The following is a 56,510-nucleotide window of genomic DNA, read 5'->3' as shown; positions in this document are numbered from 1 at the left end:
CTCTGGCCAATGCTGAGTTGAAGGCGTTTCACAGTGGTTTCCTTTCAGTGCCGGTCTGCCTCGGCGGGCGAGGTGGTGCCAGCCGGTGGGCGCGTCTGGCGCGCTGCGTACTGGGTGTTCAGGGTGAGCACCTGCTCCCTCAACTCGGACAGCAAGGCATGCGCCTGGTCTTCGTCAAAGTCGGTGCGGTAGACCTTCTTGACCCCCCGATGCGCCAGCTGGATGTGCACGGTGGGGCTGAGGTCGTGCTGGGCCAAGGAGGCCTTGACGCAGGAGAGGGCGCAGCCGTCGATCGCGACGATGGGGCGGCCGTGTTGCGCGGCTTCCTGGGCCGTGCGGACCAGCTTGGGCACACGCCCACCCACGCCGGCAATGCACGACATCTCGGCGCTGCCTTCTCGGTCCAGTCGCACGGCCAGGTGGTTGGCGAGCTGGGCGGCGCTGGAGCAGCCTGAACAGGCATACACCAGAGAGAGTTGTTCGTGTTCGCGAGCCATGGCGCTGTCCCAGTGAGGATGGGTGGGGTAAACGATAGGTGTACGGATGATGGGCCTGCGCCGCGCTTTTGGGGAGGGGTGGGCGCGACAAAGCGGCCCGTTCTTGTTGTGCATCAAAACTGGCTGATTGGACGATGTGCTAAGACGCCATCGTTCTTTGGAACGATGGCGAGGCGTGGCTGAGGTCCTCCCGTTGGCTGGCTTTGCGTCATCTCAAAGCCCTGAGTCGGTGTCGTCACCAGAATCCGCTCGGTGGATCGATTCAGGGTTTGCCCGTGGGGCGACGCGTTCCGGTCCGAGATGAAAGGCTGGAGATGAATGCCACGCGGGTCCCGGAACTGGTGTGTCCGGCAGGGTCACTCCGCTCGTTGCAACTGGCGGTGGACGCTGGTGCCGATGCGGTCTACATGGGTTTGAAGGACGCGACCAATGCGCGAAACTTCGCGGGGCTGAACTTCGATCAGAAGCAGGCGCGACAGGGCGTGCAGTACGCCCGTGACCGCGGGCGCCATGTGCTGATGGCCCTGAACACCTATGCCCAGGCCGAGCAGCCGCAGCGCTGGTTCGATGCGGTGGACATGGCGGCCGACATCGGGGTCCACGCCCTGATCCTGGCCGACCCGGGGGTGATGGCGTACGCGCGGCGGGTGCACCCCGAACTGCGCTTGCACCTGTCGGTACAGGCCTCCGCCACGAATTACGAGGCCATCGAGTTCTACCGTGAGCGCTATGGCATCCAGCGCGCGGTGTTGCCGCGCGTGCTGACGCTGTCGCAGGTGGCGCACCTGATTCGCAACACGAAGGTCGAGATTGAGGTGTTCGGCTTTGGCAGCTTGTGCGTGATGGTGGAAGGGCGCTGTGCGCTGTCTTCCTACGCCACCGGCCAGTCGCCCAACAACGCAGGCGTGTGTTCGCCGCCATCGGCGGTGCGCTGGGACCAGTGCGGCGACCGGGTGGATGCGCGCCTGGGCGGCATCCTCATCGACCGCTTCGAGCCCGATGAGCCGCGCGGCTATCCGACGCTGTGCAAGGGACGCTTCGATGTGGACGGCACGGTGGACTACGCCATCGAGGAGCCGACCAGTTTGAACACCCTGGCCATCCTGCCCGAGCTGATGCAGGCGGGCGTGTCGGCGATCAAGATCGAAGGGCGCCAGCGCAGTGCGGCCTATGTGGAGCAGGTGACGCGCACCTGGCGGCAGGCCATTGATGCGTGCAAGGCGCAGCCTGAGCGTTACTCGGTGCAGCCCGCCTGGACGACCGCTCTGGGCCGCTTGGCCGAGGGGCAGCAGCACACCTTGGGCGCCTTCTCGCGCCCGTGGCAATGAGGCGAGAGAACAATGAGCATGTTCCAACTGAGTGTGGGGCCGGTGCAGTATTACTGGTCCCGAGATACCTTGACGGCGTTCTACGCCGAAGTGGCCGATTCGTCGGCGCACACGGTATGCCTGGGCGAGGTGGTGTGTTCGCGTCGGCACGAGATGAAGCCGGAAGACTGGCTGGCCTTGGCGCGTGAGCTGAATGCCGCGGGCAAGGAAGTGGTGATCGGCACCCAGGCCCTGCTGGAAACCGAAGCCGAGCTGCGCAGCCTGCGCCGCTGGGTGGAGCAGGGCGACTTCATGCTGGAAGCCAATGACACGGCGGCCGTGCGCCTGCTGGCGGGGCACACGCCCTGGGTGATCGGCCTGCATGTGAACGTGTACAGCGCCCCGTCTTTGGCCGAGTACGCGGCCCTGGGTGCCACGCGCTGGGTCGCGCCAGTGGAGATGTCTTTGCCCGACGTGGGCAAGGTCTGTCCGCCCGGCTCGGCGGTGCAAAGCGAGGTGTTTGCCTTCGGGCGCATGCCGCTGGCCCTGTCGGCGCGGTGCTTCACGGCGCGTCACCATCATCTGCAGAAGGACCACTGCGAGTTCCGCTGCATGGACGACCCCGATGGCCTGGCCCTGCGCACGCGCGAAGGGCAGGACTTCCTCACGCTCAATGGCATCCAGACCCAGTCGGGCACGGTGCAGTGCCTGTTGGGCGAGCGCGAGGCCTTGCAGGCTGCCGGTGTGCAGCGCTTGCGCCTGTCGCCCACCTCGCAGGACTTTGCCGAGGTGCTGCGCCAGTTCGATGCCGTGATGAACCACGGCGCTCCCAGCACTGAGGCGATCGAGGTGATTCGCTCGCTGCGCATGCCGGGTCCTTTGTCCAATGGGTACGCCCGGCCCCAGCGCCCGGGCATGGTGTGGATCAACTCATGAAACAGCTTTTGCGTGAAGTCGTGCGGTGCCTGCCGGTATGGCCGCCTTCCATGGTGATGGCGCAGGCGCTCAACCGCCTGTGGTGGCCGCTGGTGGACGAGACCACCCAGGCCGAACTTTCCGGTCGTGTGGTGGAGCTGGTGGTGGACGATCTGGGCATCACCTGCCGTTTGCAGGCGGGCCCGCGCGGCCTGTCACCGGCATCTGCCGGCCAGCCTGTGGCGCTGCGTCTGAAGGCCACCGCTCAGGTCTATTGGCGACTGCTGCAAGGGCAGGATGATCCGGATACGCTGTTCTTCGATCGGAGGATGGTCATGGAGGGGGACACGGAGTATGGTCTCCTCCTCAAGAACACGTTGGACGCCGTGGGCCCACCTCGTTGGCCTTTTGCAGGGCGCCCGAACACGCACCATGCCCGCTGACAAGCCGAATCGCCCCGTCATTCCTCTCAAAGCCCAGGCGGCTGCACCTTCGACCCCGACACCCGCGCAAGCTCGTGCGCAGGCAAAGCTGCACCCTGCGCCGTGGCGCTGGGCCTTGCTGCTGCATGCGCCACACCGTCTGGCGTTTGCCAGCGCGGTGGCTGTGATGACCCTGGCCAGCTTGTGGTGGTGGCTGGTGATGGCCGGGCGGGGTACCGGGGCCTTTCACATGGCCATGGTGGTGCCCGAGACCTTTGTGCACGCGCTTTTGATGAGCTTTGGCTTCATGCCCTTGTTCTTCACGGGTTTTCTGTTCACGGCCGGTCCCAAGTGGTTGCGGATGCCGGAGGTGAGTGCGCGGCAGGTGCTGCTGGGCGTGCTGACCATGGTCATAGGCTGGGTGGGGCTGTTGGTGGGCGCTTATGTGCACCACCGTCTGGCCGCGTTGAGTGTGGGGGTGGCCACCTTGGGCTGGGCGATGCTGTCGGGCCGCTTTGTGGGCATGGTGCAGCGCAGTCCGGCACCGGATCGCCTGCATGCCAGCTTGATTGCCGCCGCCAGCGTGGTCGGCCTGTTGTGCCTGATGGCCGCTGCCGTGGGCCTGTCTACTCAGGCTTATCTGATGGTGCGCGTGGCCGCGCTGCTGGGCTTGTGGCTCTTCATCGTGCCGGTGTATGTGGTGGTGGCTCACCGCATGATTCCGTTCTTCTCGGCCTCGGCCTCGGCCGTGCCCAGCCTGGACGCCTGGCGTCCCAACTGGCTGCTGTGGACCATGTTGGGCATGGTCGTGCTGCAAGGCGGCTGGGTGTGGGCGGAGGCACGCAGCCTGGCGATGCCTTCCAGGCTGTGGATGCTGCGCTTTGGCACGGCCCTGGTCTCGGGCGTGCTGATTCTGGCGCTGGCGGTGCGCTGGGGGCTGTGGCGTAGCCTGCGCAACCGCTTGTTGGCCATGCTGCATCTGGGCTTCGTCTGGCTGGGTGTGGCCTTCTGCCTCGACGCCTTCACCGTGTGGATGCGCGCCCAGGGCGTGGACATCCCGACCTTGCTGCCCCTTCACGCTTTGACCATGGGCTTCCTGGGCAGTGTGCTGCTGGCCATGGTTACCCGCGTGAGTTGCGGACACAGTGGGCGTGTGCTGGCGGCCGACAGCATGGCGTGGGGCCTGTTCTGGAGTCTGCAACTGGCAACGCTGACCCGGCTGGCAGCCACGCTCTGGCCCGCGCACGCCAGCACCCTGTTGCTGGCTGCCGCCTCGTTGTGGCTGCTCACCCTGGGCGCTTGGAGCGCCCGCCATTGGCGCTGGTATGGGCAACCGCGGGTGGATGGCCGACCCGGTTGATTCAAGGTTCAAGGCGCCCACCCGGGCGCCTTTTGTTTTGGATCGGGCAAACCCTGGGGTGCATGGGATGCCTGTCTGACAGCGGGTATGCGTGTGCGACAAGCCCCATGAATTCGCAGGACGGCATCTGATCTACTTCAATGTCCGAGCATTTTGCTGGGTCGATCATGACCTGAACGAACCAGCAAAGTGACGATCATGAAGTTCTCCCTCCATCCCTATCGCGGTTTCATCCTGGGCGCTGTGGTGTCCGCGTTGACGGTGTCTGGCGCCTGGGCCACCTGGGGCGCCTTGCGCTCCGAGGAGGCGGCCCCGAAGATCGTCTCAGGCAACGGCCGGCTGGATGTGCAACGCATCGAGGTCGCCACCAAGTTCCCGGGCCAGGTGCAAAGCATCGCCGTGCACGAGGGGGACATGGTCAAGGTGGGCGACATGATCGCGCAAATGGACACCACCGACCTGCAACGCCAGCTCGATGGGGTGGTGGCCATGCGCCAGCGTGCAACCCAGGCCATGGCCCGCGCGCAAGGCGAGGTGCGCGTGCAAAGCCTCAAGGCCAAGGTGGCGCAGATGGACTATGACAACGCCGTGCGGATGCGCGACGACACGCTCATCTCCGAATCCGAGCTCAAGAAGCGCCAGGCCCAGCGTGACGGCGAATCCAGCGGGGTCAGCATTGCCACCGCCGCCTTGGGGGAGGCAAGGGCTGCCCAGGCCGAAGCCGAGGCCGGCATCGAGCGCCTGAAAAACGCCATCGCCGACCACACCCTCAAGGCCCCGGTGGGGGGGCGCATCGAATACCGTGTGGTCGAGCCCGGTTCCGTCATCCCGGCCGGGGGGCGTGTGGCCACGCTGGTGGACACCTCGCAGGTCCACATGACCATCTTCTTGCCCACCAAGGTCGCCGGCCAGGTCCGCGTGGGAGACGAGGCGCGCATCGTGCTGGACGCCGCACCCGATCTGCGCCTGCCAGCCAAGGTCAGCTTCGTCTCGGCCGATGCCCAGTTCACGCCCAAGCACGTCGAGACCGCCAGCGAGCGCGAAAAGCTGAGCTTCCGCGTGAAGCTGTCGTTGTCGCCCGAGGTGGCCTTGGCCCATGCGGGCCTGCTCAAAGGAGGCCTGACCGGCAACGGCTTCGTGCGCCTGAGCGAGCCGCCCGCCCGCACCGAGAGCAAGACCGCCGACGCCCGCACCGCCAGCGCCTGGTGAGCCGCTCATGCAGTCCGCGATCATCGTCGAGTCGGTGAGCCATGCTTACGACGGCAAACCGGCGCTGGATCAGGTCAGCCTCACGCTGCCCCTGGGCAAGACCGTCGGCCTGGTGGGGCCGGACGGGGTGGGCAAGTCCACCTTGCTGGCGCTCATGGCCGGCGTCAAGAAGTTGCAGTCCGGTAGGCTGATCGTGTTGGATGGCGATGTGGCCGATGCCGCCTTTCGCCGTGAGTTGGCACCCCGGGTGGCCTACATGCCGCAGGGCCTGGGCCGCAACCTCTACCGCTCGCTCTCTGTCTACGACAACATCGACTTCTCGGCGCGCCTCTTCGGGGTGCCGTCGGCCGAGCGTGACGCACGCATCCAGCGCCTGATGCGCGCCACCGCACTCGACCCCTTCCATGCCCGTCCGGCTGGCAAGCTCTCGGGCGGCATGAAGCAGAAGGTCTCGCTGTGCGCGGCCCTCGTGCACAACCCCGATCTGCTCATTCTCGACGAGCCCACCACGGGCGTGGACCCCTTGTCGCGCCGGCAGTTCTGGGCACTGGTCGAGAGCCTGCGCACCGAGCGCCCGCACATGACCGTGCTGGTCGCCACCGCCTACATGGAAGAGGCCGAGCGTTTCGACCACCTCGTGGCCATGGACGAGGGTCGCGTGCTGGTGTGCGCACCCACCATCGGCGTGCTGGAGCAGACCCGATCGGCCAGCCTGGAAGAGGCCTACATCAAGCTCTCCCGCAAGGGCGACACCGCGCCGCTGCTGATCCCGCCTCTGCCACCACACGACGGACCACCCGCGATGGAGGCCGAAGGCCTGACCCGTCGCTTTGGCGACTTCGTGGCCGCCCGCGACGTGAGCTTCTGCATCCCGCGCGGTGAGATCTTCGGCTTCCTGGGCTCCAACGGCTGTGGCAAGACCACGACCATGAAGATGCTCACCGGCCTGCTCGACATCACCGAGGGCTCGGCGCGCCTGCTCGGCAAGCCGGTGGACGCGTCGGACCTGCGCACCCGCCTGCACATCGGCTACATGTCGCAGCTCTTCTCGCTGTACGAAGAGCTGTCCGTGCGCCAGAACCTGCAGCTCCACGCTCGCCTGTACCGCATGGACCCGGCCACCGCCGACCAGGCCATCGAGGACTCGCTCGACACTTTCGAGCTGCGCCCCTACGCCGAGACCATGCCGGGCAGCCTGTCGCTGGGCATCCGCCAGCGCCTGCAACTGGCCGCTGCCTGCCTGCACAAGCCCGAGGTGCTGATCCTCGACGAGCCCACCTCCGGCGTGGACCCGGCCGCGCGAGACATGTTCTGGCGCCACATGATCCGCCTCTCGCGTGAGGAGGGCGTCACGCTTTTCGTCTCCACCCACTTCATGAACGAGGCCCAGCGCTGCGACCGCATCTCGCTGATGCACCGCGGCCGCGTGCTGGCCGTGGGCAAGCCCGACGACCTGTGCGTCGAGCGTGGCTGTGAAACCCTGGAGCAGGCCTTCATCGACTACCTGGAAGCCGACCAGGAGGCCGAGCACCTGCCGCACACCCCCATCGAGCACGACCCACTGGATGCGCCCCTGACCTCACCGGCATCGGCCAGCAAACCGCCGTCGGCCGCCGCCCTGTGGTTCAGTCGCATGTGGGCCTTTGCCCAGCGCGAGGCCATGGAGCTGCGCCACGACAGCATCCGCCTGGCCTTCGCCATCATCGGCCCCATCATCGTCTTGTGCGCCGCCACCTGGGGCCTGAGCTTCGACGTGGAAGACATCCGCTTCTCGGTGCTCGACCGCGACCAGAGCACCGACAGCCGCCGCTTCGTCGAGCACTTCGCCGGCTCGCCCCACTTTGTCGAACAAGCTCCCCTGAGCGACACCCAGGAGATCGATGCCCAGTTGCGTTCCTCCCAGTCCTGGCTGGTGATCGACGTGCCGCCTGGTTTCGGCCGTGACCTGATCGGCCAGCGACAACCCGAAGTCGGTTTCTATGTGGACGGCGGCAGCCTCGTGCGCGCAGCCCACACCGTCAACTCGATCAAGGCGGTGGCCATCGAGCACGCCGTGCAACTGGCCCGGTCCACGCCCGGCGCCGAGACCCCCACGGTGCCGATCACCGTCGCCCCTCGCATGGCCTACAACCCCTCGTATCAGAGCATTTTCGTGTTCGGCCCCAGCAACCTGATGCTGGCCTTGACGCTGATCCCGGCCATGCTCACCGCCCTGGGCGTGGTGCGCGAAAAGGAAATGGGCACCATGGTCAACCTCTACGCCTCACCCGGCGCCATCAGCGAGTTCCTGGTCGGCAAGCAGCTGCCCTATGTGGCCCTGACCCTGCTGAGCTACCTCACGCTGGTGGCCGTGCTCATCTGGGGCCTGGGTGTGCCGCTCAAGGGCAGCTTCCTGGCGCTCACGCTGGGCGCCACGGCCTACGCCTTCGCCATCACCGCCATGGGCCTGCTGATCTCGGCCTTCGTGCAAACGCAGGTGGCGGCGCAGTTCCTCACCGCCATCCTGTGCGTGATCATCACCACCAACTTCGCGGGCGTGCTCAGCCCCGTCTCCACGCTCGACGGTGTCAACTTCTACATCGCCCAGGGCTTCCCCGCCTCGTGGTTTCAGAAGGTGAGCCTGGGCGTATTCACCAAGAACTGGCAGCTGCAGTGGCAGACCCTGGGCGTGGCCTGCGTGGTGATGATGGGCTTTGCGGTGGCCTACCTGAGCGCGGCGCGCCTGTTCGTGCGCAAGCAGGAGCGTTGACATGATCTGGTTCCTCAACGTCTTCCACCTCAGTCTCAAAGAGCTGCGCTGCGTGCTGCGCGACCGCACCATGATGGGCGCCATCCTCATCTCCTTCACGGTCGCCGTCTACGTGGTCGCCGTGGGCGCCAAGGCCGACGTCACCCACGTCACCATCGGCATCATCGACCACGACCAGTCCGGCCTGTCTCAGCGCATCCGCGCGGCCTTGCAGCCCCCCATGTTCCAGACGCCGGTGGACCTCACGCCCACCACCGCACAAGCCGCCATGGACGAGGGCCGCTACCTCTTCATACTCGACATCCCACGGCAGTTCGAGGCCGACATCCACGGCCAGCGCCCCACCACCGTGCAACTCACCGTGGACGCCACCGCCATGGCCCAGGCCCAGCTCGGCATCGCCTACATCACCGAAATCGTGCTGCGCCAAACCCTCAGCGAGTTCAAGGTCGACAGTCTGGACAAGCGTCTGCCCACCCGGCAGGTCGTGCACGTGCTCTACAACCCCAACACCACCACCAGCTGGTTCACCTCGGTCATGCAACTCATCAACAACGTGACCGTGCTGTCGGTGGTGCTCGTGGGCGCAGCGGTCATCCGCGAGCGCGAGCGCGGCACCATCGAACACCTGCTGGTCATGCCGGTGCGCCCCAGCGAAATCGCCGTGGCCAAGATCGCTGCCAACGGCCTGGTGATCCTGCTGGCCGTGGCAGTCTCGGTGCTCGCCATCATCGAAGGCGTGCTGGGTGTGCCCATCGAAGGCTCGGTGGGCCTGTTCCTGCTGGGCACCGGGCTCTACCTGTTCTCGCTGACCGCGCTCGGCATCTTGCTGGCCACGGTGGCGGCGTCCATGCCGCAGTTCGGCTTGCTGGCCGTGCCCGTCTTCGTGGTCATGTACATGCTCTCGGGCTCGGCCACGCCCTTCGAGAACATGCCGATGTGGTTGCAGCACCTGATGCAGCTCTCGCCCTCCACCCACTACGTCCAGCTCACCCAGGGCATCTTGTACCGGGCTGCTGGGGTGGACATCGTCTGGCCCCAGATGCTGGCCGTGGGTGGCATCGGCATCGCTTTCCTGGCGCTGGCGCTGATGCGCTTTCGCTCCATGCTCGCCCGTCAGGGCTGACCCTCTCTCTTGATTGATCGGAGTGACACATGCGCGCCAATCGCCGCCTGGTGAACCGCCCCACCTCCCGTCCCACGGCCCTGCGCCTGCTGGTGGCCGCCACCGCGACCTTGCTAGCCTCGGCCTGCACCACCGTGGAGGTGGACATGCCGCCACTGGCGGTGCAGGTGCCGGGACAATTCGACTCCGTGGACCCGGCCACGGCCCAGGCCAGTGCCGACGTCGCCCAGTGGTGGAAGCAACTCGATGACCCGGTCTTGAGCGGCTACATCGAAGAAGGCCTGCGCCAGAACGTGGATGTGCGCATCGCGTTGGCCCGCATCAAGGAGGCGCGGGCCTTCCACGGCATGGCCGAGTCGGCCTACTACCCCACGGTGGAGCTGGCGGCCGGGGCAGGGCGCTCGCGCGAGAGCGGGGCCATGCCCACCCAGTTTGGCAATACAAGCATCCCGGGCTGGCCGGGCAACATCCCCATCCCACTGCCAGGCAATGTCACTCCGTCCTTGCCGCAGAACGTCAGCATGCCCCAGGGCAACACCCACGCGGTCGGGCTGGCCGCCACCTGGGAGGTGGACATCTTCGGCGCCCGCCACGCCGATGCCGAAATGGTCCACCAGCTCATCCTGGGCGCACACGAGCAGCAACACGGCGCCCAGCTCATGGTCGCCGCCGACATCGCCACCCGCTACTTCGAGGCGCGCGGCGTGGAAAAGCGCCTGCGTCTGGTCGACCGCGCCATCTACGTCGCCGAGCGCGGCGTCAAGTACGCCCGCGGGCGCTTCCAGTCTGGCCAAACCGAGGCTGCCGACGTCGCCCGCGCCGAGATGCACCTGCGCGACGCCCAATCCAAGGTCGAACCGCTGAAGGCACTGCTCGCCAGCCACCTGCGCCGCATCGCCGTGCTCATGGGCCAGCCGCCGCAAAGTCTGACCGAACTGCCACCGCTGCCCCCCGGCGCCCAACGACCGCCCAGCTTGCCCAAGGTCTTGCCCGGTGATGTGCTGGCGCGCCGCCCCGATGTGCGCGGCGTCGAGCGCAAGGTGCGCTCGCAGGTGGCCAAGGTGGGCTCGGCGCGCGCCGAGCTCTTCCCCAAGTTCTACATCGGCCTGGGCGCCTCGGCGGGTCGCGCCCATCCGGACGACATCGAGGGCTACAACTTCGGCACCCAATCCCTCGGCGTCGGCCTGCGCCTGCCCATCTTCACCGCGGGCCGCATCCGCGCCAACATCGCGGCCAATGAGGCCCAGCTCGAAGGCGTCGCCCTCGAATATGAAAAGACCGTGCTGGGCGCGCTGGAAGACGTCGAAAACGCCTACACCGCCCACCGCGCCTTCACGTCACGCGTGGCCTACCTGACGCAGACCGCCGACCTGGCGCACCAGTTCGCACGCGAGCGCATGGCGCACTTCGGCGCCGGACAGGCCTTGCTGCAGGCCGCGCTGGAAGCCCAGGCCGACGCGCTCAAACGCGAAGATGAAGCCCTGCTGGCCGAGATCGAGCTCAACACCCACACGGTGCTGCTCTACAAGGCGCTGGGTGGTGGATGGTCGCCCGACCCGGCGCCCAAGTCCGAGCCGATCCCGGTCGCGCAATGGCTGGCAACCGAGTGAGGCGTTGCCTCAGTTCAATCGGATGGCGTCGCCATCCAGGTTGAACGGGATGAAGTTGTCGATCTGACCCACCTTGATCGCATCGACCATGCCTTGCAGGTGCTGCTGGGCATCCTCGCTCGACGGCGCACGCGGACCGATGCCCGACATGCCCGCCACGAACACCACGGCCCAGTCATGGCCGAACTGTTCGGCCTCGCTCACCAGCTTGTCGAAGCTGCCGATCTCGTCCGGCGTCTTGTCCACGCACATCAAGGGCGTCAGCTCACCCCCGTGTCCGGCTTCAAAGGCGGCCTGCTGTTCAGGCGTGGCGTCGTCGGGCAGACCGGCGCCCGCAAACACCAGCAGCAGGCGCTGGGCATCGGGTTGCTGACGGGCGGCTTCCAGCAGGTCGTTGAAATGCGAAATGTTCATGGTGTCCAGGAGAAATGCGGTTCTGTCCGCAGTCTAGCGAGACACCGTCCTTTGGCCTATCGGTCAGATGAACGAGGGCGGTGGGCGATCACAGCGGCTCGGTGCGCCGTTGCAGCCAGGCCAGCGCGTCACCACTCACCAGCGGGCTCAGGCGGCGGCGCACCTCAGCGTGGTAATCATTCAGCCACTGCACCTCGTCGTCGCGCAGCAGACTGCGGTCGATGCAGCGCGTGTCGATCGGGCACAGGCTCAGCGTCTCGAATGCCAGATAGCGGCCATATTCCGGCGTGCCCGGCTCGGCATCCGGCACGGCAGGCGTCACCGGCACATTCAGCACCAGGTTTTCGATGCGGATACCCCATTGCCCGGGTCGATACAGCCCCGGCTCGATGGAGGTGATCATGCCCGGCAGCATCGCCATGTCCGGCACCGGCACCGCTTTGGAGATCGACTGCGGGCCTTCGTGCACGTTCAAAAAGTAACCCACGCCGTGGCCGGTGCCGTGGCCAAAGTCCAGCCCTTCGGCCCACAGTGGCGCGCGCGCCACAGCATCCAGCATCGGCGCCAAGGTACCCTGCGGAAAACGCATCCGCGACAGGCCCAGCGTACCCTTGAGCACCAGCGTGTAGTCGCGCTTTTGCGCCGCCGTCGGCATGCCAATCGCCCACACCCGGGTGATGTCCGTCGTGCCGCCCAGGTACTGCGCACCGGAGTCGATCAACAACAGCCCCTCGGCCGTCAACCCGGCCTGCGTGCTCAACACCGCATAGGCCTCGGGCGTGGCCCGGTAATGGGGCAGGGCGCCGTTCGCATTGAAGCCCGCAATGGTCGGGAAGCTCAGCGACACATAGCCCGGCTGCTTCGCCCGCTCGGCCGTCATGCGCTCGTCAATCGTCAACTCGCTCACATGCTCGCGGCCCAGTGCCTGCTCCAGCCAGGCGTAAAACGCGCACATGGCGGCGCCATCACGCTCCATCGCTTCGCGGATGAACACGGCTTCCGCATCCGTCTTGCGCGACTTCGACAAGGTGCTCGGGTTGGTCGCCTCCACCACCTTCACGCCCGTGGGCACCGCCTCACGCAGCCCCCAGGTCACGCGCTTGGGGTCCATCCACATCACGCTGTCCGCAGGCAGGGCCGCCAAAGTGGGCAGTGCATCGGCATAGGGACGGACGATCACGCCGTCTTTCGCCAGCTTGGCGGCCAGGGCCGCATCCACCTTGCCTTCGCCCACGAACAGGCTCACCTCGTCCAGCGTCACCAGGGCGTGGCCCAGGAACACCGGGTTGTATTCCACATCGGCGCCTCGCAGGTTCAGCAACCAGGCCAGGTCATCCAGCGTGGCAATCCAGTGGTGGGTGGCGCCCTGGGCGCGCATCTGTTCGCGCACCCCGGCCAGCTTGTCGGCGCGCGCCGTGGCGGCATGGGGCAGGGCGTGTTCGTACACCCGTGCCGTGGGCAGTCCGGGGCGGTCAGGCCAGATGCCATCCAGCACATCCACCTGGGTGAACAGCTGCCAGCCGGCGGCGCCCAGCGCGTCGCGCAGTTGCTGGGTTTGCGCCAGGCCCATCACCGCGCCGTCCACGGCCAGGGTGGGTTGCGCGGAACCGTTCGTGCCGGCGGCCTCACCCAAAGCCTTCAACCAGCTCACATAGGCGGGCGTCGCCGCGCCTTCCAGCTTCACCAGGGCCACCCCGCTGCCAGCCAGTTCTGCCTCGGCCTGTTCCCAATAGCGGCTGTCGGTGAACACCGCAGCCTGCGTAGCCGACACCAACAGCGTGCCCGACGAACCCGTGAAGCCGCTCAGCCACACCCGGCCTTGCCACCTTTCCGGCAGGTACTCCGACAGATGCGGGTCGCTGCTGGGCACCAGCACCGCCTGCCAGTTCTGCTGCGCCATGCGTGCGCGCAAGGCTTGCAGACGAGGGGCGATGGAGGCAGGGGAGGCGGCAGAGGAGTCAGTCACGGCGAACAGGCCAACCGGTCAGGCGGCATCAAGGCATAAAACCCGATGTTGCCACGACCCGCACAGCGATCTCGCAGGCCACGCCAGCAACCCCACCTCGCACGCAGCCAAAGCCGCTCACCCGTGGGGGCTGCGCGGCATGCATCCGTTGTTAGTCGGGCTTGTCCACCCGCACGATGCGGGTGTTGGGCTCCAGCGCATGCGGGTCGGGGAACACGCGGGCATGGCGCTGCGAGGTGAAGTAGGCCCAGGCCCAATCCATCATCACCACGGTGCGGTTGCGGAACCCGATCAGGAAGTACACGTGCACGAACAGCCAGAACAGCCAGGCCGCAAAGCCGCTGAAGCGGATTTGCTTCTTGGTGAACGGGATGTCGAGCATCGCCACCGCCGCGCGCTTGCCAATCGTCGCCATCGAACCATAGTCGAAATAGCGGAAGGCCTGGGCATCCAACCCCTTGAGCTTGCGCATGATGTTGAACGCCGCCTTGCGCCCCATCTGCTTGGCACCCGGGCTCACGCCGGGTACGGGCGTCGGGTTGTCCGGATCCAGATAGCTCTTGGCCGAGGCCAGATCACCCACCACATAGATGTTCGGGTGGCCCGGAATGGTCAGATCAGGCTGCACGACCACGCGACCTGCGCGGTCCAGTTCGCAGCCCGTGCTCTTGGCCAAGGCCTTGCCCAGCGGCGAAGCGGCCACGCCCGCTGCCCAGATCACCGTGCGTGAGGGCAGGAAGTGCGACACCGCGCGGCTGCTGCCGTCCGCCTGCTTCTCCATCACGTCGTAATGGATGCCGAAGGCGGTGATGTTGGTCACCTTGGCGCCCGGCAACACCTCGGCGCCCAGCATCTCCAACTGTTCCTTGGCGCGCTGCGACAGGTCTTCCGTGAAGGTGCCCAGCACCCGTGGCGCCCCCTCCAGCAAGATCACGCGTGCCATGCGCGAGTCAATGCGGCGGAACTCGGCACTCAAGGTCTGCTGAGCAATCTCGGCCAGCGTGCCGGCCATTTCCACGCCCGTGGGGCCCGCGCCCACCACGGCAAAAGTCAGCCAGGGCTCGCGCTTGACCGGATCGGTCTCGCGCTCGGCCTGCTCGAAAGCCGTCAGCACCCGGCGGCGGATGCTGAACGCATCGCCCAGGGTCTTGAGGCCGGGCGCGTACTTGGCCCAGTCATCACGCCCAAAGTAGCTGTGGGTGGCGCCAGCGGCCAGAATCAGGTGATCAAAGTGGATGTGCTCCCCGCCATCCAGCACCACGCAGCTTGATGCCGTGTCGATCGAGGTCACTTCGCCCATCAGCACCGTCAGGTTGCCCTTGGCAATCTGCTTGCGCAGGATGTGGCGGATCGGGCCGGCAATCGCGGGCGCCGGCAGGCCGGCCGTGGCCACTTGGTACAGCAGAGGCTGGAACAAATGGTGGTTGGTCCGGTCGATGACCACGATTTCCACGTCGGCGTCCGACAACGCCTTGGCGGCCTCCAGTCCACCAAAGCCGCAACCAATGATGACGACACGCGGTTTGCCAGCCTGGGTGACAAAGGTGCCTGACGCGGTGACGGTGGAGGGGGAAGCGGTAGAGGCCATGCGAGCGGGGAGGAGGCGGAGAAAAGTCAGCGTTTATACCAGGGTCGAGCCTCTTGTGACTCTGATGCGCGAAATTGGCGCACCCCTGTAACACGGGGGTAACTGCTGGCATCACCCCGTCTCGTGCGGTCAGCTGTTGTTTTGTGAGTCGAACTTGTCAAAGTCTTGTCAATCTCAAGTGGGCGCCTCGCTTCCCACGCACCCGTTCATGGCAGTTCCTGCTCTTCTCCGGCGCGCGACTCAAATTTGAAGGGCGCGCGCGCGTCCAGGTGCTCCCGGTACTGGTCCACCCCTTGCGCCTCGCGGGCCAGAAAGCGCGCCACGGCGTCGCGTAAACCGGGGTGGGCCAGCCAATGCACCGAATGGGTCGCCACGGGCAACAGCCCCCGCGCCAGCTTGTGCTCGCCCTGGGCGCCACCCTCAAAGCGCTGATAGCCCTGGGCAATGCACCAGGCCAGCGGCTGGTAGTAGCACGCCTCGAAGTGCAGACACGGCACCTGCGCCACCGCGCCCCAGTAGCGCCCATAGGCCACGCGACGCGCCGGGTCCACCGCCAGCAGCGCGCTCGCAATCGGCGCCCCCTCACGCAGAGCCGTGAACAACACCCAGTTGGCTGGCAAAGCCTCGGCCACCCGCGCCCAGAAATCCCGGCTCAGATATGGCTGCTGCCCCCGCTCCAGATACGTTTGCGCATAGCAGCGGTAAAAGAAGTCCCTGTCTGACGGGCGGATCTCGCCGCCTTGGCGCACCTCGAAGCTCACGCCCGCCTCGCGCACCTTGCGCCGCTCCTGCTGGATCTTCTTGCGTTTCTCGCGCTGCAGGCTCGCCAGGAAGTCCTCAAAATCGACATAAGGGGTGCCCGACCGGTTCTCCCAGTGGAACTGCACGCCGTGGCGCCGCAGCCACCCGGCCTGCTCGGCCAATTCCGCCTCGCGCTCCGACACAAACAAGGCGTGGGCCGACGACCAGCCCTGCGCCACGCAGCGCGCCTCCATGGCGTCCAGCAACTGCCGACGCAGCTCATCTTGGGCTTCGGCTGGCAAACTTGTCTGCACCAGCAAGCGCTGCCCTGGAATGGGCGAAAACGGCACCGCACTCAGCAGTTTGGGGAAGTAGTGCACCCCTTGTGAGGCCAAGGCCCGGTCATGGGCATCGGCCCACGCCCAGTCAAACACATACTCCCCGTAGGAGTGCTCCTTCACAAACAAGGGGCAGGCCGCCAGCAACTGGCCAACGTCATCCTGCACCGTCAGAAACAAGGGATGCCAGCCGGTGTCCGGGCAGGCGCTGCCACTGTCCACCATGGCCCGCAAAAACGCCAGGTGCAAAAACGGGCTGCCGCCATCCACACCAGCGGCCAACGCATCCCACTGCGCCGGGTCGATCTCTGACAGGTCGGTGTGCCAATGCACGTTCAGGCCCGCTACCATGCTCACCTGCGCATCTGCGCTGTCCGTTTGAATGCTGCTCATGAATCCTGTGTCGTCTCCGGCCGCCCCAGCCTCTGCGCTGTCCGTGGCCTTGCTGCAATTCAACCCTGTCGTCGGTGACCTCCAGGGAAACGCCCGCGCCATCATCGACGCGGCCCGCCAAGCGTACGCCGAAGGCGCGCGCCTCGTCGTCACGCCCGAAATGGCCCTGTGCGGCTATCCCCCGGAAGACCTGCTGCTGCGCCCGGCCTTCATGCAGGCCTGTGACGACACAACCTCCCACATCGCCCGCAGCTTGGCCGACCTGCCCGACCTGCACCTCGTCCTCGGTCACCCCCTGCAAGCCCTGGGTGATGACGTCCGAACCCGCTCCTGGTCCGTGCCCCGTCGTCTCAACGCGGCCAGCCTGATCCGCGGCGGCCAGATCGTCGCCAGCTACGCCAAGCGCGAACTGCCCAACTATCAGGTGTTCGACGAGCGCCGCTACTTCATCAGCGGCCGCGAAGCCGGCCTGGGCCCTGTCGTGGTCGATGTGCTCGGCTGGCGCGTGGCCTTGCTGGTGTGCGAAGACGCCTGGTTCGATGAGCCTGCCGAGTCGGCGCTGGCCCAAGGCGCACAAGCGCTGGTGGTCCTCAACGCCTCGCCCTTCCACGTCGCCAAGCGCGCCGAGCGCGAAGCCCGCATGGGCGCGTTTGCCCGCAAGCTGGGCCTGCCCCTGGTCTACGCCCACATGGTCGGTGGCCAAGACGAAGTGGTGTTCGACGGCGCATCCTTTGCCGTCAACGCCCAAGGTGAGGTCGGTGCCCGCGCGCCCAGCTTCGCAGTGGCCACGCTGCCCGTCACCCTGCAGCCCGGCGGCGCCGTCAGCGGCCCCGTCGCCGCGCCCCTGTCCGAAGAAGCCGAAATCTGGGCCGCCCTGGTCTGCGGCGTGCGCGACTACATCGGCAAGAATGGTTTTCCGGGCGCCATCATCGGCCTCTCGGGCGGCATCGACTCCGCGCTGGTGCTCGCCATCGCCGTGGACGCCCTGGGCGCTGACAAAGTGCGCACCGTGATGATGCCGTCGCCTTACACCGCCGACATCTCCTGGATCGACGCCCGTGACATGGCCGACCGCCTGGGCGTGCGCCATGACGAAATCGCCATCGCCCCGGAGTTTGAGGCCTTCAAAACCTCCCTGGCTCCGCTGTTTGTGGGCCGCGCCGAAGACACCACCGAAGAGAACATCCAGGCCCGCATCCGCGGCACCCTGCTGATGGCCCTGTCTAACAAGACCGGCGCCCTGGTGTTGACCACCGGCAACAAGAGCGAGATGGCCACCGGCTACTGCACGCTCTATGGCGACATGGCCGGCGGTTTCGCCGTCATCAAGGACGTGGTCAAGACCCTGGTGTACCGCCTGTCGTGGTGGCGCAATGCCCAGGCAGCCGCTGCCGGCCAGGTCGAGCCCATTCCTGAGCGCATCATCACCCGCCCGCCCTCGGCCGAACTGCGCCCCGACCAGACCGACCAGGACAGCCTGCCCGAGTACGACGTGCTCGACGCCATCCTGGAGCGCTACATGGAGCAGGACCAGTCCATCGAGGAGATCGTGGCCGCCGGGTTCGAGCATGCCGACGTCGACAAGGTCACCCGCTTGCTCAAGATCAACGAGTACAAACGTCGCCAAGCGGCCGTGGGCATCCGCATCACCCACCGCGCCTTTGGCCGTGACTGGCGTTACCCGATCACGTCCCGCTTCCGCGCCTGATGTGCGCTGACGCTGTGGTTTTGCGTGCGCAGTGGGTGACGGATCGGTGACAGCCGTGCTTAAATAACCGCATTGCGCTGCAACATGGCGTCGGCCATCGTCCCATTTTTTGCTGACCTACCCGGAGTACCCCATCATGTCCATGAAACAGATTACCGCCGTCATCAAGCCCTTCAAGCTCGAAGAGGTGCGCGAAGGCCTGGCTGAAGTCGGGGTCACCGGTCTGACCGTCACCGAGGTCAAGGGCTTTGGCCGCCAGAAGGGACACACCGAGCTCTATCGTGGCGCCGAGTACGTGGTCGACTTCCTGCCCAAGGTCAAGATCGAAGTCGTGGTCAAGGGCGACGACGTCGAGCGCTGCATCGAAGCCATCATCAAGGCCGCCAAGACCGGCAAGATTGGTGACGGCAAGATCTTCGTCACACCGGTGGAGCAGGTGGTGCGCATCCGCACCGGCGAAACCGACGAATCTGCCGTCTGATCACGTCAGCACCGCTGCCCGGTTCAAACGGGCAGATGTGACAAGGGGTGCCGCGGCACCCCTTTTACGTTGTCAGCCTTTTCAGATCTCGGGCGAAATGCCGCCAGGCCCCACGTCAGGCTGGTCGGGCGGCGTTTGCACTTTCAGGCGCCGATGTTCATCGGCCAGCCGGTCGAGCAGGGCGTCAATGTCCTCGTCCACCAGCAGCAACTCCTGCACATCGGGCCACAGGAAGCCGCCTTGCTGGCTCACCTCCAGAAAGCGCAGCAGGTGGTCGTAGTAGCCCGCCACATTAAGCAGACCCAGGGCCTTGCGGTGGTAGCCCAGCTGGCGCCAGGTCCAGGCCTCGAAAATCTCTTCCATGGTGCCGATGCCGCCGGGCAAGGCGATGAAGGCGTCGGCATGCATGGCCATGCGGTGCTTGCGCTCGTGCATGCTGTCCACGATCTCCAGGCTGGTCAGCCCGGGGTGCCCCAGCTCCTTCTTCACCAGGCGCTCGGGAATGATGCCGATGGCCTCGGCGCCATGCGCCAGCGCCGCATCGGCCACCGCGCCCATCAGGCCCGTGCTGCCACCGCCGTACACCAGACGCCAGCCCCGCGCGCCAATCTGGCGCCCCACTTCACGCGCGGCTGCCAGGTGCGCCGGGTCGTCCCCATCGCGCGAGCCGCAGTACACACACAAGGTCAAACTCATCAGGCCACCTGTTTGCGGTTGTCGATCACGCGGGTGCCGCTGATCACGTCATGGAGAAACTGGCGCGAGGGCAGCACCCAGGTCAAGCAGGCGTACAAGGCCAGCCATCCAAATACCGCCGCCGAGATCGTGCCCTTGTCGTGCCAGCCCGCCAGCCACGTCAGCAGCATGGGCGGGAGGAACCAGAGCCAACTGGTGAGGTAGCGCGCCAGCGCTCGCAGGGGCGTCAGCGGGCCTCCCTGCGGTGTGACCAGACGCAACTGCCAGGTTCTCAGAGCCAAGGTCTGGCCGCCACGACTCCATTGCCAGACAAAGTACGCCGCCAGCGCCAGGAAGAGCACGACCATCATGCCCTGGCGACCCTGCAGGCCATGGCGCTGATTGACCGCGATGCTGTAAACCAGGGCGACCACCATCACCAGCCCGAACAGCAGCACGCCTTCATACAAGAATGCCGCCAGGCGACGGCGCAAAGTGGGGGCGGTGCCACGGGCGCGCTCGGCGCATGCCTGCACGCTCAGGCCGCCCTGTTCGGGAATGGTGAGTAAAGCCATTGGGGGAAAAATGCAGAAGTCAGCTTGGGCACAACGCCCTCAGGCTGAACCATACACCAGCAGCGCGCGTGTCTTCGGGGCAGCTTGACCGCCGTGTTGTGGCGCCGCGCCTCAGCGCTTGGGGCCTGGGTTCAGCGCTTCGGCTCGCCGCGCGGAGGCGGTGGCGTGATCGCCGCGCCTTGGGCACCCTTGCGGGGCAACAGCGTCACCGGATCCACGAAGGGGCCGGCGCTGTTGATCTTGGGGAGCCCCGCCTGCTGATGCGCTGGAGGGGAGGGGGGCTGCGTCAGCAGGCGCGTGGTGGCGCCCGGTCCCGCCTTGATCACGGCGGGGGCCACCACCATCGGCCCGGGTCGGGCACCGTCCGGGGTGCGGGGCACCACGTTCGACTTTCGATTCGACTGGCCCGGATCACGGCGTTGCTGGGTGGCATACACCTGACGGGCTTCCCGGGGCCCGGTCATGTCACGAGGCAGCTCCACCGGTTTGGCCTGGCGCTGGGCGCGGCGGCTCAGCGCTTCACGCGTCTCCGGGGGCAGTGATTGGTAGGCCTCCCACTTGCGCTGCCGCTCTTCGGGCGACAACTGGCGCGACTGCTGGAAGCGCAGCCGGGCTTCGCCCCGGGCCTGAGGCGGCAGGTTGGACCATTTCTCCATGCGCTCACGCACCCGGCCTTGCTCGGCGGGCGAGAGGCGCTTGTAGCGATCGGCCACATTCAGCCACTTCTCGCGTGCAGTGTCGTCCATTTGGCCCCACTGCCGCGCCAGCGGTGCCAGCACCTCGCGTTGGGCGGGCGTCAGTTCGCGCCATTGCGCGAGTGTGTCGTCGGCGGCCGTGGCCGCATGTGCACCACCGCGCCCATGACCACGCTCGGCCTGCGCCGAGGGCGAGGCCAGCAGCATCGCCAGGCAGCAACCCAGCACCAGCGCCGGGCCACGGCCGGCACGCGCGAGCGACAGCATGTCACCCACACCACCCCGCAGGCATATACGGCGCCAGATGCTCACGGCTGTGCCCTTTCCAGATCGCTCACCGTCGGGGCGGTTTCCGTGGTGCTCAGGTCGCCATCGACCTCGGGCGGGGCGTCAACCAGACGCTCCAGATCGGGGTCGGCATCCTGGTTCAGGTAGGCCTCGAAGCCCGGATCGGCATAGGCGTCTGGAGGCAACTCGTCAGTCAGCAGTTGCATGTCCACCGCTGTGGTGGCCTCCACATGCTCCAGACGTTGATAGCGCTGAATGCCCCACAGGCCCAGCAGCAAGGCGACCACCGGCAACAACAGGGCCAGGCGCCAGCCCCAACCCATCGGTGGCTCGGGCTTCTGGGGGGCTTGTCGGGCTGCGCGGGCGGCTTCGGCCTCGTGCCAGGTGTGTGTGGGCAGCGGCAGGCCGGTGCTGGCGCCAGGCCCGCCAGCCAAACTCATGCCCGCCTGTGTCACCGTGACGGTGACGGGCGCAGCCTCGGTGACCAGAGCGGCGGCGCGCGCATCGCGTGCCGTGGCGATCGCTTGTTCACGGGCCACACGCAGGCGTTCGCCGATGTCGTGGGGCAGGGCTTGCGCACCTTCATCCAGGCGCGCCCGCACGCGCTGGGCAAAGCGAGCCTCAAGGGCGTCGCGTTGCACGGCCGGCAGCGTGGAGGTGGATGGGTTGGTCACAATGAAATACCGCGTGATTGGAGACTTTGGGCCAGAGCGTGGACGGCGCGAGAGCAATGGGTCTTGACGCTGCCTTGGGAGCAACCCATGACCTCGGCGGTCTCTGCAACATCCAGTTCCTCCCAGTAACGCAACAGAAACGCTTCGCGTTGACGCGCCGGCAGCTTGTTGATCTCTTCTTCGATCTGGGTCAGGGTTTCTGCCCGACTGGCGCTGGTGTCAGCACTTTCCGTGCCGACGTCGTCCATCTTGAAGACGGCCAGCAGGTCGAAGTCGCCATCTTCGTCGCTGTGCCGGTCCTCCAGGTCCCCCATGTTGGTGAACACCGCGTTGCGGGTCTTCTGGCGGCGGAACCAGTCGAGGATGGCGTTGGAGAGGATGCGCTGAAACAGCATCGGCCACTCCGACTCCGGTCGATCGGCGTAGCTTTGCGACAGACGGATCATGGCGTCCTGCACGATGTCCAGGGCCGCATCGTCGTCACGCACGGCATAGGCGGCGCGCTTGAACGCGCGTCGCTCAACACTGATCAGAAAGTCGTTGAGCGCGTCTTCCGTCGATGAGGGGGGCAAATCGGGCACGGTGAGGACACGTGGGAGAACAGCAGTTTGGCGCGCGATTATGGCACCCGGTTTGAACGATGCTGCCGGCTGCAGGGGCGATGCCCCACGCCCTCCATCAGCATCGTTCAATGGGCAGTGGTCGGAATGGGCGCGAAGGGTGCGATAATGTCAGCTTTGCGTCATCTCGATCTGGCTTGAGTCTGGTGTGTTCAATCCGTACCAGTGGCAGGCCGCGCAGGCTCCAAATCCGCCTCATGAGGGCGAGCACGCTGGCAATCCGTTGCCGCAGTGCTGCGACCATGGTCCTCGGACCGTGGTGGTGTAGAGGGGCACCGATCGTTTTTCGTTAGAGAAATTCGGAAAGGTTTCATTCATCATGGATACGACTCACGCCCACGGCGGCGAAATCCTCAACGGTTCCGACATTCTGGTCCGCTGCATGCAGGCCGAGAACGTCAAGTACATCTGGGGCTACCCAGGCGGTGCTGTCCTCTACATCTACGACGCGCTGTACAAACAAGACACCATCGAGCACGTGCTGGTGCGCCACGAACAGGCCGCCGTTCACGCTGCTGACGGCTATGCCCGCGCCACCGGCGAAGTGGGCGTGGCCCTCGTGACCTCGGGTCCCGGCGTCACCAATGCGATCACCGGCATCGCCACGGCCTACATGGACTCGATCCCCATGGTCGTGATCACCGGTCAGGTGCCCACGGCCGCCATCGGTCTGGATGCCTTCCAGGAGTGCGACACCGTCGGCATCACACGCCCGATCGTCAAGCACAACTTCCTGGTCAAGGACGTCGCCGACCTGGCCGCGACCATGAAGAAGGCCTTCCACATCGCCCGCAGCGGCCGTCCTGGCCCCGTCGTGGTCGACGTCCCGAAGGACGTGTCGCTCAAGACCACCGCCTTTCACTACCCTGAGTCGGTGGAAATGCGCTCGTACAACCCGGTGCGCAAGGGCCACGGCGGTCAGATCCGCAAGGCCGTGCAACTGCTGCTGACGGCCAAGCGTCCTTACATCTACACCGGTGGTGGCGTCATTCTGGGCGAGGCGGCCAACGAGCTGCGCGAGCTGGTGAACCTGCTGGGCTACCCCAGCACCAGCACCCTGATGGGTCTGGGTGCCATCCCCGCCTCCGACAAGACCTTCCTGGGCATGCTGGGCATGCACGGCACGTACGAAGCCAACATGACCATGCAGCACGCTGACGTGGTCATTGCCATCGGCGCCCGTTTCGACGACCGCGTGATCGGCAACCCCAAGCACTTCGCCCAGGTCGAGCGCAAGATCATCCACATCGACATCGACCCCTCGTCGATCTCCAAGCGCGTCAAGGTCGACATCCCCATCGTCGGCGACGTCAAGGACGTGCTGATCGAGATGATCGCCCAGATCAAGGAGTCCACCCAGCGTGCCGAGCCCAAGGCGCTCGAATCGTGGTGGAGCCAGATCAACGAGTGGAAGAAGCGCGAGTGCCTCAAGTTCAAGACCTCGACCGAGGTCATCAAGCCGCAGGCCGTGATCGAAAAACTGACCGAGCTGACCAAGGGCACCGACTACTACATCACGTCGGACGTCGGTCAGCATCAGATGTTCGCCGCGCAGTACAGCAAGTTTGAAGAGCCGCGTCGCTGGATCAACTCCGGCGGCCTGGGCACCATGGGTGTGGGCCTGCCTTACGCCATGGGCATCAAGCTGGCCAAGCCCGACGCCGATGTGTTCTGCATCACTGGCGAAGGCTCGATCCAGATGTGCATCCAGGAGCTCTCGACCTGCAAGCAGTACAACACGCCGGTCAAGGTCATTGCGCTGAACAACCGCTACCTGGGCATGGTGCGTCAGTGGCAGCAGCTGGAATACTCCGGCCGTTACTCGCACAGCTACATGGACGCGCTGCCTGACTTCGTCAAGCTGGCCGAGGCCTATGGTCACGTCGGTCTGCTGATCGAGCGTCCGGAAGACGTTGAAGGCGCCCTGAAGGAAGCCATCAAGCTCAAGGACCGTACCGTGTTCCTCGACATTCGCACCGACCCCACCGAGAACGTGTGGCCGATGGTCAAGGCCGGCAAGGGCATCTCCGAGATGCTGCTGGGCTCCGAGGAACTCTGAGCCGTCGACATTGAGCGAGACCCGGCGAGGGTGACGCGTACAGCAGGCAGACACTTGCCGGTGTCTGCTGAACTGTCTGACAGCTCCCGCCGGACCACCCTGACAACGCATTCATCGCACTACGAGGCCACGGCGCTGCGGTTACCGCCCCAGTGACTCAAGAGCCCGCAAGGACGATCACCATGAAACACATCATTGCCCTTTTGGTCGAGAACGAAGCCGGCGCCCTGTCGCGCGTGGTGGGCCTGTTTTCGGCCCGTGGCTACAACATCGAGAGCTTGACGGTCGCCACGACCGAAGACCCGTCCCTGTCGCGCATGACCATCGTCACGCACGGCTCTGACGACGTCATCGAGCAGATCACCAAGCACCTCAACCGCCTGATCGAAGTCGTGAAGGTGGTGGACCTGTCCGAAGGCCCGTACACCGAGCGTGAGTTGATGCTCATCAAGGTGCGGGCCGTGGGCAAGGAGCGTGACGAGATGAAGCGCATGGCCGACATCTTCCGCGGCCGCGTCATCGACGTGACGGACAAGACCTACACCATTGAACTGACCGGCGACGCGTCCAAGCTCGATGCCTTCATCGAAGCCATCGACCGCGCTGCCATCCTCGAAACCGTGCGCACCGGGACCAGCGGGATCGGGCGCGGCGAGCGCATCCTGCGCGTCTGACTGCCCGCAGTCTGACATTCCCGCTTTTCCTTTGAACAACCTGCCCGGGCATCCCGGGCATCTACAGCTACCGACGGAGCAACAAACATGAAGGTTTACTACGACAAGGACGCCGACCTGAGCCTGATCAAGGGCAAGAACGTCGCCATCATCGGCTACGGCTCGCAAGGCCATGCCCACGCCCAAAACCTGCGCGACTCTGGCGTGAACGTCACGGTCGGTCTGCGCAAGGGTGGTGCTTCGTGGTCCAAGGTCGAAGCCGCTGGCATCAAGGTTGCCGAAGTCAATGACGCCGTCAAGGGCGCCGACGTCGTCATGATCCTGCTGCCGGACGAGAACATCCCCGAGGTGTACAACAACAACGTCGCCCCGAACATCAAGCAAGGCGCTGTCCTGGCTTTCGCTCACGGCTTCAACGTGCACTACAACCAGGTCGTGCCCCGCGCTGACCTGGACGTGATCATGGTCGCCCCCAAGGGCCCTGGCCACACCGTGCGTTCCGAGTACCTGAAGGGCGGCGGCGTGCCTTCCCTGATCGCTGTGTACCAGGACAAGTCCGGCAAGGCCAAGGACATCGCTCTGTCCTACGCTGCAGCCAACGGCGGCACCAAGGGTGGCGTGATCGAAACCAACTTCCGTGAAGAAACCGAAACCGACCTGTTCGGCGAGCAAGCCGTTCTGTGCGGTGGTGCGGTTGAACTGGTGAAGATGGGCTTCGAAACCTTGACCGAAGCTGGTTACGCTCCGGAAATGGCCTACTTCGAGTGCCTGCACGAACTGAAGCTGATCGTCGACCTGATGTACGAAGGCGGCATCGCCAACATGAACTACTCCATCTCGAACAACGCCGAGTATGGTGAGTACGTGACCGGTACCGAAGTGATCAACGAGAAGTCGCGCGAAGCCATGCGCAACGCTCTGAAGCGCATCCAGACCGGCGAATACGCCAAGATGTTCATCCAGGAAGGCAAGACGAACTACCCGAGCATGACCGCTCGCCGTCGCCTGAACGCTGTGCACCCGATCGAAGTGGTCGGCGAACAACTGCGCGGCATGATGCCTTGGATCGCCAAGAACAAGCTGGTTGACCAGTCCAAGAACTGATGGAGCTGCCGGCTCCGTGCCGGCATCGAGACTCAGATAAAGAAAGCCGCCGAGGTGCAAGCCCGGCGGCTTTTCTCATGGATGCCTGCCAGACCTCAGCGGCCGGCCAGGGCGCCGCAGTGGGTCAGCTCTTCTTCTTGCAGGAGCGGATCATCAGGCGCCCCAGGGCTGCAGAGGCCAGACGGGTGCGCGGCGTGTCGATGGGGTTGGTCAGGATGACGGGCACCTTGGCACCCAGCACGATGCCGGCGATGTCGGCATGCGCAAAGTGCGCCAGTTGCTTGACGAGCATGTTGGCGGCTTCGAGGTTGGGCACCATCAGGATGTTGGCTTGGCCCGCCACCGGGGAGTTGGGGTACTTCGCCCGGGCGACCTCGGGGTGCACCGCGGCGTCGAAGGTCATGGGGCCATCCAGCAAGGCACCGGTGATGTGACCGCGTTCGTGCATCTTGCAGAGCACCGCAGCGGTCGTCGAAGACTCGAGGTTGCTGTTGAAGTCTTCCGCGGCCGACACCACGGCCACACGGGGCTCGTGCAGCTTCAGCCGGTTTGCCAGATCGATGGCGTTCTGGACGATGTCGCGGCTTTCGTCCAGATTGGGGCGCACGTTCACTTCGGCATCGGTGATGATCAGCGGCTGAGGGTAGCTGGGTACGTCGGCCACGTAAGCGTGCGACACGCGGCGCGAGGTGCGCAGCCCGCCGGCGTGGCGCAACACCCGCTTCATCAGCACGTGGATGGGGATGCTGCCCTGCATGATGGCTGCGACCTCGCCATCTCGGGCCATTTCGACGGCGATGGAAGCGGCCTGCACCGGGCATTCGGCCTCGCGCCACAGGCAATCGATCAGGTCGAGCTCCAGTTGCTGACCCAAGGTGCTGATGCGCTCACGCGAGCCAATCAGCACCGGCACGATCATGCCTTGCTGGGCCGCGTGAAGTGCGGCCTTGAGCGTGGCGGCATCTTCCGGAAACACCACGGCGCAGCGCACCGCCGGCTTGTCTTTCACCAGGCTCATCAGCTGCTCATAGCGCTCCAGGCGATGCAGGTGCATGCGCGGCAGCGGGGCCTGGGGGCGGCGCACCTTGGCGGTGGGCGCCATGATCTCGGCTTCACCGACGATCACGGGCTTGCCAAGCTGGTTGGTGCAACTGCACTCCAGTACGACCATGTTCTTGGGCTTCTTCTCCTTCACCGTCAGGGTCACGGTGATGGTGTCGCCCAGGCTGACCGGGCGCATGAAGCGCATGTTCTGGCCCACATAGATGGTGCCGGGGCCGGGCAACTGGGTGCCCAGAACGGTCGAGATCAGGGTGCCGCCCCACATGCCGTGGGCGATCACCTTCTGGAAGGGCGTCTCCTTGGCGTACGCGTCGTCCAGGTGAGCCGGGTTGACGTCGCCGCTGAGAATGGCGAAGGCGTCGATGTCGTCCTTGGTGAGGGTGCGGGTGAGGCTGGCACTGTCTCCGACCTGCAGTTCATCGTAGGTCCGGTTCTCCAGCATCACTGGGGTGTACTCCTGGTTCATTCAGTCTCGGCAAACAAGTCATCAAGGGACTTTCAATGTGCCATGAGGTTTTGAGACGACCTGGCCGAAAACGCCAGGGTATTCCCTGGGCGCTGCCTCTGTGCGCCAGAGAAGCGCGTGAACGAGGGGTCAGAACTGCCCCGGATTGTGAGCAAGTGTGTGTGACATCAGCATGGCATCCGCACCGAACGAAGCCAGTTTGTGAGCCACCTGCGACGATGTGGGTTGGCGTGCGCTGAAGCCCTGGCGCATCCAGAAACTGGCGGAGTTCTGCACTGCAATCAGGCTGAGACGTGGCAGGCGCAGGCCTTGAGCCTGGGCGATCGCCTGCTGCAGCAACTGGTGGCTGGCACCCTGGCCGCGCAAGGCGGGTGAGATGGCCATGTCGTGCAGGTACAGCTCGTCGGCTTGTAAAGCGGGCGCCCACTGGGGTGCATGCAACAGCGGGTAGTTCTCGTCGGCGACGGGCAGGCTCACCAGGTAGGCCAGCACGTTGGCGGGTTCGGCCGAGATGACCCAGCAGGTGTCGGGGGCCGCGTGCAGCTTGCTCTCGAAGGCGTCCAGGGGTTCGTGGAAATCGGGCTGGTAGCAGCGGTGCTGCAAGGCCAGTACCTGAGGCAGGTCCTCAGGGCGCATAGCCCGGCAGCGCAGTTCGGAAAGGCAAGACATGGTGCAAAACAGGGCGGTCAGGGCGACCGACCCCCCATGATAAGGCAGGGGTAAAACCCGCACTCGGGGTGATCAGGGAGAGTGGTCGAGGGGCATTCCTGCCAGAATCGATCGCATTGTCCCTGACCGTTGCCGTGCCTGCCCATGTCCAAGATTCTGTATCAGCGATCCTCTTCCAAACTGGTTCTGTCCGCCGCCGTGGCGGTCGCTGTGATCGGGGCCGGGGCGTACTGGGTGACGTCCGGCTCGTCCACCTCGGGCGAGGGGGGCGTGGTCCTGTCGTCCAATTCCGGCTTGCCGGGCTGGCCTCAGGCGTCAACAGGCAACCCCGAACCCACCGAGACGCTGCAGCCGGCGGTGCAAGCCGATGGGCGTCCCGGCGATGTCTCCGTCGATGACTGGGCGGCGCTGCAGGCAGCGCTCGCCAAGGTGGGCATGACGCCCGCAGAGGCCGAACGCATCGTCAACTTCAACCGCTATCAGCGCAGCTTTGAGTCGTGGCAGAACCTCGATCAGACCGAAGACGCTGCACGCCGCCGTCGCATGGCGCAGGCGCTGATGAATGAGTTGCCCAAGCATGTCGGTCGCGGAGACTTCACCTTGCTGGAGGCGGTGCTGATTGGCTCGTCCCTGATCGCCGAGATCGAGCCCGACACCGCCAGCCGAACTGCCCGCCTGGACGCCTGGCAGGCCGAGGTGCTCACCGTCATGCCGGTGCAAAGTGAAGACGAGGGGCAGTCCAAAGCGTCTACCCGCGAAACCGAGCTCAAGCGCCGCCAGGCCTTGGCCTTTGCCGAGTGGCAGGCCCGCACCGACCCGGCCGAGCGCACCCCGGCTCGCCTGGAGCAGGCCTTTGAAGAGGTGCGCCGCGCTTACAACTCGATGAGTTTCTGAGTCGGGGGCCAGGCGCCAGTGGGATGCGACCCGCGCCAGGACAAGGAATGCCGTGCATTGATACCATCGGGGCCCCGAATCGGACCGGCCGACGGGCGTAGACGGAGTTCCCATGAGTCAGTGCAGCAGTGTTTGGTCGTTCAACCCCTTCAGCGGGCAGGCGTGGACAGGATGGCGTCGCGCCGCCTTGCAGGTCTGTGTCGCAGGTGTGGTGGGCGTGACGGCCTGCGGCACGTCGTGGGCCGCCACGCTGGAAGGGCAGCACTTTGACGACACCGTGGTGTTGGGGCAGCAGAAGCTGCAGCTCAATGGCCTGGGTCTGCGTGGCGTGGCCTGGGTGAAGGCGTTTGTGGCGGGCTTGTATGTCACCACGCCCAGTCAGGATGCGGGGGCCTTGCTGGCCGAGTCCGGCCCGCGCCGCTTGCGTCTGAAGATCATGCTGCAGGCACCCAGCAGCGAGCTCACCAAGTCGCTTCTGCGCCGCGTGAAGCGCCACGAAACGCCCGAGGCTCAGGCTCGTCTGGCCGAGCGCCTGGACCAGTTTGCGGCCCAGCTCGACGGGCTCGGAGAGCTGATGCCCGGTGATGTGGTGGACATGGACTACCTGCCGGCCAAGGGCCTGGTGCTGTCTCGCAATGGCAAGGTGGCCGGCAAGCCGGTGGCGGGCGATGACCTGTACCGGGCCGTGCTGCAAATTTTCGTGGGCGAGCACGCCATCGACCCGCGCATGAAACAGGGCTTGCTCGGTGCCCCGGTCTGAACCTCAGACGGCGCGCACCGCGCCGTCATCACCCGATCCGCATCTGGATCGCTTCATTGACGCGCTGTGGCTGGAAGATGGCCTGAGCCAGAACACCCTGTCTGCCTATCGCCGTGATCTGCAGGCGCTGGCGGACTGGTTGCGTCAGCAGTCCGAGGAGCGCACCCTGGTGGCCGCGTCGGAGTTGGATCTGGCCAGTTATGCGGCGGCGCGCCATGCGGGCTCCCAGCCTTCGTCGGCCGGGCGCCGTCTGAGCGTGTTCCGGCGGTTTTTTCGTTGGGCCGTGCGCGAGGGCCTGTCCCAGGTCGATCCGACGGTGCGCATGGATGCGCCGCGTCAACGCATGCGCCTGCCCGGCACCCTGACCGAGGCGCAGGTGGAGGCCCTGCTGGCCGCGCCGGATACCGACGAGCCGCTCGGCCTGCGCGACCGCGCCATGCTGGAACTGCTCTACGCCAGTGGCCTGCGGGTGAGTGAGCTGGTGACCTTGAAGTCGGTGCACGTGGGGCTGAGCGAGAACGTGCTGCGCATCACCGGCAAGGGCAGCAAGGAGCGTCTGGTGCCCTTCGGGGTGGAGGCCTCGGACTGGTTGCAGCGTTACCTGCGCGAGGCCCGCGCGCAGATTCTGGGTGGACAGGTGAGCGACGCACTGTTTGTCACCGCGCGGGGCGATGCCATGACGCGCCAGATGTTCTGGAAGCTGATCAAGAAGTACGCCGTGCAGGCTGGCATCACCCAGCACCTGTCGCCGCACACTTTGCGTCACGCCTTTGCGACGCACTTGCTCAACCATGGCGCCGACCTGCGCGTGGTGCAGATGCTGCTGGGGCACGCCGACATCTCGACCACCCAGGTCTACACCCACGTGGCGCGCGAGCGCTTGCGGCAGTTGCACGCCAAGCATCACCCGCGCGGGTGAGGGCGCCACTCAGTCCTCGCCCAGCAGGAAGGCGATTTCGGCATCGGTGAAGCCGGCGGCCTTGCGGGCGGCTTCGTTGAACGGGGGGCGCAGGCGCGGGGCTTCGTAGCGCTGGACCAGTTCCGGGTAGAGCGTGGTGGCATCGAGTTGCAGGGCCTGACACAGGTGGTGGAACCAATGGTTGCCGATGCGCACATGCCCCACCTCATCGCGCAAGATGATGTCGAGGATCTCGACGGCGCGCAGATCCCCGGCGCGGGTCAGCTTGTCCTGGATCAGCGGGGTGGCGTCCAGGCCGCGCGCTTCCAGCGTACGGGGCACCAGGGCCATGCGGGCCAGGATGTCTTCGCGCGTCTTGTGGCACATGGTCCACAGGCCATCGTGGGCGTCGAAATCGCCATAATGCCAGCCCAGCGTTTCCAGGTGGGTGCGCAGCAGGGTGAAGTGGTAGGCCTCTTCGCCGGCCACCTGCAGCCAGTCGCGGTAGAAGTCGGCGGGCATGCCGTCGAAGCGCCACACGGCATCGAGCGCCAGGTTGATGGCGTTGAACTCGATGTGGCAGATGGCGTGGAGGAGGGCGGCGCGGCCTTCGAGCGTGAAGGGCGAGCGCGACGGCACCTGTTTGGCCGGCACCAGATGCGGGCGCTCGGGGCGGCCCGGCATGGCGGCCTCTTGTGCCTGTGTCAGTGACAACACCTCGGCACGCTGGGCCTCGTTTGGCAGGAGGGCGGGATCAGACTGGATTGCCTCCCACAGGGCAGCGGCCTGGGTGGCTTTGACAAGGGGATCGGCCTCCAGCAGCACGGCCAGGGCTTGATGACGGCAGTTCATGCCGTCATTGTGCCAAGCGGTGGGGGCGTGTCAGCCGTGTCCGAGCCGATCACTCGGCCCAGGTGACCCAGCCCATGTGGGCCGTGACCAGGATCAACACCCCAAAGCCGATGCGGTACCAGGCGAAGGGCATGAAGTTGTGGCTGGAGACGTAGCGGATCAACCAACGTACGCACACCCAGGCGGACAGGAAAGCGAAGACCAGGCCCGTGAGGAACAGCGGCAGGTCGGCCAGCGAGAGCAGGGCGCGCTCCTTGTAGAGGCTGTAGGCCCCGGCGCCCACCAGGGTGGGGATGCCCAGGAAGAAGCTGTAATCGGTGGCGGTCTTGCGCGACAGACCCATCAGCATGCCGCCAATAATGGTGGCGCCCGAGCGGCTGGTGCCGGGTACCAAGGCCAGGCACTGCACGAGGCCGACCTTCAGGGCGTCCAGTGGCGTCATGTCGTCCATGGACTCGACGCGGGACGTCTGGTAGCGGGCGGTGAGCTTCTCGGCCAGGATGATGAAAAAGCCACCGATGATGAAGGTGGTGGCGACCACGGTGGGCGAGAACAGGTGTTCTTTCACCAGTTTGCCCAGCAGCAGTCCCATGCACACGGCCGGCAGGAAGCCGATGATGACGTTGAGCGCAAAGCGCTGCGCCTTGGGGTCGGAGCCCAGGCCGGTGATGGTGTCCTTGATGCGCTGGATGTAAACCAGGATGACCGCGAAGATGGCGCCGGTCTGGATGGCGATCTCGAAAACCTTGGCTTTCTCGGCGCCGGCCGAGCCGCCGAAGTCCATCAGTGCGTTGGCCAGAATCAGGTGGCCGGTGCTGGAGATGGGCAGAAACTCGGTCAGCCCCTCCACGATGCCCATCACGGCGGCTTTCAGAAACAACACAATGTCCACGGTCACAGTCCTTGCATGGCCCGACACAGGCCGACATCCGCCGACCTGTCTTCACATCGGCGTGCGCGCATCTTAGGACATGGTCATGACAGCATTAGCCCGACGCCCTTCAGGGGCAGGGTGGCTTGTCTACACTGAGCCACATGCCTGACCACTTTTCCCCCGATCTGGGCGCCGGTGCCTCACCGATGACCTGGCCGCCACAGCCCGAGCGTTGGCTCAACCGCCTGGCACGGCGCAGCTTGGCCTTGCAAGAGCGTTTGCAGGTGCCCTTGGGCACGCCCTGGGAGGGCGACCCGATGCCCCAGTTGCGCTGGGTGGCGGTCAACGACCACCTGGCACAGGAGCTGGGTTTGCCGGGCAACTGGCACGAGGCGGCCGACGCCAACGGCGCGAGTACCTTGCACGTGCTGAGTGGCAACGCCCTGTGGCCCGGCATGGCCCCCATGGCGACCGTGTACAGTGGCCACCAGTTCGGCCACTGGGCGGGGCAGTTGGGTGATGGCCGTGCGCTTCTGCTGGGTGAGGTGGGCACGCCCCTGGGCCCGCAGGAAATCCAGCTCAAGGGCGCCGGGGCGACGCCGTACTCCCGTCGCGCCGATGGACGTGCGGTGCTGCGCTCGTCCATCCGCGAATACCTGTGCAGCGAGGCCATGCACGGCCTCGGCATCCCGACCACGCGAGCGCTGGCGTTGAGCGCCTCGCCCTTGGCCGTGCGCCGGGAAACCTTTGAGACCGCTGCCGTGGTCACCCGCGTGGCGCCCAGCTTCCTGCGCTTCGGCCATTTCGAGCATTTCGCGCATCACCCCCATCCGCGCCACCACGAGGTGCTGGCCGATCTGGTCGATTTCGTCATCACCCACCACTACCCCGAACTGCAAGACGCACCCAACCGCGCGCTGGCGCTGCTGGAGGCCGTGTTGCAACGCACCGCCCGGCTCATGGCCGACTGGCAGAGCGTGGGCTTCTGCCATGGGGTGATGAACACCGACAACATGTCCATCCTGGGGCTGACCATCGACTATGGTCCTTTTGGCTTCCTGGACGCCTTCGATCCCGAGCACATCTGCAACCACTCCGACGATCACGGCCGCTACTCCTGGAGCAACCAGCCCCAGATCGGATATTGGAACCTGCGTGCTTTGGCTCAGGCCTTGGTGCCACTGATTCCGGATGCGCAAGACGACCCGCAGGTGGTGGTCGATGTGCTGCAAACCTACGAAACACACTTCCCGCAGGCCATGACCGAGCGCTGGTGCGCCAAGATCGGGCTGCGCCCCTTGTCCACCCAGCCCAATGCGGACCGTGCCGACGACACACGCCTGGCGCTGGACTGGCTGACGCTGCTGGCGCGCGGACGCGTCGATTTCACGATCGCTTTCCGGCGCCTGGCCGGGTTCCGCTCGGACCTGTCGCCCGATGCCCCTGAGAATGCGCCCATCCGCGATCTGTTCCTCGACCGGGAAGAGTTCGACGCCTGGGCCCTGCGTTACGCCCAGCGCCTGCGCGCCGAACAGAGTGTGGACGCCGAACGCGCCGCCCGCATGAACCGCGTCAACCCCTTGTATGTGCTGCGCAACCACATGGCGGAAACCGCGATTCGCTTGGCGCAACGTGGCGACGACAGCGAGGTGCAGCGCCTGCACCGTCTGCTGCAACGCCCCTTTGACGAGCAACCCGGCTGCGAGGCTGATGCCGACTTCCCGCCCGACTGGGCGCAATCCATCGAGGTGTCTTGTTCATCATGAGTGACTACAAAGTTCAGAAAACCGACGCCGAGTGGCGCGAACAACTCGCCCCCATGGACTACCAGGTGACCCGCCAGGCGGCCACCGAGCGCCCCTTCAGCGGCCGCTATTGGGATCACTTCGAGAAGGGCGACTACCGCTGCGTGTGCTGTGGCGTCAAGCTGTTCGCGTCAGAGACCAAGTTCGATGCCGGCTGCGGCTGGCCCAGCTACTGGCAGCCGGCCGATGACAGCCTGATCGAGCGCGTGCGCGATACCAGCCACGGCATGATCCGCGTGGAGGTGCGCTGCCAGAACTGCGGCGCCCACCTGGGCCATGTCTTCGAAGACGGCCCCCTGCCCACGGGGGAGCGCTACTGCATCAACTCGGCCGCGCTAGACTTCAAACCGCGCCAGCCCTGAGCGCGCCAACCTGCGGCCGCTGAACCCGTGCCCGACTCTCCATGAAGATCTTCTTTGACCTGCTGCCCATCATCCTGTTCTTTGCCAGCTACAAATGGGCTGGCAGCCATGCCGAGCAGGCCGCGCAGTGGCTGAATCATTACTTCGGCTTTGCCATCTCGGGGGGCAGCGTGGGCCTGACGGAGGCGCCGGTGCTGCTGGCCACGGTCGTGGTCGTGGTGGCCACGATGCTCCAGATTCTGGTGCTGAAGGTGCTGCGCAAGCCCGTGGACAAGATGCTGTGGGCGGGCCTGGTGGTGGTGGTTGTGCTGGGCGGCCTGACCCTGTGGTTCCACGATGAAACCTTCATCAAGTGGAAGCCCACCGTCATTTACTGGTTGATGGCGACCGGCTTCCTGATCACCGAGATCGTGCTGGGCAAGAAGATGCTGCGCCAGATGATGGGTGGCCAGGTGCACGTGCCCGATCCCGTCTGGCGCAAGCTCGGCTGGGCCTGGGTACTGTTCTTTGCCAGCATGGGCGTGCTCAACCTGTGGGTGGCCTACACCTTCCCGACCGACACCTGGGTCAGCTTCAAAATGTGGGGCAGCCTGGGCCTGACACTGGTCTTCACGCTGGCACAGGGTGTGTACCTGAGCCGTCACATGGCGCCGGAAGAAGGGGCTGCCGAGGCCTCCAATCAAGGCTGATCGACGTACAGGAACCCGCACACCATGACCTTCGGATCTGTTTCCGCCTCCCAGATGGAAGCCGTGCTGCAGCAAGCCTTGCAGCCCGAGTCCATCACCGTCACCGACGACACGGCCGAGCACATCGGCCATGCCGGACACAGCGGCGCCCCCACGGGTACGCATTTCACCATCCAGATACGGGGGCGCTGCTTCAACGGTTTGTCGCATGTGCAGCGCCATCGCCTTGTGTATGATGCTTTGCGCGATTTGATTCCGCAGGGCGTTCATGCCCTGGCCATCAAAGCCGAGCCCGTCTGAACCCTCTACAGAAAGCTTTTCGCTCATCATGAAGATCTCTCGTATCGCCAAGGCTGCTGTGCTGGCCGCTACTGTCACGCTGGCTGCACCTTCGGTGTTCGCGCAAAACATCGCCATCGTCAACGGCAAGGCCGTGCCCAAGGCGCGCGCCGACGCCATGATCGAACAGATCCTGAAGAACCAGCAGCCCGGTCAGCCGCCGCAGACCCGCACGCCCGACCTGGAAGAAAAGGTCAAGGACGAGATCGTCATGCGCGAGATCTTCATTCAGGAAGCCGAGCGCCGTGGTCTGAACACCTCGCCCGACTACAAGGTGCAGATGGAGTTCGCCCGTCAGTCCATCCTGATCCGCGCCCTGTTCCAGGACTTCGAGTCCAAGAACCAGATGACCGAGGCCGAAGCCCGCGCCGAGTACGACAAGATCAAGGCCGCCAACGGCGCGAAGGAGCTGCGCGCTCGCCACATCCTGGTCGAGAACGAAGCCGAAGCCAAGGACCTGCTGGCCAAGATCAAGGGCGGTGCCAAGTTCGAAGAGCTGGCCAAGAAGAACTCCAAGGATCCGGGCTCGGCCGAGAACGGTGGCGATCTGGATTGGGCCAACCCCAGCAACTACGTGCCCGAGTTCTCGCAAGCGCTGCTCAAGCTGAAGAAGGGTGAAGTCACCAGCGCCCCGGTGAAGTCGCAGTTTGGCTGGCACATCATCAAGCTGGAAGACGAGCGCGTTGCTCAGTTCCCCGAGTTCGACGAAGTGAAGGCTCAGATCATCCAGCGTGGCACGCAAGCCAAGATGGCCAAGTTCCGCGACGACCTGAAGGCCAAGGCCAAGACCGACTACAAGTTCAGCAACTGAACTCGGTGAGTGGGGCGGCGATGGTGTCGCCGGCCCTGCCAAACACAAAGCGCCCCGTGGGGCGCTTTGTTGTTTCTGGCGTCAGCTGAGCTGGAGGGGGTCAGACGCGCTTGCGGAACACCAGATCCCACACGCCATGACCCAGGCGCAGGCCACGGTTTTCGAACTTGGTGAGCGGGCGATAGGCAGGCTTCTCGGCATAGCCCTCAGCCGTGTTCACCAGGCCGGGTTCGGCCGACAGCACTTCCAGCATCTGCTGGGCGTAAGGCTCCCAGTCGGTGGCGCAGTGCAGGTATCCGCCCGGGGCCAGACGCGAGGTCAGGTGGGCCACCAACGGTGCCTGGATCAGACGGCGCTTGTTGTGGCGCTTCTTGTGCCACGGGTCGGGGAAGAAGATGTGCACGCCGGCCAGGGAGGCGGGCGGGATCATGTGCTCCAGCACCTCGACGGCGTCGTGGCGCAGGATGCGCAGATTGCTCAGCCCCATGTCACCGATGTGCTTGAGCAGGGCGCCCACGCCGGGCTCGTGCACCTCGCAGCCGATGAAGTCGGTGTCGGGCAGCGTTTGCGCGATCTTCGCGGTGGCATCGCCCATGCCGAAACCGATCTCCAGCACGACCGGGGCGGTGCGCCCGAACGTGGCGGTGAAATCCAGCGGGGCCTTGGCGAAGGGCAGCACGAAGCGTGGGCCCAGCTCGGCCAGCGCGCGGGCCTGGCCCTCGGTGGTGCGCCCGGCACGCATCACGAAGGTCTTGATGGTGCGGTGGTGGCGTTCGCCTGCGTCGGTGTCGGCGGCAGGCGTGTCAGGATCTTGGGGAGCGAGGTCGGGGCTGGACATGCGAGAGATTTCAGACCGGTAGATCAAGGGCGAGAGTGTGCCTCAGTCTGAGAGACGTCGCAAACATGAGACGGTGCGGCAGCGGCGGCGACGTGGCTTGAGGCTACAATGCGTCGTAGCGCGGGTGTCGTTCAATGGTAGGACTCTTGCTTCCCAAGCAAATAACGTGGGTTCGATTCCCATCACCCGCTCCACAGTTTCATGAACCCTAGAGGGTTCACGCAGTCAATCAACCTGGTGAAGCGCGCTTAGCATGGTCATGGCGAGTCTGATGACTCGCTATTTTTTTGCCTGCACGGTGCCCGATGGGCCGACATGATGGCGATGCCGGGTGTGCACCATGAAGGTGAGCGCCCTCTCAGGCGGCTGCCGTGACCAACTTATCCCCGTACTCTGTGGACAACCTTGTTGGCAAGCCTGGGAGAAGGCGTATCACCCCAGTGGTGAGGCTTACAGTGCTGCGAAATGTGGCAGCGGGTGGGGCGTGAGCCTCATCTGTGGTCGGCGAGCGTGCCTGCCCTCAGGGCGTTCTCGCGTGCTGTTCCGCGCCTTGATCAGCGATGCACCCAGATCTGGGGTGATGGGCCCCAGAGTTCGGCCCTGATGTGGGTGGCGAACTGGCGAAACTCCGGTCCGATGGTCTGCCAGGGGCCTTCGGTGAACTTGGCCCAGTCTTCCAGAGAACGGAAGACCGTCACGGCGCGGGACATGGGGTCTCCCATGACGTTGCGGTTGGCTCGAAACTCCACGATGCCCGACTCCTTGGCCATTGAGGACGCGAGTTTCGTCAGCCAGTCCTGGTATGCCTTCATGTCGACGTTGGGCAGCAGGTCGAAAGTCAAGACAGCTTCAATCATTTGTCATCTCCTTGAGGTGGGATTACAAAGAATGTCTGCCTGCTGACAGGCAGACCAGCAGGGCGGTCGCCGTCATGCTCACTTCCCGTGGCCAACCCGCGTGCGAATGTGCGCCCAGGAAGGCTATCTGGCAAGCAAAACCATGCTTCGAGGGCTGGTCATGGCAGGCCGGTGCATTTCGCTGGGCCATCAAGCAATGGTTGACGCCAGGCTGTAGGGGTGTGCGCCAGCAGGCAGGGAGACGACCCGACGGGCGGCGTCGAGCATGACGCGGGCGGCGAAGTCGCAGGCATCGAAGCGCGCCTCCAGCACGAGGCTGGCGTGGGTGCCCGCCGCCGCGGTGGCCATGCGTTCCACGACGATGCCTTCGTGGTTGCCGTCCTCCAGCTCGCCGAGCGTGTCCATCTCGAACACCTGGACGGCTTCACCGGCGAACAGCGGGTCCGCGCTGATGTGGGCCCGAACGGTCTCGAAATGGGCGCCGGGCTGGAGTTCGACATAGACATAGCGCTGGGGCGAGCCGTTCCTGTCGAGGACCTCTCCTTCCAGCGCGTCTTTGATGCCGGGTACATGCGCCACGGCCGCGCTGTGGTGCAAGGCGATGCCGGGGTGTTCGTGCTGAACAGTGTGACCACGCGGGATGAGGGTGTTGAACGCGGCGTTCAGCAGTGGCAGGACCCCGGGATCCCAGCCAGCGCCCAAAATGGCGGGGGTTTTGCACTTGCGTGCGGCGCCGGCCAGCTCCTCGTCATGGACCGCCCGGTCACCACGCTTGAGACGGGCGCATTCCACCACCGGGATGCCGGCTTGCAGCAGGTCATGGGCGACCCAGCTCACATCCGGAGCGGGCACGCAGACCAGGGCCACATCCACCTTGGGCAGGTCACGCACATGGCTCACCACGGGTGTGCGCTGCAGGCGCCCGAGAGCAGCGTGCGCCGAAGCAGGGCGACGCACGATGCCGGCCAGCGCCAGTTCGCTCTCGTCGAGCAAGGCGAGGGCACAGGCCTGGCCCAACCGTCCCAGGCCCACCACGGCCACTTGCAGTCGCTTTTGCGTGTTTCCCATGTTGGTCCGCCTCTCCCGCAACTGGAGAGGATCATGCGGACTTCACCTGGCTGGGTCAATGCCGTGGCATGGGCGTCAGCGGGGCTTCAACCCTCCCGCACGTAGGTGCCGGGCGCGGCCGCCAGTTCGGGGTAGATCTCATTGCTGGCGGGGCGTGCTGCGACCAGCTTGCCCGCCCGCGGCTTCAGCCACGCCATCCAGTCCACCCACCACGAGCCTTCGCGTTGTTCGGCGCGTGCCAGCCAGGCCTCGGGCTTGTCGGAGCGATGGGCCTCGGCCACGCGGAAGCGCCGCTTGGGCGGCGTCACCACCGGGTTGACGATGCCCAGAATGTGCCCGGAGGTCGACAGCACGTAGCGCTTGGGGCCGGTGAAGTGGTTGTTCACGTAGAAGGTCTGCTTCCAGGGTGCGACATGGTCGTCTTCGGCCGACACGGCGTACAGCGGCTGGTTGATGCGTGCCAGGTCGATGGGCTCGCCCGCCACCGTGAGCGCGTCGGGCTGGACCAGGCGGTTTTTCAGGTACAGCTGATGCAGATACCAGCTGTGCATGGCCTGGGGCATGCGGGTGGCATCCATGTTCCAGTACAGCACGTCAAACGGTGGGGGCGGTTCACCGTTGAGCCAACCTTGCTCCACGTAATGCCAGATCAGGCTGTTCGAGCGCAGCAACCGGAAAGAAGCCGCCATGTCCTTGCCGTCCAGATAGCCGGTACGGGCCATCTTGCGGTCGAGGTAGTTGATACTCGACTCGTCGATGAAGACGTTGATGTCGCCTGGCGCATGGAAGTCGACCAGGGTGGTGAAGAGCGTGACGTCGGCCACCGGCACGTCTTCGGGCGCGAAATGCTTGTTGGCCCACGCCATGTACATGCTCAAGCCGGTGCCGCCAATGCAGTAGCCCACAGCATGGACCTTGCTGGCGCCGCTCATGGCGCGAGCTGTCTCGATGGTTGCGTGGATGCCTTCGGTCAGGTAGTCGTCAAAGCGGATGTCGCGCATCGACGCATCCGGGTTCTTCCAGCTGGTGATGAACACGTCCAGCCCCTGGTCGAGCAGGAAGCGCACCATGCTCTTCTTGGGCGTGAGGTCCAGCACGTAGAACTTGTTGATCCACGGTGTGACGATGACGACCGGTTCCGCGTGCACCTTGGCCTGGGTGGGGGCGTAGTGGATCACCTCCACAAGCCGATTGCGCATCACGACCGAGCCAGGGGTGGTGGCGAGGTTCTCTCCCACCTTGAAATCGTCCGGGCTCGTCATGCGGATCTCGCCCGCCTTCATGTCCTCCAGGAAGATCTCGTAGCCCTTGCGCAGGCTCTCGCCTTTGGTTTCAATGGCGTGGCGGATGGCGACCGGGTTGGTCAGCAGGTAGTTGGACGGCGCCATGGCGTTGAGCCAGTTCCGCCACCAGAACGCTGCCTTGCGTCGCTCCTGCTTGGACAGCCCGGGGGTGTCGTAGAGCATGTCCTGCGTGTGGTGCGTGAACGCGAGATACCACTCCTTGAGCAGGTCCCAGCTGGGCGCTTCCGTCCAGACCGGGTCGGCAAAACGCACGTCTTCGTCGTTGACCTTGATCGGGTCCTCGCTGGGCAGGCCCAGCATGCGGTTGAAGGTGTGCCACTGCAGGTTCCACAGGTCTGTCGACAGGCGGATCATCCGGTCGGTCAGTTCCTGGGGGTGTGCCAACCAGGCGAGCTGCGCATGGGCGATGGGCGCGGTCATGCCCAGCGGGTCCACGGTGTCCTCGACGGTGTGGTGGATCTGCTCCAGGGTCTGCGCCATCACCTTGCCAGGATCCGTCTTCTCAGGCGGACGGGCCTCGGCGGCTTTGCCGAACCTGGATTTGGTGGTGCGGGTTTTTGCGCTGGTTTGGGCGCTGCTCTTGCTAGCGGCTGCGCGCGTCGTCTTGGCCATGACCCCGGACTCCTGTCTGTTCACGTCGGTTCACTGTCAAGCTGACAGTATGACCGACGATCTGGACACTCGGGCGGTGAGCCCAGGGCTTGCCGTGGCTGCGCTCAGTTGTTCAAGCCGCCCAGGCAGAGATACTTGATTTCCAGGTAGTCGTCCATGCCCTGACGGGCGCCTTCGCGCCCCAGACCGGACTGCTTGACCCCGCCAAACGGCGCCTCGCAGTGCGAAATCATCCCGGTGTTGACGCCCACCATGCCGTACTCCAGCGCCTCGCCCACGCGGAAGATCCGGCCAATGTCACGGCTGAAGAAGTAGCTCGCCAGCCCAAATTCGGTGGCATTGGCGGCGGCAATGGCCTCGGCCTCCGTCTCGAACTTGAACACCGGTGCCACCGGCCCGAAGATTTCCTCACGGGCCACGCGCATGTCCCGGCTCACATTGGCCAGCACGGTGGGTTGGTAGAAGGAACCACCCGCGACCTGGGCCGGGGCGCCACCGGTCAGCACCTTCGCGCCCTTGGTCACGGCGTCGGCCACCAAGGTCTCCACCTTGTTCAGGGCCTCGGCATCGATCAGCGGGCCTTGCACCACGCCTTGCTCGAAGCCGTTGCCCACCTTGATCTCCGCCACGCGGGCGGCCAGACGGGTCACGAAGGCATCGTAGATGCCAGCTTGCACATACATGCGGTTCGCACACACACAGGTCTGACCCGAGTTGCGGTACTTGCTGGCCAGAGCGCCTTCGACCGCCACGTCCAAGTCGGCATCGTCGAACACGATGAGGGGCGCGTTGCCGCCCAACTCCAGCGACAGCTTCTTGACCGTGGGCGCGCACTGCTGCATCAGGATGCGGCCCACCTCGGTGGAGCCGGTGAAGGAGAGGTGTCGCACCGTGTCGCTGGCGCACAGCACCTTGCCGACCTCAATGGAGCGCTGGGCATCGGCCGTGATGACGTTGAGTACGCCCGGGGGCATGCCGGCGCGCTGGGCCAACTCGGCCACGGCCAAAGCAGACAGCGGCGTGGCTTCCGCAGGTTTGATGACGACTGGGCAGCCAGCCGCCAACGCGGGGGCCACCTTGCGCGTGATCATGGCCACCGGGAAGTTCCAGGGCGTGATGGCCGCGCACACGCCCACCGGCTGGCGCAAAACCAGCAGGCGCTTGGCCGGATCGGGGCTGGGGATGGTCTCGCCATAGACACGGCGGGCTTCCTCGGCAAACCACTCCACAAAGCTGGCGCCGTACAGCACCTCGCCCTTGGCCTCGGCCAGTGGCTTGCCTTGCTCGGCCGTCATGATGCGTGCCAGGTCAGCAGCGTGCTGGTTCAGCAGGTGAAACCACTTCATCAAGATGTTGGCGCGGGCCTTGGCCGACATGGCCCGCCAGGCAGGCCAGGCTGCATCTGCAGCGGCAATGGCGGCTTCGGTCTGCTCGGCACCGAGGTTGGGGACCTCGGCCAGCAGGGCGCCCGTGGCGGGGTCGGTCACGGCAAAACGCTGCGGGCCATCTACCCATTGCCCGTTGATCAGGGCTTGCGTCTTGAGGAGGCTGGGGTCATTGAGCTGGGTCAGCGGGGAGGTCATGGTGTTTTTCTCCGGAGAAGGGGTCTCAGCGCCGTCCATCATAGACTTGAGAAGAGGCGGGTCAGTGGCTCAGAAATCGCGACGCAGGCCCAGCACCCAGGCATGTCCGCCGCTCGTCGCGGCTCGGAAACCCGACAGTCCGTCGCCGCGTGTCGTGATGGCGGCGGTTTCAGCCTCGCTGTAGAACTCGGCAAAGAACTTGAGTTGCGGGTTGTACTGGTGGTCAATCCCCAGGTGAACGATGTTCTCGCCATATCCCTCGACCCGGGCCAGCATGACCTTGATGGTGTTGTCACCCCGCTGGTGGGTCACCAGCAGGTTCACGGCTTCGTTGCCATCGCGGCTGAAGCTGCCTGGGTTGTGGTTGCCCGTGTCAAAGCGCTCATACTTGGCGGCCATCTGCCAGGCACCTGCCCGGTGAGTGGTCGACAGGCCATAGAGGCGGTTGCGACCGTAGCCGGCGTCTCCCCGGTCGTCCAGCGCGGCTGCCAGACGGGTGGCACCGAGGTCGTAGCTCAGTGCCACTTGCACCCGTTCGTCATCAATGCGGGAGGTGGAGCGCCGATTGCCTTTGGCAGGCGCATAAGCCGCCGACGCGCTGAGCCCCCGAAAAGACGGGCTGGTGTAGGCGACGGTGTGCCTGACTCGGAAAACGGTGTACGTGGCAAAGCCGCTGTAGTAGCTGCTGAATGCGTCGACAGGCGCTGACACGGCGTTGTAGTAAGGCATCCACTGCCGCCCCCAATGAATGGCACCCCAGCCGCCTTGCAGTCCGATGCGGGCAATGCGCAGGCGCTCCGGGTTGTCACGCCCGTTGTCTCCCTGGTCATAAGGGTCCTGCACAGACAAATTCGCCATGTCCAAAGGCAACTCCAGTTGCCCGTTCAGCGTCAGCGCGGGAGACAGGGCATGCTGAACCGAGACACCCACACGTGAGTAGGCATCGCGCAGGCCGGTATAGCGGCTGGCCGCGCTGCGCTCGTCCGGGTGCACTGACTCCGCCTGCAGTCTCAGCGAGGCATACCAGTCGACCTGCGTGGTGTTTGGGCGGGCATCCAGAGCATGGGCCGCGCCTGTCCACATGACAGATGTAGCCAAGGCGATCACCTGGCAGGTGTGCAGTGAACCAATTGACATGGACATGTCACTCAACCTCCTCGTTCGCGATGGATGGGGCACAAACGCCGTGAGGCGGTTTGCGCCCCAGGGTGTGCAAGAGCGCTGTGGCTGTCTATTTCAGGCGTGGTCGCATGCTGTCCGCCAGCACGAACAGGAAGCTCTTGCCCGGAGCCATCAACAACTCGACGGTCATGTGTCGCTTGGCGGCCTCTCGGCAAGCTGGCGCAGGCGCCGATTCAAGGCCTTGTGGCGCACATCCTGCGCGTGCCAGTCATCGTGGATGGCCCGCCACAGGGCGTAGGTCATCAGGACGATGACCACCGCAAATGGCAGGGCGAACACGATCGTGGCGGTCTGCACGGCTTTGACGCCACCCGCCAACAACAGGATGGCGGCAATCCCGGCCACCAGCAGGCCCCACATCACCTTGATCTTGTTGCTGGGGTTGGGCTGGCCGCCGGTGCTCATCATGCCCAGCACCAGGGTGGCCGAGTCGCCCGAAGTCACGAAGAACAGCAGCACGAGGGCGGTGGCCACCAGCGACATCACCGTGCCGAAGGGCAGGGCTTCGAACATGACAAACAGTGCCGTCGAGATGTCGGTCTTGACTGCTTCAGCCAGCGGCACCTGTTGCCAGATCTCCATGTGCAAGGCGGCCCCTCCGAACACAGAGAACCAGGCGAAACCCGCCAGGGTGGGGGCGGCCACCGTGCCCAGGATGAACTCGCGGATGGTGCGCCCCCGGGACACACGAGCGATGAACAGGCCGACGAACGGCGACCATGCAATCCACCATGCCCAGTAGAAAATCGTCCAGCCGCCCACCCAGCCGCTGTCGCGGAACGGGGTCATGCGCAGGCTCATGCGCACGAACTCACTGGCGTAAGCGCCCAGCGTGTTGGTGAAGGTATCGATGATGGCCACCGTGGGTCCCACCATGAACACAATCAGCATCAGCATCAGGATCAGCGCCAGCATCAGGTTCATGTTGGACAGCCACTTGATGCCCTTGCTCACACCCGTGAGGGCCGAAGTCAGGAACAACGCCGTGGTCACGGCGATGATGGCCAACTGCGAGGCGATGCCCACCCGCAAGCCGAACACGGCGTGCAAACCACTGTTGATCTGCAAAGCGCCGATACCCAGTGAGGCGGCCACGCCAAAGGCGGTGGCGACGACGGCCAGCACGTTCACGACCACGGTCAGCTTGGACGCCCAGGCAAAAGGCAGTGCCTCGGTCGCCGAGCTGATCAGGGCCGGCTTGCCGCGGCGGAATGAAAAGAAGGCAATGGCCAGCGCCACCACGCTGTACACCGCCCAGGGGTGCAGGCCCCAATGGAAGAAGCTGTAGCGCATGGCCGCATTGGCTGCCTCTGGGGTGTTGGCCGTGATGCCCGGAGGCGGGGCGCCGTAATGGGAAATGGGCTCGGCCACCCCCCAGAACACCAAACCGATGCCCATGCCTGCCGCAAACAGCATGGCAAACCAGCTACCGACGGAGAACTCGGGTTCCTCGTCTTCATCACCCAGTTTGAGGTCGCCGTAGCGGCTGAAGGCCAGCAAAGCGGCCACGATCACCAGGCCGAGCACCACCCAGAGGTAAAGCCAGCCGAAATTGGTGGTGATGGTTGCCAGAGCCTGATCAAAGAATGCACCAAGAGAGCTTGGTGCGAGGATGCCCCAGGACATGATGATCAGGATCAGTCCCGCAGACAGCAGCAATTGCATGGGATGCTCCTGTGAAAAAGTAAAACGCTTTTGCGCAGAGAGCGACCAAGTCTAGCCGCCAAGGAAAATCAAACTGCTGCGTAAAACCATGCCCTTAAGGCGGTTATCGTGTTTCATCACGCCTCAACAAGGAACAGCGAGTGTGGTCGTGAAATCTATAATGCAAAGTTTTGCCGCGTACGCAAGCGGCCCGACCGAGCATGTCCCGATTCGCCCGGAAAGGTCCTTGATTCGTCTCACCGTAGCGTCCTGAAAGTCGTCGAATGAAAGCCGCAGACATCCGCAAGACCTTCCTGGAGTACTTCCAGTCCAAGGGCCACACCATCGTGGCATCCAGCCCCGTCGTGCCGGGCGATGACCCGACCCTGCTGTTCACCAACGCCGGCATGAACCAGTTCAAGGACGTGTTCCTGGGCTTCGACAAGCGTCCGTACAGCCGCGCCACCACCTCGCAAAAGTGCATCCGCGCTGGCGGCAAGCACAACGACCTCGACAACGTCGGCTACACCGCCCGTCACCACACCTTCTTCGAGATGCTGGGCAACTTCTCGTTCGGTGACTACTTCAAGCACGACGCCATCAGCTACGCCTGGGAACTGCTGACCGAACAGTTCAAGCTGCCCAAGGAAAAGCTGTGGGTCACCGTCTATCACGAAGACGACGAGGCTTACGAGATTTGGAACAAGGTGGTGGGCGTGCCCGCCGAGCGCATCGTGCGCATCGGTGACAACAAGGGCGGCCGCTACATGTCCGACAACTTCTGGATGATGGGCGACACCGGCCCCTGTGGCCCCTGCACCGAGATCTTCTACGACCACGGCCCGGACATTGCCGGCGGCCCTCCCGGCAGCCCCGATGAAGACGGCGACCGCTACATCGAGATCTGGAACAACGTCTTCATGCAGTTCAACCGCACCGAAGACGGCGTGATGCATCCGCTGCCCAAGCCCTCGGTGGACACCGGCATGGGCCTGGAGCGCATTGCCACCGTGCTGCAAGGCAAGCACAGCAACTACGAAATCGACCTGTTCCAGGCGCTGCTGGCTGCGGCCAAGACCGCCGTGGACGCCGCCGGTGGCGAGAACTGCGACGCTGCCAGCCCCAGCCTGAAGGTGATTGCCGACCACATCCGCGCCTGCTCGTTCACGGTCGCCGATGGCGTCATCCCCAGCAACGAAGGCCGTGGCTACGTGCTGCGCCGCATCACCCGTCGCGCCATCCGTCACGGCTACAAGCTGGGCGCCCGCACCCCCTTCTTCCACAAGCTGGTGTCGGCCCTGGTCGAACAGATGGGCGAGGCCTATCCCGAGCTGCGCCAGAACGAAAAGCGCATCACCGAGGTGCTCAAGACCGAAGAAGAGCGCTTCTTCCAGACCATCGCCCACGGCATGGAAATCCTGGAAGGCGCCCTGGCTGCGGGTGAGAAGCAGATCGACGGCGAAACCGCCTTCAAGCTGCACGATACCTACGGCTTCCCGGTCGACCTGACCGCCGACGTCTGCCGCGAGCGTGACGTGACCGTGGACCAGGCTGGCTTTGACGCCGCCATGGCCCGCCAACGTGAACAGGCCCGTGCCGCTGGCAAGTTCAAGATGGCCGCTGGCTTGGAATACTCGGGTGTGCCCACCGGCTTCCACGGCTACGAACACCTGACGGTGGACGCAGCCAACGTGACGGCCATCTACGTGGACGGCGCCCAGGTGCAGGAAGCCCAGGCCGGTGACGACGCCGTCATCGTGCTGGACCACACCCCCTTCTACGCCGAGTCTGGCGGCCAGTGCGGCGACAGCGGCGACCTGCGCAACGCCACCAGCCGCTTCATCGTCGAAGACACGCAAAAGATCCAGGCTGACGTGTTCGGTCACCATGGTCGCGTGGTCGAGGGCAGCATCAAGGTCGGCGACAAGCTCAACGCCAAGGTCGATGCCGAACTGCGCGCCAAGACCGTGCGCAACCACAGCGCCACCCACCTGATGCACAAGGCCTTGCGCGAAGTGCTGGGCGACCACGTGCAGCAGAAGGGCTCGCAGGTCACCGCCGACCGCACCCGCTTCGACTTCGCCCACAACGCACCGATGACCGCCGAGCAGATCCGCGAAGTGGAAGAGTTGGTGAACGCCGAAATCCTGCTCAACGCCGAAGCCCAGGCCCAGGTGATGGCATTGGACGATGCGCAGAAGTCCGGCGCCATGATGCTGTTCGGCGAGAAGTACGGCGACACCGTGCGCGTCCTCAGCATCGGCTCGTCCAAGGAACTGTGCGGCGGCACCCACGTGCAGCGCACCGGCGACATCGGCCTGTTCAAGATCGTGGCCGAAGGCGGTGTGGCCGCTGGCGTGCGCCGTGTGGAAGCCATCACCGGCGCCAACGCACTGGCCTACACCCAGAACCTGGAGACCACGCTGGAAGGCGTGGCCGCCTTGCTCAAGGCCACCCCGCACGAGGTGCCGGCCCGCGTGGCCGCCGCCCAAGAGCAGATCCGTGCGCTGGAAAAGGAAATCGCCGCGCTCAAGGGCAAGCTGGCTTCCAGCCAGGGCGACGAGCTGATGGCCAAGGCCGTGGACGTGAACGGCATCAAGGTGCTGGCCGCGACGCTGGAAGGCGCCGACGCCAAAACCCTGCGCGAAACCATGGACAAGCTGAAGGACAAGCTCAAGACTGCGGCCATCGTGCTGGCGGCCGTCGAAGGCGGCAAGGTCCAGATCGCTGCGGGCGTGACCGCCGACACCACCGGCAAGGTCAAGGCTGGCGAGTTGGTCAACTTCGTCGCCCAGCAAGTGGGTGGCAAGGGCGGCGGCAAGCCCGACATGGCCATGGCCGGTGGCACCGAGCCGGCGGCCCTGCCGGCCGCGCTGGCCAGCGTCCAGGCCTGGGTGACCGAGCGCGTCTGACGCGATCGTCTCTCGCTGACATGACCTTCAGGGCTCCTTCGGGAGCCCTTTTTCATGGCATCAGGGGTAAGCACCAACGTAAAGATGTCGCGCACGAAACCCTGCTGTCATCTTTCATCCTGTGGCTGAGGCTGCCGTCTTCGTACCATGAGTCCATTGCGGAATACCTGCGAGGACGACAGATGGCCCAACACAACGACAAGCAGCACCCGATCGTGCCCCGTGAAAAACTGGACTTTGGCTTCGACGAGAGCATCCCGAAGCACTGGTTCGGCGGCGATCCGTTCCGCACGCGCTTCTTCGATGCCATGTCGCTGATCTTCCCGCCGGGCGAGAAGTTCTTCATGGTCACCGTGCGCGACTACCGCGACCAGGTCACCGACCCCAAGCTGCTGCAGGACATCAAGGACTTCAACCGCCAGGAAGCCCAGCACAGCATGGTGCACAACCAGTACAACGAGTTGCTGCGCAAGCAAGGGATGCCGGTGGACGAGTTGATCGGGTGGTTGGACAACCTGCTGTTCACGAAGTACCGCAACCGCTTCAGCCGCCAGTACACCCTGGCCATCACCGGCGCACTGGAACACCTGACTGCGCTGGGCGCCCACGCCATGTTTGACGAGCGTGACATCCTGGGCGACGCCCACCCCAAGGTGCGTGCCATGTACGCCTGGCACGCCATCGAAGAGGTCGAGCACAAGGGTGTCGCCTACGATGTCATGATCGACTATGCCAAGGTGGGCTATGTGCGCCGTGTCACGGCCCTTGTGCACGCCACGGTCATGTTTCCCCGCGTCATCCTGAAGTTTGCCAACCGCATGCTCAAGGAAGACGGTTTCAGCTTCTGGGAGCGGGTCAAGCTCAACATCAAGGGCATCCACTGGCTGCTCAAGCCCGGTGGTTTCCTGTGGCCCACCCACAAGCACTACATCCAGTACTACAAGCCCGGTTATCACCCCTGGCAAGAGGCCGACCAACCTGGCTACGAAGAATGGCTGGCCGGTTTCAACAGCCACCGTGATCCCATCGAGGCGAGCGAAATGGCCCGTGCGGCCATGATGCGGTGAACCCTCGCAGGCACGTCCTGCCATTGTGGTTAGACTTCGGCACACCCTGAATGTGGGTGTGCCGATTTCGTCCATGCGTATCCCTCTGCCACCTCCCGCCGTTCTGGAAGCCATGGGCATCAAGCCCATCCCCTTGTTCATGCTCTCGGCGTGGATCAAGGCGGCGACCAAGTGCGGCTTCAACGTTCAGCCGCTCTTCAAAGAAGCCGGCATCAAGATCGACCTGATCCGGCTGGAGGACGCGCGGGTGTCTCCCTTGCAGCTGATCTCGCTGCTTGAGCAGTGCGTGGCCCTGTCGCCCGACCACTACTTTCCGCTGGTGCTGGGTGACACCTTTGCCTTCGAGTCGCTGCCGGAGTTCGAGACGCTGCTGACCACCAGTCCTAGCCTGCGCGATGCCCTGCGCGCAGCCGACCTGGCGCGCATGATGGTGCTGCCCTGGCTCACCATGGAGGTGAAGGAGCAGGGCGACGAGGCATCGGTTTGCGTGGCCTTCGACTTGCCGCTGCAAAAGCTGGTGGCGCATGCCTTGCCCTTGCACCTGGTCATCCACGCCACGCTGGCGTGCATTCGCAAGTTCGGGCGCACCCTGCAAGGCTCTGAAACTGGGTTCATCGGCGTCGACCTCAAAGGCCCGCCAGTGCCGCACGCGGCCAAGATCGAGGCCTTCTTCGGCGTGCCCGTCACCTTCGACGCGCCGGCCGATGCCCTGCGGTTCGAGCGTCACCTGCTGGACCAGCCTCTGGAGGGCGCCTTCCCCGCCTTGCACGAGCAGGCCCAGTACCTCGCCGAGCAGCGTCTGGGGCGCGAAGCGCGTCGCCAGGGGGTGGCGGCAGAAATCGAGAACCTGCTGGCCCGCGAGCCCGAGCTGCTGGCGCTGGGCGTGGAGGACATGGCCGAACGCCTGAGCCTGCACCCCCGCACCTTGCAGCGGCGCCTCAAGGATGAGGGTGACAGCTACCTGGCTGTGCAGGCTCGCATGCGACACCGCCTGGCCTGCCAGTGGCTCAAGCAAAGTCCACAGTCCATTGACGAAATCAGCCTGCGGCTTGGCTTTTCCGACCGCCGCGCGTTCACGGCCGCCTTCAAGCGCTGGGAGGGTACGACCCCCAGCGTGTGGCGAGAACAGCAGCTTTGACGCTTTGTCGCCCCCCGAATGCAGGGGTATGGCGCGGGTTTACGCGGCCACCACATGAGGGTGATTGGCGTGAAATGATCCTAACTGGAGGGTGAACTTCCTTGTGCGGCTCATAGCGACGTCATAGATTTGAGGCATGCAGACGCCCGTTAGCAGTCTAGGTCAGCGCCTGTCTTGATGCCCACTATGCAACGCTCCTTGTCCACATCGTCCGTGCCTGTTCCGTCTCTGGGAAGCTGGCGCCAAGCCGCGTCTGTGTGCGGCTTCACGATCGACCCGGTTCTGCGCGAACTGGGGATCGGTCAACACGACCCGCACGCGCAGTTGCGTGTGTCGCCGCTCAACCTGTTCAAGGCCTTCACCTTGTGTGTCGAGCGGGCGCGTGGTCACCATTTTCCCTTTGCGCTGGGCGAGAACTTCATGTTCGAGCACTACGCCGAGTTCGACGCTTTCGTGAGCTCCAGCTCCAGCATCCGTGAACTGCTCGAACTGGCCGGCTGGGCCCGCGAGCTGCTGGCCCCCTGGATGTCGCTGCGACTGGACGAGTTCGGCGCCGAGGCCCACCTGCGGGTCGTCATGGACGTGCCGGACATCGACCCGCGTGAGCTGTGCCATGTGCGTGAGGTGGTGTTGGCCGCCGTCAATCAACTGATCAAGCGTGCCACCCGTGGGTCGCACTGGCTGCTGTCGGTGCGCATGGCCATGCCCGCGCCCGCACACCAGCAGCGCTTTGCCGAGCATTTCGGGGTGCCCGTGTTTTTCAACGAAAGCGCCGATGCCTTGGTGATGGACCGCCGCTGGCTCGACATGCCCCTCAACGAGCCCGTACCCGAAGCCCTCAGCCAGGCCCGCGCGCGCATTGAGCGCCGCTTGAGCCAGGAGGGGGGCGAGCGCCGCATCGTCGATGAGGTGCGCTGGGCGCTGGAGCGCCGGCCCGAGTTGCTGCGTGAGGGGCTGGAGGCCACAGCCAGCGCGCTGGGCCTGCACCCCCGCACCTTGCAGCGCCGCCTGCAAAACGAAGGCGTCAAGTACGTGGACATCCAGTCCGAGGCCAAGTGCAACCGCGCCCAGGTGATGTTGCGCCGTCGCGCCATCAGCATGGAGTCCATCAGTGACGAGCTGGGCTTCTCGGATCGCCGGGCCTTCACCTTCGCGTTCAAGCGCTGGACGGGCCTGTCCCCCAGCGCGTACCGCAGCCAGCTGGGCGCCGTCAAAGCCTGAGTGAGCGCTGCAGGGCAGGCAGTGGCTCAGACCCTGATAGAGTCCGAGCCATGTCCGAACCCTCAGAACTCCAGGGCAAGCACATCGTGCTGGGCCTGACAGGCGGCATCGCCTGCTACAAATCGGCCGAATTCGTGCGCCTGCTCACCAAGGCAGGGGCCACCGTCCAGGTGGTCATGACCGAAGCGGCGGCGTCTTTCATCACCCCGGTGACCATGCAGGCCTTGTCAGGTCGTCCGGTCGTGACCAGCCAGTGGGATGCGCGCGAGCCCAACAACATGGCGCACATCAACCTGGGCCGTGAAGCCGATGCCATCGTGCTGGCGCCGGCCAGTGCCGACTTCATTGCCCGCCTGGTGCAGGGCCGAGCTGATGAGCTGCTTAGCCTGACCTGCCTGGCCCGTCCACGCGAGTGCTGCCCCCTGCTGGTGGCGCCGGCCATGAACCGCGAGATGTGGTCGCACCCGGCCACGCAGCGCAATGTCGCGCAACTGCAGGCCGATGGTGCCGTCATCCTGGGCCCAGGCTGTGGTGATCAGGCCTGCGGCGAAGTCGGCGATGGCCGCATGCTGGAGCCCGTCGAGTTGCTGGAAGACCTGATTGCCTTCTTCCAGCCCAAGGTGCTGGCGGGCAAGCGTTTGCTGATCACGGCCGGGCCCACGTTCGAGCCCATCGACCCGGTGCGCGGCATCACCAACCACTCCAGCGGCAAGATGGGCTTTGCCATCGCCCGTGCTGCGCGAGAAGCCGGCGCCGAGGTCACCCTGGTGGCCGGTCCGGTGCACTTGCCTACCCCGCGTGGTGTGAGCCGCCACAACGTCATGACGGCGCAGCAGATGTTCGATGCCGTGGTGCCTCAGGCACCGCAGCATGACGTTTTCATTGCCACGGCTGCAGTGGCCGATTGGCGGCCTGCCAACTCAGCCGAGCACAAGATCAAGAAAGAGGGCGGCAAGGACGTGCCCACGTTCGAACTCACCGAGAATCCCGACATCCTGGCCGCCGTGGCTGGCCTGAGCGGCGCGCCGTACTGCGTGGGCTTTGCTGCCGAAAGCGAACGACTGCTGGAGCACGCCCGTGCCAAGATGCTGCGCAAGCGCATCCCGCTGATCGTGGGCAACCTCGGACCGGCTACGTTCGGTCGGGACGACAACGCGCTGCTGCTGATCGACGCCCACACCGATCGGGCCCTGCCGTCCGACGGCAGCCGTGCCGACAAACTCACCCTGGCCCGGGCCTTGATGCAAGACATCGCCCAACGACTTCAAGCTGTGAACCCATGACCACCGTTGACATCCGCATCCTTGACGCCCGTGTGGCGGAAGCCTTGCCTGCTTACGCCACCCCCGGCAGCGCGGGTCTGGACCTGCGTGCCTGCGTGGACGCGCCGGTGGTGCTCGAGCCCGGCCAAGCGCAGTTGATTCCAACCGGCTTGGCCATGCACCTGGGCGACCCGGGTCTGGCCGCGATGATCCTGCCGCGCTCGGGGCTGGGCCACAAGCACGGCATCGTGCTGGGCAACCTGGTGGGCCTGATCGACTCGGACTACCAGGGGCCGCTGATGGTGAGCTGCTGGAACCGGGGCAGCGAGCCCTTCACCATCCAGCCGCTTGAGCGCATTGCCCAACTCGTCATCGTGCCTGTCGTACAGGCCCAGTTCCGGCAGGTGGAGAGCTTTGACGCAAGCGAGCGGGGTGAGGGCGGCTTCGGGTCTACCGGCCGCGGCTGACAACAAAAGGCCGCACAAGGCGGCCAGTCAAGCGGGGTGGGCGAGGTCAGTGCAGGGTCTCACCGGGTGGGGCAGACGGTGTGAAGCCCAGCAGGGCCTCTGACACCGAGCCTTGCTCGATTTCTTCCTCGGTGGCGGGGCGCACGTCCAACACCTTGAGGCTGATGCGCACGGCCAGACCGGCCAGCGGGTGGTTGCCATCGAGCACCACATGGCTGTCGTACACCTCGGTGACGGTGTAGATGGCGTCGGGGTTAAGGTCCGGGGTTTTCGAGCCTTCGGGCGGGCCGTCGAACTGCATGCCTTCGGCGACTTCGGGCGGGAAAATATCGCGTTCTTCGAAGAACACCAGGTCGGCGTCGTAGTCGCCGAACGCGTGCTCAGGCTCCAGATGCAGATGGGCCTCGAAGCCCACGCTCTGGCCCAGCAGGGTCTCTTCGACCTTGGGCAGGAGGTCTTCGCCGCCCAAGAGGAATTCCATCGGCTCGTTGAGCTCGTCTACCAAGTTGCCTTGGGCATCTTCCAGACGCCACACCAGGCTCACGACACAGGGTGAGGAAATGATCATGCCGCGATCATCTCATGAGGTGCCGGCGTCTGTGTGGCTGCGGTGCTGCGTTCGTGCCGCAGAAGGCGGTGGTTTTCGTTGAGCGGAATCAGCGCCATCGGCTGCAGTTGGCGCCACAATGCGGGCATGAAATCGACCAAAACCTCCGCATCCGCTGCGGCGCAGGCCGCTCCGGCAGGCCCGCTGCCCATCGACCACAACACGCCATTGCTCGGAGGCCTGTCGCCCGAGACCTTCATGCGGCGCTACTGGCAGAAGAAGCCTCTGCTGATCCGCCAGGCCATGCCCGGCGTGCGCTCGCCCATCGAGCGTAGCAAGCTGTTTGCGCTAGCGGGGCAGGAAGAGGTCGAATCCCGCTTGATTGTGCGTGAACACGCCACCGGCTCGGCGGTCGTCAAGAAGGGTCGTGGCAAAGCCGTCTCGACGCCCGGTCAATGGCAGCTCAGCCACGGCCCCCTGAGCCGCCGCAGCCTGCCGCCGCTGGATCAGCCTGGCTGGACCCTGCTGGTGCAAGGGCTCGACCTGCACGTGCCCGCCGCCTACGACCTGCTGCAGCAGTTCCGCTTTGTCCCCGATGCGCGCCTGGACGATCTGATGATCTCGTATGCGACCGATGGCGGTGGCGTAGGCCCGCATTACGACTCGTATGACGTGTTCCTGCTGCAGGTGCATGGTCAGCGCCGCTGGCGCATCGGGCCGCTGAAGGACGCCCGTCTGCAAGAGGACGTGCCGCTGAAGATCCTCACGCACTTCGTGCCTGAAGAAGAGCACGTGCTGGAAGCCGGCGACATGCTCTACCTGCCCCCAGGCTGGGCCCACGATGGCATTGCACAAGGTGAGTGCATGACCTGCTCGATCGGCTTCCGTGTGCCGGAAGGCACCGACCTGGCGCGCGAGGTGCTGATCCGCTGGATGGAGGGCATGGACACGGCCGACAAGCCCCGTCTGTACCAGGACCCCAAGCAGCCCGCCACCTCCACGCCGGGCCTGATCCCCGATGCCTTGCGCCAGTTCACGGCCGACTCGGTGGCGCGCCTGATGAAGGACCCCGCCGGCTTGCAGTCGGCCCTGGGCGAGATCCTGACCGAGCCCAAGCCGCGTGTCTGGTTCCAGTCGGGTGAGCCCCTGCCGGACGGTGTGGGCGTGCGACTGGATCCCCGCACCCGCATGATGTACGACGAGCAGCGGGTGTTTGCCAACGGCGAGTCCTGGCGCGCGGGCGGCAAGGATGCCCGCCATCTGCGTCAACTGGCCGATCAGCGGTTCCTGCCTGCGAACGTCGTGGCACAGACCAGCGACGCCGTGCGCGAGTTGCTCAACCAGTGGGCCGAGGACGGGTGGTTGCACCCCTTGGCGTGACGCGCTGCGCATGACAAGATCGCGCGCATGAGCGAAGACACCGTGAATCCTTCGACGATCTCGGACCTGTCCGGTCGCATCAGCAGTTGGCGCGATTTTTCAGACCGTGTCAGCGCCGCGATGGCGATGGTGGCGGCCGAACCCGGGCCCTTGACGCTGAGTGACCGCGATTTCGCCCACTGGCCTTTGGGCCAGCGAGAGGTGGTGGAAGCCTTTCAGCAGTGGGCGCTGGGTTCTGCGCGCGAGATACGCTGCGAGGTCCTGGCAGCGAGTTATGACGGCTTCGTGCGCACGCATCCGCGCTGGGTCAACTGGCGCAAGCTGTGGGCCCACCGGGTGCCGTGCCACCAGTCGCCCGAAGACCTGGCCACCTCGGTGCCGACCCTGTTGGTGCTGCACGACCGGTTGGCACTGCGCGTGCTGGAGCCCCTGGTGGGGCGAGGGCTGTGGACCCGAGACCCAGCTGTCATCGGCGATTGGTTGGGGGAAGTTGATGTAATTTTGCAACGCTCACACGATGCGCTGCCTCCGACGACGTTAGGGCTATAAGGGTAAGCCTGATACGCCGTATAATCATCAGCTGAATATTGAGCGAAGCCAAATGTGTGGCGTCGCACATATTTACCAATATCACCGGTTTTATTGACACTCCATTGAGGATAAAAGCATGAAAAAGTCGCTCCTGCTGGCTTCGCTGATCGCTGCCGTTGCCCTGGCCGCTTGTGGTAAGAAGGAAGAAGCTGCTGTTGAAGCCGCTTC

The 56,510-nt window shown here is 65.1% G+C and carries 52 protein-coding genes and 1 tRNA gene (1 of these 53 running past the window's edge); 30 read left to right on the top strand and 23 right to left on the bottom strand.

Features of this window, described 5'->3' with window-relative positions; all coding sequences use genetic code 11:
- Both RBT42_RS06755 and RBT42_RS06750 read right to left on the bottom strand, forming a co-directional pair.
- On the bottom strand, positions 1-32 hold the 5' end (the start) of the coding sequence (locus tag RBT42_RS06755) for a methyl-accepting chemotaxis protein (protein ID WP_320363414.1). Its footprint begins 1,537 nt before the window's first position; 32 of the gene's 1,569 nt are visible here — the first part of the coding sequence; the start codon lies at positions 30-32; its stop codon lies off the left edge, out of view.
- Between the two features lie 12 nt (positions 33-44).
- Positions 45-497 (bottom strand): putative zinc-binding protein, encoded by a 453-nt coding sequence (locus RBT42_RS06750; protein ID WP_320363412.1) that lies wholly within the window; start codon positions 495-497, stop codon positions 45-47.
- Positions 498-811: 314 nt separating this feature from the next.
- On the opposite strand from RBT42_RS06750, the gene ubiU reads away from it, so the two are divergent.
- From ubiU to RBT42_RS06710, 8 genes are all read left to right on the top strand, one after another.
- Positions 812-1,825 (top strand): ubiquinone anaerobic biosynthesis protein UbiU, encoded by a 1,014-nt coding sequence (ubiU, locus tag RBT42_RS06745; RefSeq protein WP_320363410.1) that lies wholly within the window; start codon positions 812-814, stop codon positions 1,823-1,825.
- A gap of 12 nt (positions 1,826-1,837) precedes the next feature.
- Positions 1,838-2,740: a U32 family peptidase gene (locus RBT42_RS06740; RefSeq protein WP_320363408.1), complete on the top strand. Its 903-nt coding sequence runs from the start codon at positions 1,838-1,840 to the stop codon at positions 2,738-2,740.
- On the top strand, positions 2,737-3,162 hold the full coding sequence (ubiT, locus tag RBT42_RS06735; protein WP_320363406.1) for a ubiquinone anaerobic biosynthesis accessory factor UbiT: 426 nt from the start codon (positions 2,737-2,739) through the stop codon (positions 3,160-3,162). The genes RBT42_RS06740 and ubiT overlap by 4 nt, the downstream gene beginning before the upstream one ends.
- Entirely contained in the window at positions 3,152-4,501 is a 1,350-nt protein-coding gene (locus tag RBT42_RS06730) for an NnrS family protein (protein ID WP_320363404.1), read from the top strand. Before ubiT ends, RBT42_RS06730 begins: the two co-directional genes overlap by 11 nt.
- A gap of 198 nt (positions 4,502-4,699) precedes the next feature.
- Positions 4,700-5,710, top strand: coding sequence for an HlyD family secretion protein (locus RBT42_RS06725; protein ID WP_320363402.1), 1,011 nt, complete (start codon positions 4,700-4,702; stop codon positions 5,708-5,710).
- Between the two features lie 7 nt (positions 5,711-5,717).
- Positions 5,718-8,459 (top strand): ribosome-associated ATPase/putative transporter RbbA, encoded by a 2,742-nt coding sequence (gene rbbA / locus RBT42_RS06720; RefSeq protein ID WP_320363400.1) that lies wholly within the window; start codon positions 5,718-5,720, stop codon positions 8,457-8,459.
- Between the two features lies 1 nt (position 8,460).
- Entirely contained in the window at positions 8,461-9,585 is a 1,125-nt protein-coding gene (locus RBT42_RS06715; RefSeq protein ID WP_320363398.1) for an ABC transporter permease, read from the top strand.
- A gap of 29 nt (positions 9,586-9,614) precedes the next feature.
- On the top strand, positions 9,615-11,195 hold the full coding sequence (locus RBT42_RS06710; RefSeq protein ID WP_320363396.1) for a TolC family protein: 1,581 nt from the start codon (positions 9,615-9,617) through the stop codon (positions 11,193-11,195).
- Positions 11,196-11,204: 9 nt separating this feature from the next.
- On the opposite strand, the gene RBT42_RS06705 is transcribed toward RBT42_RS06710, so the two are convergent.
- The 4 genes from RBT42_RS06705 to RBT42_RS06690 form a co-directional block, all read right to left on the bottom strand.
- Entirely contained in the window at positions 11,205-11,609 is a 405-nt protein-coding gene (locus tag RBT42_RS06705) for a ribonucleotide reductase subunit alpha (RefSeq protein WP_320363394.1), read from the bottom strand.
- 88 nt (positions 11,610-11,697) lie between these two features.
- Positions 11,698-13,575 carry an aminopeptidase P family protein gene (locus RBT42_RS06700; RefSeq protein WP_320363392.1) on the bottom strand — a complete coding sequence of 626 codons (1,878 nt, stop codon included), beginning with the start codon at positions 13,573-13,575 and terminating at the stop codon, positions 11,698-11,700.
- 151 nt (positions 13,576-13,726) lie between these two features.
- Complete coding sequence (locus RBT42_RS06695) at positions 13,727-15,163, bottom strand: NAD(P)/FAD-dependent oxidoreductase (protein ID WP_320363390.1); 1,437 nt, start codon at positions 15,161-15,163, stop codon at positions 13,727-13,729.
- Between the two features lie 206 nt (positions 15,164-15,369).
- Positions 15,370-16,635, bottom strand: coding sequence for a GNAT family N-acetyltransferase (locus RBT42_RS06690; RefSeq protein WP_320363388.1), 1,266 nt, complete (start codon positions 16,633-16,635; stop codon positions 15,370-15,372).
- On the opposite strand from RBT42_RS06690, the gene RBT42_RS06685 reads away from it, so the two are divergent.
- Complete coding sequence (locus RBT42_RS06685) at positions 16,634-18,343, top strand: NAD+ synthase (protein WP_320363385.1); 1,710 nt, start codon at positions 16,634-16,636, stop codon at positions 18,341-18,343. The genes RBT42_RS06690 and RBT42_RS06685 overlap by 2 nt on opposite strands.
- Positions 18,344-18,485: 142 nt before the next feature.
- Positions 18,486-18,824 (top strand): P-II family nitrogen regulator, encoded by a 339-nt coding sequence (locus RBT42_RS06680; protein ID WP_300155166.1) that lies wholly within the window; start codon positions 18,486-18,488, stop codon positions 18,822-18,824.
- 81 nt (positions 18,825-18,905) lie between these two features.
- Here RBT42_RS06680 and RBT42_RS06675 read toward each other — a convergent pair whose 3' ends face one another.
- From RBT42_RS06675 to RBT42_RS06655, 5 genes are all read right to left on the bottom strand, one after another.
- Positions 18,906-19,520: a TIGR00730 family Rossman fold protein gene (locus RBT42_RS06675; protein ID WP_320363374.1), complete on the bottom strand. Its 615-nt coding sequence runs from the start codon at positions 19,518-19,520 to the stop codon at positions 18,906-18,908.
- Positions 19,520-20,074, bottom strand: a complete 555-nt coding sequence (locus tag RBT42_RS06670; RefSeq protein ID WP_320363372.1) for an RDD family protein — start codon at positions 20,072-20,074, stop codon at positions 19,520-19,522. The genes RBT42_RS06675 and RBT42_RS06670 overlap by 1 nt, the downstream gene beginning before the upstream one ends.
- A 131-nt stretch (positions 20,075-20,205) precedes the next feature.
- Complete coding sequence (locus RBT42_RS06665; RefSeq protein WP_320363370.1) at positions 20,206-21,081, bottom strand: DUF3106 domain-containing protein; 876 nt, start codon at positions 21,079-21,081, stop codon at positions 20,206-20,208.
- Positions 21,078-21,731, bottom strand: a complete 654-nt coding sequence (locus RBT42_RS06660) for a DUF3619 family protein (protein ID WP_320363368.1) — start codon at positions 21,729-21,731, stop codon at positions 21,078-21,080. The genes RBT42_RS06665 and RBT42_RS06660 overlap by 4 nt, the downstream gene beginning before the upstream one ends.
- Positions 21,728-22,312 carry an RNA polymerase sigma factor gene (locus RBT42_RS06655; protein WP_320363366.1) on the bottom strand — a complete coding sequence of 195 codons (585 nt, stop codon included), beginning with the start codon at positions 22,310-22,312 and terminating at the stop codon, positions 21,728-21,730. Before RBT42_RS06655 ends, RBT42_RS06660 begins: the two co-directional genes overlap by 4 nt.
- Before the next feature lie 358 nt (positions 22,313-22,670).
- On the opposite strand from RBT42_RS06655, the gene RBT42_RS06650 reads away from it, so the two are divergent.
- The 3 genes from RBT42_RS06650 (at position 22,671) to ilvC (ending at position 26,188) form a co-directional block, all read left to right on the top strand.
- On the top strand, positions 22,671-24,410 hold the full coding sequence (locus RBT42_RS06650) for an acetolactate synthase 3 catalytic subunit (RefSeq protein ID WP_320363364.1): 1,740 nt from the start codon (positions 22,671-22,673) through the stop codon (positions 24,408-24,410).
- Between the two features lie 182 nt (positions 24,411-24,592).
- Positions 24,593-25,084, top strand: a complete 492-nt coding sequence (gene ilvN / locus RBT42_RS06645; RefSeq protein ID WP_306563955.1) for an acetolactate synthase small subunit — start codon at positions 24,593-24,595, stop codon at positions 25,082-25,084.
- Positions 25,085-25,171: 87 nt separating this feature from the next.
- On the top strand, positions 25,172-26,188 hold the full coding sequence (ilvC, locus tag RBT42_RS06640) for a ketol-acid reductoisomerase (protein ID WP_320363359.1): 1,017 nt from the start codon (positions 25,172-25,174) through the stop codon (positions 26,186-26,188).
- Positions 26,189-26,312: 124 nt separating this feature from the next.
- Here ilvC and RBT42_RS06635 read toward each other — a convergent pair whose 3' ends face one another.
- A complete protein-coding gene (locus RBT42_RS06635) occupies positions 26,313-27,716 on the bottom strand; it encodes a bifunctional enoyl-CoA hydratase/phosphate acetyltransferase (RefSeq protein ID WP_320363357.1) in 1,404 nt (467 codons plus the stop codon).
- A gap of 129 nt (positions 27,717-27,845) precedes the next feature.
- Positions 27,846-28,385: a GNAT family N-acetyltransferase gene (locus tag RBT42_RS06630; RefSeq protein ID WP_320363355.1), complete on the bottom strand. Its 540-nt coding sequence runs from the start codon at positions 28,383-28,385 to the stop codon at positions 27,846-27,848.
- Between the two features lie 144 nt (positions 28,386-28,529).
- On the opposite strand from RBT42_RS06630, the gene RBT42_RS06625 reads away from it, so the two are divergent.
- The 3 genes from RBT42_RS06625 (at position 28,530) to xerD (ending at position 30,958) form a co-directional block, all read left to right on the top strand.
- Positions 28,530-29,279, top strand: coding sequence for a hypothetical protein (locus RBT42_RS06625; RefSeq protein WP_320363353.1), 750 nt, complete (start codon positions 28,530-28,532; stop codon positions 29,277-29,279).
- 112 nt (positions 29,280-29,391) lie between these two features.
- Positions 29,392-30,039: a chalcone isomerase family protein gene (locus RBT42_RS06620; RefSeq protein WP_320363351.1), complete on the top strand. Its 648-nt coding sequence runs from the start codon at positions 29,392-29,394 to the stop codon at positions 30,037-30,039.
- Entirely contained in the window at positions 30,026-30,958 is a 933-nt protein-coding gene (xerD, locus tag RBT42_RS06615) for a site-specific tyrosine recombinase XerD (protein WP_320363349.1), read from the top strand. Before RBT42_RS06620 ends, xerD begins: the two co-directional genes overlap by 14 nt.
- Positions 30,959-30,967: 9 nt before the next feature.
- Here xerD and RBT42_RS06610 read toward each other — a convergent pair whose 3' ends face one another.
- Positions 30,968-31,789, bottom strand: coding sequence for a ferritin-like domain-containing protein (locus RBT42_RS06610; RefSeq protein ID WP_320363347.1), 822 nt, complete (start codon positions 31,787-31,789; stop codon positions 30,968-30,970).
- 49 nt (positions 31,790-31,838) lie between these two features.
- A complete protein-coding gene (locus RBT42_RS06605) occupies positions 31,839-32,681 on the bottom strand; it encodes an undecaprenyl-diphosphate phosphatase (RefSeq protein WP_320363345.1) in 843 nt (280 codons plus the stop codon).
- Between the two features lie 143 nt (positions 32,682-32,824).
- Between RBT42_RS06605 and RBT42_RS06600 the strand changes: the two genes are divergently transcribed.
- The 5 genes from RBT42_RS06600 to RBT42_RS06580 are packed head-to-tail and all read left to right on the top strand — an operon-like array spanning position 32,825 to position 36,669.
- Complete coding sequence (locus RBT42_RS06600; protein WP_320363343.1) at positions 32,825-34,429, top strand: protein adenylyltransferase SelO; 1,605 nt, start codon at positions 32,825-32,827, stop codon at positions 34,427-34,429.
- Positions 34,426-34,830: a peptide-methionine (R)-S-oxide reductase MsrB gene (gene msrB / locus RBT42_RS06595; protein WP_320363342.1), complete on the top strand. Its 405-nt coding sequence runs from the start codon at positions 34,426-34,428 to the stop codon at positions 34,828-34,830. Before RBT42_RS06600 ends, msrB begins: the two co-directional genes overlap by 4 nt.
- Before the next feature lie 41 nt (positions 34,831-34,871).
- Complete coding sequence (locus RBT42_RS06590) at positions 34,872-35,519, top strand: septation protein A (RefSeq protein ID WP_320363340.1); 648 nt, start codon at positions 34,872-34,874, stop codon at positions 35,517-35,519.
- Between the two features lie 24 nt (positions 35,520-35,543).
- Positions 35,544-35,819 carry a BolA family protein gene (locus RBT42_RS06585; protein WP_320363338.1) on the top strand — a complete coding sequence of 92 codons (276 nt, stop codon included), beginning with the start codon at positions 35,544-35,546 and terminating at the stop codon, positions 35,817-35,819.
- Positions 35,820-35,847: 28 nt separating this feature from the next.
- The gene (locus RBT42_RS06580) at positions 35,848-36,669 is read left to right on the top strand and encodes a peptidylprolyl isomerase (protein WP_320363336.1); all 822 of its coding nucleotides are present in this window, start codon (positions 35,848-35,850) and stop codon (positions 36,667-36,669) included.
- A gap of 100 nt (positions 36,670-36,769) precedes the next feature.
- Here RBT42_RS06580 and trmB read toward each other — a convergent pair whose 3' ends face one another.
- The gene (gene trmB / locus RBT42_RS06575; RefSeq protein WP_320363334.1) at positions 36,770-37,507 is read right to left on the bottom strand and encodes a tRNA (guanosine(46)-N7)-methyltransferase TrmB; all 738 of its coding nucleotides are present in this window, start codon (positions 37,505-37,507) and stop codon (positions 36,770-36,772) included.
- 120 nt (positions 37,508-37,627) lie between these two features.
- Here trmB and RBT42_RS06570 point away from each other — a divergent pair.
- Positions 37,628-37,701, top strand: a tRNA-Gly gene (locus RBT42_RS06570).
- A 360-nt stretch (positions 37,702-38,061) separates the two neighbouring features.
- Here RBT42_RS06570 and RBT42_RS06565 read toward each other — a convergent pair.
- The 6 genes from RBT42_RS06565 to RBT42_RS06540 form a co-directional block, all read right to left on the bottom strand.
- A complete protein-coding gene (locus RBT42_RS06565) occupies positions 38,062-38,364 on the bottom strand; it encodes a hypothetical protein (RefSeq protein WP_320363332.1) in 303 nt (100 codons plus the stop codon).
- A 189-nt stretch (positions 38,365-38,553) separates the two neighbouring features.
- Complete coding sequence (locus tag RBT42_RS06560) at positions 38,554-39,432, bottom strand: Gfo/Idh/MocA family oxidoreductase (protein ID WP_320363331.1); 879 nt, start codon at positions 39,430-39,432, stop codon at positions 38,554-38,556.
- Between the two features lie 86 nt (positions 39,433-39,518).
- Complete coding sequence (locus RBT42_RS06555; protein WP_320363329.1) at positions 39,519-41,348, bottom strand: PHA/PHB synthase family protein; 1,830 nt, start codon at positions 41,346-41,348, stop codon at positions 39,519-39,521.
- A gap of 104 nt (positions 41,349-41,452) precedes the next feature.
- Positions 41,453-42,931, bottom strand: a complete 1,479-nt coding sequence (locus RBT42_RS06550; RefSeq protein WP_320363327.1) for an NAD-dependent succinate-semialdehyde dehydrogenase — start codon at positions 42,929-42,931, stop codon at positions 41,453-41,455.
- 69 nt (positions 42,932-43,000) lie between these two features.
- Entirely contained in the window at positions 43,001-44,074 is a 1,074-nt protein-coding gene (locus tag RBT42_RS06545) for a porin (protein WP_320363325.1), read from the bottom strand.
- Between the two features lie 165 nt (positions 44,075-44,239).
- Positions 44,240-45,778 carry a BCCT family transporter gene (locus RBT42_RS06540; RefSeq protein WP_320363323.1) on the bottom strand — a complete coding sequence of 513 codons (1,539 nt, stop codon included), beginning with the start codon at positions 45,776-45,778 and terminating at the stop codon, positions 44,240-44,242.
- Between the two features lie 263 nt (positions 45,779-46,041).
- Between RBT42_RS06540 and alaS the strand changes: the two genes are divergently transcribed.
- The 6 genes from alaS to dut all read left to right on the top strand — a co-directional run bounded on the left by alaS (position 46,042) and on the right by dut (position 53,824).
- Positions 46,042-48,669 (top strand): alanine--tRNA ligase, encoded by a 2,628-nt coding sequence (gene alaS, locus RBT42_RS06535; RefSeq protein WP_320363321.1) that lies wholly within the window; start codon positions 46,042-46,044, stop codon positions 48,667-48,669.
- Between the two features lie 182 nt (positions 48,670-48,851).
- Positions 48,852-49,736 carry a metal-dependent hydrolase gene (locus tag RBT42_RS06530; protein WP_320363319.1) on the top strand — a complete coding sequence of 295 codons (885 nt, stop codon included), beginning with the start codon at positions 48,852-48,854 and terminating at the stop codon, positions 49,734-49,736.
- A gap of 73 nt (positions 49,737-49,809) precedes the next feature.
- Positions 49,810-50,874: an AraC family transcriptional regulator gene (locus RBT42_RS06525; protein ID WP_320363317.1), complete on the top strand. Its 1,065-nt coding sequence runs from the start codon at positions 49,810-49,812 to the stop codon at positions 50,872-50,874.
- 186 nt (positions 50,875-51,060) lie between these two features.
- Positions 51,061-52,095 (top strand): AraC family transcriptional regulator, encoded by a 1,035-nt coding sequence (locus RBT42_RS06520; protein WP_320363315.1) that lies wholly within the window; start codon positions 51,061-51,063, stop codon positions 52,093-52,095.
- Between the two features lie 50 nt (positions 52,096-52,145).
- On the top strand, positions 52,146-53,378 hold the full coding sequence (coaBC, locus tag RBT42_RS06515) for a bifunctional phosphopantothenoylcysteine decarboxylase/phosphopantothenate--cysteine ligase CoaBC (protein ID WP_320363313.1): 1,233 nt from the start codon (positions 52,146-52,148) through the stop codon (positions 53,376-53,378).
- Positions 53,375-53,824, top strand: coding sequence for a dUTP diphosphatase (dut, locus tag RBT42_RS06510; protein WP_320363311.1), 450 nt, complete (start codon positions 53,375-53,377; stop codon positions 53,822-53,824). The genes coaBC and dut overlap by 4 nt, the downstream gene beginning before the upstream one ends.
- Before the next feature lie 46 nt (positions 53,825-53,870).
- Here the strand turns inward: dut and RBT42_RS06505 are convergent, their stop codons facing one another.
- A complete protein-coding gene (locus tag RBT42_RS06505) occupies positions 53,871-54,392 on the bottom strand; it encodes an FKBP-type peptidyl-prolyl cis-trans isomerase (RefSeq protein ID WP_320363309.1) in 522 nt (173 codons plus the stop codon).
- Positions 54,393-54,518: 126 nt separating this feature from the next.
- On the opposite strand from RBT42_RS06505, the gene RBT42_RS06500 reads away from it, so the two are divergent.
- The gene (locus tag RBT42_RS06500) at positions 54,519-55,751 is read left to right on the top strand and encodes a JmjC domain-containing protein (RefSeq protein WP_320363306.1); all 1,233 of its coding nucleotides are present in this window, start codon (positions 54,519-54,521) and stop codon (positions 55,749-55,751) included.
- A gap of 27 nt (positions 55,752-55,778) precedes the next feature.
- Entirely contained in the window at positions 55,779-56,300 is a 522-nt protein-coding gene (locus RBT42_RS06495; protein ID WP_320363305.1) for a hypothetical protein, read from the top strand.
- The last annotated feature ends 210 nt before the right edge of the window (positions 56,301-56,510 follow it).

It is taken from the genome of Aquabacterium sp., from assembly GCF_034003525.1.
Classification (GTDB): domain Bacteria; phylum Pseudomonadota; class Gammaproteobacteria; order Burkholderiales; family Burkholderiaceae_C; genus Aquabacterium.
Note: the sequence above shows the minus strand (reverse complement) of the source record. Positions and strands in the feature narration are given on the sequence as shown.

What these genes read in the sequence shown, in the direction of transcription:
- RBT42_RS06750 (WP_320363412.1), bottom strand. Translation starts at nt 497, where the DNA reads ATGGCTCGCGAACACGAACAACTCTCTCTGGTGTATGCCTGTTCAGGC.
- ubiU (WP_320363410.1), top strand. Translation starts at nt 812, where the DNA reads ATGAATGCCACGCGGGTCCCGGAACTGGTGTGTCCGGCAGGGTCACTC.
- RBT42_RS06740 (WP_320363408.1), top strand. Translation starts at nt 1,838, where the DNA reads ATGAGCATGTTCCAACTGAGTGTGGGGCCGGTGCAGTATTACTGGTCC.
- ubiT (WP_320363406.1), top strand. Translation starts at nt 2,737, where the DNA reads ATGAAACAGCTTTTGCGTGAAGTCGTGCGGTGCCTGCCGGTATGGCCG.
- RBT42_RS06730 (WP_320363404.1), top strand. Translation starts at nt 3,152, where the DNA reads ATGCCCGCTGACAAGCCGAATCGCCCCGTCATTCCTCTCAAAGCCCAG.
- RBT42_RS06725 (WP_320363402.1), top strand. Translation starts at nt 4,700, where the DNA reads ATGAAGTTCTCCCTCCATCCCTATCGCGGTTTCATCCTGGGCGCTGTG.
- rbbA (WP_320363400.1), top strand. Translation starts at nt 5,718, where the DNA reads ATGCAGTCCGCGATCATCGTCGAGTCGGTGAGCCATGCTTACGACGGC.
- RBT42_RS06715 (WP_320363398.1), top strand. Translation starts at nt 8,461, where the DNA reads ATGATCTGGTTCCTCAACGTCTTCCACCTCAGTCTCAAAGAGCTGCGC.
- RBT42_RS06710 (WP_320363396.1), top strand. Translation starts at nt 9,615, where the DNA reads ATGCGCGCCAATCGCCGCCTGGTGAACCGCCCCACCTCCCGTCCCACG.
- RBT42_RS06705 (WP_320363394.1), bottom strand. Translation starts at nt 11,609, where the DNA reads ATGAACATTTCGCATTTCAACGACCTGCTGGAAGCCGCCCGTCAGCAA.
- RBT42_RS06695 (WP_320363390.1), bottom strand. Translation starts at nt 15,163, where the DNA reads ATGGCCTCTACCGCTTCCCCCTCCACCGTCACCGCGTCAGGCACCTTT.
- RBT42_RS06685 (WP_320363385.1), top strand. Translation starts at nt 16,634, where the DNA reads ATGAATCCTGTGTCGTCTCCGGCCGCCCCAGCCTCTGCGCTGTCCGTG.
- RBT42_RS06690 (WP_320363388.1), bottom strand. Translation starts at nt 16,635, where the DNA reads ATGAGCAGCATTCAAACGGACAGCGCAGATGCGCAGGTGAGCATGGTA.
- RBT42_RS06680 (WP_300155166.1), top strand. Translation starts at nt 18,486, where the DNA reads ATGAAACAGATTACCGCCGTCATCAAGCCCTTCAAGCTCGAAGAGGTG.
- RBT42_RS06675 (WP_320363374.1), bottom strand. Translation starts at nt 19,520, where the DNA reads ATGAGTTTGACCTTGTGTGTGTACTGCGGCTCGCGCGATGGGGACGAC.
- RBT42_RS06670 (WP_320363372.1), bottom strand. Translation starts at nt 20,074, where the DNA reads ATGGCTTTACTCACCATTCCCGAACAGGGCGGCCTGAGCGTGCAGGCA.
- RBT42_RS06650 (WP_320363364.1), top strand. Translation starts at nt 22,671, where the DNA reads ATGGATACGACTCACGCCCACGGCGGCGAAATCCTCAACGGTTCCGAC.
- ilvN (WP_306563955.1), top strand. Translation starts at nt 24,593, where the DNA reads ATGAAACACATCATTGCCCTTTTGGTCGAGAACGAAGCCGGCGCCCTG.
- ilvC (WP_320363359.1), top strand. Translation starts at nt 25,172, where the DNA reads ATGAAGGTTTACTACGACAAGGACGCCGACCTGAGCCTGATCAAGGGC.
- RBT42_RS06635 (WP_320363357.1), bottom strand. Translation starts at nt 27,716, where the DNA reads ATGAACCAGGAGTACACCCCAGTGATGCTGGAGAACCGGACCTACGAT.
- RBT42_RS06630 (WP_320363355.1), bottom strand. Translation starts at nt 28,385, where the DNA reads ATGTCTTGCCTTTCCGAACTGCGCTGCCGGGCTATGCGCCCTGAGGAC.
- RBT42_RS06625 (WP_320363353.1), top strand. Translation starts at nt 28,530, where the DNA reads ATGTCCAAGATTCTGTATCAGCGATCCTCTTCCAAACTGGTTCTGTCC.
- RBT42_RS06620 (WP_320363351.1), top strand. Translation starts at nt 29,392, where the DNA reads ATGAGTCAGTGCAGCAGTGTTTGGTCGTTCAACCCCTTCAGCGGGCAG.
- RBT42_RS06610 (WP_320363347.1), bottom strand. Translation starts at nt 31,789, where the DNA reads ATGAACTGCCGTCATCAAGCCCTGGCCGTGCTGCTGGAGGCCGATCCC.
- RBT42_RS06600 (WP_320363343.1), top strand. Translation starts at nt 32,825, where the DNA reads ATGCCTGACCACTTTTCCCCCGATCTGGGCGCCGGTGCCTCACCGATG.
- msrB (WP_320363342.1), top strand. Translation starts at nt 34,426, where the DNA reads ATGAGTGACTACAAAGTTCAGAAAACCGACGCCGAGTGGCGCGAACAA.
- RBT42_RS06590 (WP_320363340.1), top strand. Translation starts at nt 34,872, where the DNA reads ATGAAGATCTTCTTTGACCTGCTGCCCATCATCCTGTTCTTTGCCAGC.
- RBT42_RS06585 (WP_320363338.1), top strand. Translation starts at nt 35,544, where the DNA reads ATGACCTTCGGATCTGTTTCCGCCTCCCAGATGGAAGCCGTGCTGCAG.
- RBT42_RS06580 (WP_320363336.1), top strand. Translation starts at nt 35,848, where the DNA reads ATGAAGATCTCTCGTATCGCCAAGGCTGCTGTGCTGGCCGCTACTGTC.
- trmB (WP_320363334.1), bottom strand. Translation starts at nt 37,507, where the DNA reads ATGTCCAGCCCCGACCTCGCTCCCCAAGATCCTGACACGCCTGCCGCC.
- RBT42_RS06565 (WP_320363332.1), bottom strand. Translation starts at nt 38,364, where the DNA reads ATGATTGAAGCTGTCTTGACTTTCGACCTGCTGCCCAACGTCGACATG.
- RBT42_RS06560 (WP_320363331.1), bottom strand. Translation starts at nt 39,432, where the DNA reads ATGGGAAACACGCAAAAGCGACTGCAAGTGGCCGTGGTGGGCCTGGGA.
- RBT42_RS06555 (WP_320363329.1), bottom strand. Translation starts at nt 41,348, where the DNA reads ATGGCCAAGACGACGCGCGCAGCCGCTAGCAAGAGCAGCGCCCAAACC.
- RBT42_RS06550 (WP_320363327.1), bottom strand. Translation starts at nt 42,931, where the DNA reads ATGACCTCCCCGCTGACCCAGCTCAATGACCCCAGCCTCCTCAAGACG.
- RBT42_RS06545 (WP_320363325.1), bottom strand. Translation starts at nt 44,074, where the DNA reads ATGTCCATGTCAATTGGTTCACTGCACACCTGCCAGGTGATCGCCTTG.
- RBT42_RS06540 (WP_320363323.1), bottom strand. Translation starts at nt 45,778, where the DNA reads ATGCAATTGCTGCTGTCTGCGGGACTGATCCTGATCATCATGTCCTGG.
- alaS (WP_320363321.1), top strand. Translation starts at nt 46,042, where the DNA reads ATGAAAGCCGCAGACATCCGCAAGACCTTCCTGGAGTACTTCCAGTCC.
- RBT42_RS06530 (WP_320363319.1), top strand. Translation starts at nt 48,852, where the DNA reads ATGGCCCAACACAACGACAAGCAGCACCCGATCGTGCCCCGTGAAAAA.
- RBT42_RS06525 (WP_320363317.1), top strand. Translation starts at nt 49,810, where the DNA reads ATGCGTATCCCTCTGCCACCTCCCGCCGTTCTGGAAGCCATGGGCATC.
- RBT42_RS06520 (WP_320363315.1), top strand. Translation starts at nt 51,061, where the DNA reads ATGCAACGCTCCTTGTCCACATCGTCCGTGCCTGTTCCGTCTCTGGGA.
- coaBC (WP_320363313.1), top strand. Translation starts at nt 52,146, where the DNA reads ATGTCCGAACCCTCAGAACTCCAGGGCAAGCACATCGTGCTGGGCCTG.
- dut (WP_320363311.1), top strand. Translation starts at nt 53,375, where the DNA reads ATGACCACCGTTGACATCCGCATCCTTGACGCCCGTGTGGCGGAAGCC.
- RBT42_RS06505 (WP_320363309.1), bottom strand. Translation starts at nt 54,392, where the DNA reads ATGATCATTTCCTCACCCTGTGTCGTGAGCCTGGTGTGGCGTCTGGAA.
- RBT42_RS06500 (WP_320363306.1), top strand. Translation starts at nt 54,519, where the DNA reads ATGAAATCGACCAAAACCTCCGCATCCGCTGCGGCGCAGGCCGCTCCG.
- RBT42_RS06495 (WP_320363305.1), top strand. Translation starts at nt 55,779, where the DNA reads ATGAGCGAAGACACCGTGAATCCTTCGACGATCTCGGACCTGTCCGGT.